Genomic DNA, 57,671 nt, shown 5'->3' on the forward strand with positions numbered 1-57,671 from the left:
CGCTTCCTTTTTTTTATTTTTGAATGTTTTTGAGCAGGTTCACTTTTCCATCATCTATCAGTTTTAGTATCAGTTCACCAAACAGGGTGTTTTGCCAGGCAAACCAGTGGCGACTGTAATTGGCAGCATTGTCCTTGTTGAACGACTCGTGCATAAAGCCTGTGCCGGCATCTGTATCCACCAGCATCTGCAGGCACTCCTTAATTTCCTGATCGTCGGTGCTGGTAAAGGCACGCATCATAATCGACATGGGCCATACCATATCGTAGCCTACATGAGGTCCACCGATACCCTCGCCGGCCTTACCACGGAAGAAGTAAGGGTTATCCTCGCTCCACACAAACTTACGGGTGTTCTGATAGATTGGGTCGTTAACATCCACATCACCTAAGTAAGCCATTGCCAGCAAACTGGGCACATTGGCATCGTCCATCAGGTGCTGATTGCCAAAGCCATCCACCTCAAAGGCATAAATCTTACCATATTTAGGATGGTTATAGATAGCGTACTGCTGCAGGGCGGCGCTCACCTCGTTGGCTAAGGTTGTGCACTCGTTGGCAGTCTTGGTGTCGTTGTTCACCTTGGTCAGGATATCAGCAGCCTTACGCAGTGATGTTACGGCAAAGAAATTGGATGGGATGAGGAAGGGGAACACCGTGGCGTCGTCGCTGGGACGGAATATCGAGGCAATCAGTCCTACTGGCTTTACAGGGTTGCCATAGCCGCCATGACTCACGGTGTCGTACTGCTGGGCTGTGGTACGCTGGAAGCGGTACGGACCATGACCATCTTTGCGCTGCTGCTCACGGAAAGTCTTCAGAATCTTGCCGATGGCTTCTTGCCACAAGTCGCCAAAAATGCTGTCGTCGCCAGTTACCTGCCAGTAATAGTAGGCCAGGCGCAGGGGATAGCACAGCGAGTCGATCTCGTACTTGCGCTCATGCAGGTTGGGATTCATCGTGGTATGGTCGCTGGCCCATTCGCTGCCTGTAGGTCCCATGTTAAAGGCGTTGGCATAGGGGTCGATGCAGATGCACTTCAACTGGCGCAGGATGGTGCCTCGTACCATTTTTCTGATTTTCTTGTCTTTCTTGGCAAACTGTACGTATGGCCACACCTGGGCACCCGAATCGCGCAGCCACATGGCGTGGATGTCGCCTGTATATACAAAGGTATCGTCGTCGCCCTCAGCATCCGAGTAGTGTACAGTGGTGTCGAGTGTGTTCGGGAAACAGTTCTCGAACATCCATGCTAAGTATGGAGCATCCTTCAGCATCTTTTTTACCTCGGCAATCTTCTTCTCGATAGTGTCTGAGTAGAAAAGTCGTTCTTTGACGGCGGGTCTACGGGTTACTTTTGTGTTGTCGGCTGGAGCGGCAATCGTTTTGCTCCAGTCTTCTATCCCGTCGGCCATAACAGGCACCGATAGCCCTGCCAACAGGATGGTGGTGAGTAATGTACGTCTGTTCATTTTTGTTCTGTTTTTAATGTTTTAATTAGTCGTTTGCAAAGATACTAATTATAAATAAGCTCCTTGTCGTAATTCCTGTCAAATCAGTATGTTGTACAATAATTGCAGAAACGAGGACATTGTTTCGTTTCTTTCTGTCTACCTTTGCCACACGAAAATAATAAAAACCGTAAAGTGATGAAGAAAACTCTAACATTACTCGTCTGCCTGTTCATTTCAGTACAACTCGTACAGGCTGAAAATCTAACCGGAAAGGTGAACCCTTTTATCGGAACAACAACTCTATGGAGCCCAGCCGATCTGGGATATACACGCACAGAAACTAAACGCGCTTGGGGAGCTGAGTCATTTCCTGGCTCAGCCTTACCCAATGCCATGGTGCAGCTCACTCCAGTCACCATGTATCCTTCGGGTTCAGGTTATCAGTACGAAGACCATCAGATATATGGTTTCGCGCACACATGTAAGGGCCACTGGAATCTGCTTCACCTGCCCATCATGCCTGCTACTGGCAGGTTCTACCCCGATAACTTCTGCTCATGGTTCAGTCATACTAACGAGTCGGCTCATCCAGGCTACTATCAGGTGTATCTCGACCGCTATCATGTAAATGCCGAACTCACTTCAACCCTGCGTTGCGGCTTCCACCGTTATACCTTCCGTGCCGACGATGAGAAACGTCTGATTGTAGATATCACACGTAGCAACAATCGTCCCCGCAAGTGGAAAATCGAGAAGTCGGGTGCCAACACCTTCCAGGGATTCCAGGATGGCGAGGGCCGTATCTACTTCTATGCTGTGGCCAATCACGATGTAAGCGAGGTAAGCATCCAGAAGGATTTTCGCCATCAGATAGCTGTGGTCGATTTTCTAAATAATAAAGGATCGCGCGCGTTGGAACTCAAAATAGGTTTCTCGTTTGTAAGCATTGCCAATGCCAAGCAGAACCTCGAGGCCGAGATGCTGAACAAGAGTTTTGAGAAGGTGCGTCAGGAGGCTGATAACATCTGGAACAAACAGCTGGGACATATCCAGGTAGAGGGTGGTACCCAGAAGCAGCAAACCATGTTCTACTCCACACTCTACCGTGCCTTCCTTTGGCCTGCCTTGCGTAGCGATGTGAATGGTGAGTATACCGACGAGCAGGGCCGTGTTTGTAAGGCCGACTTCCGTTACTATACCAATCCTTCGTTCTGGGATACCTATCGTAACAAGCTCATTCTGTTAGGTATGATAAACCCCGATGTGACTACCGATATCATCAAGTCGATTATCGATAAAGGCGAGAAGGCCGGTGGTTATATGCCTACCTTCTTCCATGGCGACCATGCCTCTATCTTTGTAGCAGGTTCGTGGCTGCGTGGTATCAAAGGGTTCGACTTGCAGCGTGCTTATAAGCTCCTACTTAAGAATGCCACCGTTCCTGGTCGTGGCGGTCGCCCTTGGCTCGAGGAGTACCTGAAGCAGGGTTGGATAGCCGAGAAAGATACCACCAACGTGCCTACTTGGGATGAGTATAAGGCCTCGGTAACCAAGACCCAGGAGTATGCTTACGACGATTATGCCACCGCTCTGATTGCCCGCGAACTGAAAGATAAGAAAAACTACCAACTACTGATGCAACACTCGCAGAATTACAAGAACCTGTTTGATGCGTCAACAGGTTTCTGGCGTGGCAGGATTGCCGATGGCTCATGGATTAAGGATTTTGATCCTTGGTACCCCTATTATGCCTATATGTATCGTGAGGCCGATGCCTGGAACTCGTTGTTCTTTGCTCCGCACGATCCTGAGGGAATGGTGGCTCTCTATCCATCTAAGAAGGCTGTTGAGTTGAAACTCGACTCGCTGTTTACCCAGCCCAACCATGGCTACGAGGCTTGGAACCTTACTGGTTTCTTAGGTACCTACTGTCATGGTAACCAGCCAGGTCATAGCATTCCTTATACCTATTATTTTGCCGATAAGCAGGAAAAGGCCCAGGTGGTGATTGATTCGCTGCTGAATCATTACTATGGTATGGGCGAAGAGGGACTGGCTTATGCAGGCATGGACGATGCCGGCGAGATGTCGTCGTGGTATGTACTCAATGCCATCGGCATCTATACCTATTCGCCTGCCGATCCGCAGTATATCGTTACCGTGCCATTGTTCAACAAGGTGAGCTTCACCCTGGGTACCACTGGTAACACTTTTACTATCCGTCGCGAGGGTAGTGGTCGTAAGATCAGTCAGATAACGGTAGGTGGCAAGCCGCTCAAGGGCTGGTTTGTGCCTCATGCCCAACTGGCAAAAGGTGCCGAAATGCTAATAAAAACCGAATAAGCAATTAAACTGTTCTATAACTAAAATTACATTCAATCTAAAGTTTTACTAAATGAAAAAAGTAAATTTCAACTATTCCAGATTCATCTGGCGAGGTTTTATGGGAGTGGCCCTATGCGTAGGCAGTCCTTCCGTGGCTCTTGCCAATGGTGTCTCAGTGGCTGCTACTAACAATGTACAGCAAACCACTGTCAGGGGCACAGTTGTTGATGCATCGGGAGAGCCTATGATCGGTGTAACAGTCTCGGTAAAAGGTTCATCCTCGGGTACCGTTACTGGCCTTGATGGTAGCTTCTCGCTGAACTGCAAACCAACCGATGTCTTGGTCTTCTCGTATGTAGGCTATGTAAACCAGGAGCTGCGTGCCAATGCCAACCTGAGTCGTATTGTGCTGAAGGAAGACAATGCTATCCTCGACGAGGTGGTGGTGATTGGTTATGGCACCACTACTCGTAAAAGTGCCGTGGGTGCTGTCGATCAGGTTCGTTCCGACCTGTTGGAGAATCGTCCTGTAGCCAACGTTACACAGGCTTTGCAGGGTGCAGCACCAAACGTTATCATCCAGCGTAAGAACTACAACCCTAATGCCCAGAACAACAACTTTAATATTCGAGGCATCAGCACGCTGAACGATAACAGTCCGCTGTTTGTGATCGATGGATTGGTTACCGATTATGATAACTTCAATCGTCTGAATCCCAATGACATAGAAAATATTTCGATTCTGAAAGATGCTGGTACCGCCGCTATTTATGGTTCACGTTCGGCCAATGGTGTTGTGCTTGTTACTACCAAGAAGGGTAAGAACAACGAGCGCACCAGTATCCGACTGAATGGCATGGTAGGTTGGGAAGATCCCCACATCCTGTTCACCCCTGTTACCGGTTACCAGAATGCCGTGCTGCGTAACATGGCCGAGACTAATGTGGGTAATGCCCCCGTTTACAGTCAGGACCAGATTCTCGACTTCTACGCCCATCAGGACGAGGAGCGCTGGGCGCTGAACGAGATCTTCAAGACCGCCATGCAGCAGAACTACAATATCAGCATCAGTGGTGGTAGCGATAAAACCACCTATATGGTTTCTGCCGGCTATTTCGATCAGGGTAGTAACTACGTCAGCAACCAGAAGTTCGGTTTGCAGCGTTATAACTTCCGTACCAACCTGGTTACCGAGTTGGGCCGACTGAAGCTTACTGCCACACTGGCCTATACCCGCACCGACAGTAAGAACACCACTGGTAGCAGCTTGGAGATTGATGCCAGTCGTGTGCCCAGCAGCTATATCTATAAGATGAAGTCGGCCGATGGTCGCTACCTGCTTAACGATGTATGGGGCGAGTTCAACCCGCTGGGACAACTTGAGTCGGGTGGTTTCGATAAGTACCGTACCAATGCCGTTACAGCCAGCGTTACTGGTGAGCTCAAGATTATCGACGGCTTGAAACTGCGTGGTGTGTTTGGTGCCGATGTAGTGGGCAACAACCGCTACTCACGTAACATGCCCTCTTACTACTATGCTGGCGAGGATGCTACTGAGCCCCGTCCACGTAAGGATTCAGATTTTAAGACCAGCAACTGGAATGCCGACAACTACCGTCTGAACACCCAGATCCTGTTGGATTACAACAAGACCTTCGGTCTCCATACCGTAAACGGATTGTTCGGTGCCACCAACGAGTCGTACACCTGGTATAACAACGAAATCTGGAAGAACTATGTTGATCCCGATCTGGGTACTTCAACCAGCATCACCACTGGCGAGGTTGGTAATATCGGCGGTGCTACCACGGTAGATAGCTCTGGTCAGACCAGCATTACCTCACTGTTAGGTCGTATCGGCTATAACTACAACGAGCGTTATTATGCTGAGTTCGACTTCCGTTACGATGGTAGCTCAAAGTTCCATAAGGATTACCGCTGGGGTTTCTTCCCTTCACTGTCGTTAGGCTGGCGCATCAGCGAAGAGCCTTTTATGGAAAAATATCGTGAAAAGGTGGGCGACCTGAAGATCCGTGGTTCATACGGTATTCTGGGTAGTCAGGCTGTAGGCGACTACGACCGCTATACCCGCTATAGCGTTAGCTCTACCACCTATGCTTATAACAATCAGGCCGTAGCCGGAGCCGGATTCAACCTCGGACTGAAGGACCTGACCTGGGAACGTACCAACACTTTCAATATAGGTTTCGATGCTTCGTTCTTGCATAATGCCCTGAACATCACCTTCGATTACTACACCAAGCGCACCAAGGACATCCTCATGAAACCCTTGCAGCCCAGTGTATTCGGAACCACCATGCCAAGCACCAATATCGGTGAGATGTCGAACGACGGATGGGAGCTCTCTGTCAACTACCGCTTGAAGACCGGTGATATGAAGCACAATTTCTACTTCAATATCGGCGACTCAAAGAATAAGGTTACCAAATTCCCTGGTAACGAGCAGATTAGCGGTGTAGATGAGATTTACAAGATTATCCGCGTTGGCGAGGCGCTCAACTCTTACTATGCATGGCAGGTAGAGGGCATCTTCCAGAGCTACGATGAGATTAAGAACTCAGCTCTGCCCCTTGGTGCCGAGGTAGCACCTGGCGACCTAAAGTTCAAGGATCAGAATGGCGACAACGTTATCGACTCTAACGACCGTGTTATCGTAGGTAACGCCTTCCCACGTTACACCTTCGGATTCACTTACCGCTTCGAGTGGAAGGGCTTCGACTTCAGTATGTTCTGGCAGGGTGTAGGCAAACGTTCGCAGATGCTGCGTGGCGAGTTGCTCGAGCCATACCACTCAAACTATTCTTATGTGATGTACAAGCATCAGCTTGATTTCTGGACCCCGACTAACACAAACGCTAAATATCCACGTCTGGCAGCACAGGGCTCGGCCTCAGATACCAACAACTGGGGCCGCCCGTCAGACATCTTCGTGCTCGACGCCAAGTATGCACGTTTAAAGAACCTTGCCATCGGTTATTCACTGCCTAAGAAGGTGATTGAGCCTCTGGGCCTGCAGAAACTCCGTGTATATGTTACCGGTCAGGATCTGCTTACACTTACCAAGAACTCGTTCATCGATCCTGAGTCGTCAGAGTTCGGTTCAAACATGAACTCTGGTGGTGGTAACAGTGGTCGTAACTATCCTATGCTGCAGTACTATGGCTTTGGTTTCGATGTAGAATTTTAATGATTAAGTATCTTATGAAAATGAAAATCAAGAAATATATCTATCTGTTTGCTGCTGTGGGCGGACTTACGCTTACTGCCTGCAACGGCATGGAGAATGCCCCTGGCAATCAGTTTACCGATGCAAACTTCTGGGACTCTCCCGACAGAGCGCAGTACGTGGTAAACATGGCCTATGCACAGATGTATAATGCTGGCAAAATGTGGCGCGACGAGTCGCTCAGCGATAACATGATCGACGGTCGTTCTACGACCGACCAGCGCCTGATGCGTATGGGCCAGGCCACGCCTACCACTGGTATTTTTGCCAGTGAGTGGTCCGATTTGTATGGCGGCATCAAAACCTGTCATGTGTTCCTCGAGAATATCGATGCCATCACTAACCTCGATGCAGCCAAGAAGGCTCGTATGATTGCCGAGATACGCTTTGTACGTGCTTATATCTACTTCCGTCTCACCAACTTCTATGGCGATATTCCTTTCTTTACCAAGGATATCACTGTGGATGAGTCGAACACCATCGGTCGTACCTCGCACGCCGAGGTGATGGCGTTCATCCATCAGGAGTTGAACGATATCATCGGCGATCTGCCCTCGCGCAACGACCTGCCAGAGAGCGAGAACGGCAAGATTACCAAGGGTGCTGTGGTAGCCCTGCAGGCCCGTGCCTATCTGATGGATAGCGATTGGAGCAACGTGCAGAAGTACTGCGAGATGCTTATCAATCAGCCCGAGACCTACGGCTCGTATGCCCTGTTCCCCAGCTACCGTGGCCTGTTTGAGGAGGGTAATGAGTACAACCAGGAGGTGATTCTGGATCGTGCCTATGTTCGCAACCTGCTTACCTGGGGCGAGATTCTCGACATGGTGCCCCTGAGCAAGGGTGGTCGTGTGGCCGACCGTGTACCTCAGCAGTCGTTGGTTGATAGCTATCTCACCCTGAATGGTTATACCATCGATGAGGCTGGTACCGATTACGATCCTAACCATCCTTACGACAACCGCGACCCACGCCTGGCAGCTACCGTTATCTATGATAACTACGACTGGAGCGCCAATGTGGGCGATGGCTCAAAGGGTGAGGTGATCCATATCGATCCTGCTGGCGATAACACCGTTGATACCTATATCGGAACAGGTAGCAATACCACTGCTACAGGTTACTATACCCGTAAGTGGTTTGCCCCACAGGCTACTGGCGACATGAGTTCGGGTCTCAACATCATCATGTTCCGCTATGCCGATATCCTGCTCATGTGGGCCGAGGCTAAGCTCGAGCAGAACCAGATGACAGCCGATGTATGGAACAGCACCGTACGTGCCATCCGTCAGCGTGCTGGCTTCAAGACAGCTAAGGCTCTTAATTTCCCTGCCGATAAGTCGCAGACCGAACTTCGTCAGATTCTGCGTAACGAGCGCCGCTGCGAGCTGGCCCTCGAAGGCTTGCGCTGGTACGACATCAAGCGTTGGAAGGCTGGTTCAGAGTATCTCACCCAACCCGTACGTGGCGCCAGCTTTACCCACGACATCCCCTGGAAGTTTACGTTCGATGAGAACCGCGACTACCTCTGGGCTGTTCCTCAGAGTCAGATCGACCTCAATCCTAACTTAGGCCAGAATCCTGGCTACGGCAATTAATCCATATCATCAATAAGTATTATTAGTAAAAACCAAAAAAGAAACAATTAACTATGAATAAGAATATTATTAAGGCATTCGCGCTGTTTGGCGCCGTGTTCAGCATGTCAGCCTGCACCTCCGACATGGAGTTCAAGGATAGTCAGGTATCAGCCATCACCCAGCTCTACGAGCCTGCCGATGGCAAGAGTGTAACCCTTCAGGCTTCAGCCACCGCCTCTACCTTCTTCGAGTGGGAGGCAGCCAAGGCCGAGGATAGTGGTTCGCCCCTCTACGAGGTGGTGTTCTACAAGGACGGCGAGAGCACACCTATCTATAAGGTGCTCTCTGATAAGAATGGTATGATGAACAGCGCCACCATCACCCACAAAACCCTGAACAAGGTAGCCGCTGCTGCCGGTTTCAAGAGTGGTGCCAGTGGCACGGTCAGCTGGTCGATCATCGCTTCTCGTGGTTTGAATCAGGCCGAGGCTACAGTTAAACACAAGCTGAACATCACTTCGCTCGAGGGCTTCGACGAGATTCCTTCATCGCTCTTCATTATGGGCGAGGGTGCCGAGAATGGTGCTGCTTTCTCATCACCCGAGCAGGGCGTATATGAGATCTTTACCAAGCTCGAGGGTGGCAAGAGCTACCAGTTCTGCAGCAACAACAAGGGCGATGGCACCATCTACTCGCTCGATGGTTTGAAGTTGCTCGAGGGTGGCTCAACCGTAGCACCAGCTACAGGCATCTATCGTCTGGTACTCGATTTCAATGTGGCTTCGGCTACCATCCGCGAAATCAAGAGTCTCGGTTTGTTCTTCTGTCCTAACAACAATATCATGTTCGATCTTCCTTACGCTGGCAACGGCGAGTTCTCAGGTGTAGGTGTGGTAGCCTTCAAGCAGGAGGGCTGGGGCCGCGACGAGCGTTATAAGTTCCTGATGGAATATGCCGATGGCACCAAGCAGTTCTGGGGCACCAAGAATGGCACCGACTCACGCCCTGGTGGTTTGGCTATGGACGATCCTTACTATTACATCATGGAAACTGGTAACAACCAGTGGGACGACAAGTGGAAGTTTGATGGCGACTTCGATGGTGGCTCTGATGGTCCTCACCCAGGTGTCAAGACCCGTATTACCGTGCTCTTCCATGGTGCTAACTATACCCACCATGTTGAGCTGGCTGATTAAACTGTAAGTTCTAACTTATGCATAACATATTAAAAGTTTTCTTCGTACCGCTTCTCTGCAGTCTTGTGCTGCAGGGTTGCGGTTCTTCATCTTCGTCCGAGGATGATCCAACGCCTGCGCCCCAGCCTGAGCAGACGAATTGGAAACAGGTGGCCGAGCAGGCTACACAGGCTTTAGTAACTCACTTCTGGAACGGTCGCGAGGGTTATTTCAACTCGTTACCCGATGTGGCCGACACCCAGCAGAACCAGTATTGGCCCCAGGCTCATGCCATGGATGTGGTGATTGATGCCTATCTGCGTACTGGTAGCGCCGGCTATCGCGACTTGTTTGATAAGTGGCACGAGGGCATCAAGAAAAAGGCTGGCAATAGTTATTTCAACGATTTCTACGACGATGAGGAGTGGATATGCTTGACCATGCTCCGTTTGTACGACTGCACCAAGGAACAGAAGTATCTGGATACCGCCCAGTTGCTGTGGGACGACATCCAGAATGCCTGGAACACCAAGTACTGCGGTGGCGGCATGGCATGGCGTAAGAGTCAGCCCTGGAGCAAGAATGCCTGCAGCAACGGTCCTGCCGGCATCATCGCTGCCCGTATGTACAATATCCTTCACAAGGCATCTGATTTAGACATGGCTAAACGTATCTACAACTGGGAGCGCGACAACCTGTATGCCGCTGGCACAGGTGCTGTGTATGATAGCATGAATGGTCAGAGTGGCAACAGTGTTACCACCTGGGTGTTTACCTATAATCAGGGCACGTTTGTGGGTATGTGTTACGAATTGTTCAAGATTACTGGCGAGACCCTTTATCTGCGCGATGCCGTACGTGCTTCGTCATATACCCTATCGAGTTTGAGCGACCTTACCGAGAGTGTACTCAAGGACGAGGGTACTGGCGATGGCGGCCTGTTCAAGGGCATTTTTGTGCGCTACTTCACTTTGCTTATTCAGGAGCCCCAGGTTGAAGCGAGCGATAAGACCCGCTTTGTGGCTTACTTAAAGCACAATGCCGAGGTGCTGAAGGAAAAAGGCCTGCAGGCCCAGTACCTGATTGGCAGCAACTGGGCTCGTAACACATCGGCCATCGACTTGGGTACCCACGTTAGTGGTTGTGTACTGCTCGAAGCTGTTGCTCTCGATACTCTTTAGGCGTCATGCCAAAATGCTTTCGGAACTCAGTATAGAACTGTGAGCGCGTGTTGAAGCCCGTTTTATAAATGATTTCCTGAATAGTGGTATTAGTAGTGGTAAGCCATCTTGCTGCCACATTAATACGGTAGGTCTTGATATAATCCTTAGGTGTCGGCATATTGGCATCACTGAACTTCCTATAGAGATTGCGCGGACTGATACTCATCAGTTCCGCCAATGTCTCTGGGGTCAGCTCAGTATCGGTCAGATGCTCGTCAATCACCTTTGTCACCTCGTCAGCAAAGCTCTGGTGCTCCTTGCTAATCAGGTCGCCGCCAGCATACACATAGGCCGATGCTGCCGAATTATAGTATTCGCGCAGCACGTTGCGGTTCTCTAACAGGCGTACCACGGTGGCCTGCAGCAGGTTGATGCTGAAGGGCTTGCTGATATACACGTCGGCGCCGCTGTCTAATCCCTCTATACGCTCCTCTTCCGAAGTCTTGGCCGATAGGATAATCAGTGGTATGTGCATGGTGTGCTTGTTGCGCTTTACCTGTTGTGTAAAGTCCAGTCCGTCGGTACCAGGCATCATAATATCGGTAATAATCAGGTCGGGAGTTTCCTCTTTCAGGTAAGCCATGCCCTGTTCTGCATTCAAGGCTGCCAGCACACGGTAGTCCGACAAGCAGTCGGCCAGCAGGTCAAGCATCTCCTGGTTGTCGTCAATCGTCAGGATGGTAGGTGTTCTGTCGCCTGCCATCTTGGGCAGTGGGCGTGCTGGTTTGGCAGTGCTCACAGCCTGTGGCACAGCCAGGGTCATGTTGTCGGTCTGCTTAGCCGATGTCACCACCTCGTCGCTAACACCTTCGGGTAGCGGCTTTTCGGGCAGATACACATTAAACTGTGCATACTGGCCCACCTCGCTGTCAATCTCTATCCGTCCGCCTAACAGTTTGGTCATGTTATGACAGATGGCCATGCCAATACCATTACGCGAGGTCTGTCCGGCATTCGGACTCTCCTCAACGCTGTCGAACACAGTGTAATAGTCAAAAATGCGTTCCCTGTCCTCAGGTGCGATACCACGTCCTGAGTTATAAACCGAGAACAGCAATCCGTCAGCCTGCCGGGTAAGTTTTACTTTGATGGTGCCCTCGCTCTTGGTGTATTTAAAGGCGTTTGATATCAGGTTGCCTACGATGCTTCTCAGTGCCTTGTCGTCAGATGTCCACACCAATCCCGGCTCAATGTCCTGTTCGTAGCTGATGCCACTGCGCTCGGCCATCTCGGTAAAGGCGTTGGCGTAGTCGCCCACCACTGCCGATACATCCACGCGTCGCCAACTTATCTCGTGGTGTCCTGTGGTTACACGGCGCAGGTCGATAACCTCCTGAATCAAACTGTTCAGTCGACCCAGGTTCTGCATCACCTTGCCCACGTATTTTTTCACAAACTCGTCGGCCTTGGTGTATGCCATAATGCGTTCGCATGGTCCGTAAATCAGGGTCAGAGGTGTGTTCAGTTCGTGTACCACATTGGTCAGGAACTTCAGTTTCTCCTCGTACAGCTCGTCCTGGTGCTGCTGTTGTAGTCGGGTCAGCTGCATCTGCTGGTGCAGTTTCTGGTCCTCGTACCAGTGACGCACATAGATGGCTATCAGGACAATGACCAGTAATATATATATAAGGTATGCCCAGATGGTGCGGTAATAAGGTGGCTTGATGTCGATGTGCAGTTGCGATACGGCCGTTTCCTTACCGTTCATCATGTTCTTGGCCTTGACATACAGCGTGTGACTGCCCTCGGCCATCTGGGTAAACGATATCACGTTGCTCGATCCGTTGTCAATCCATTCGCCATCGTCTGTCAGTCGGTACAGGTAATGGTAGAACGGCTCCTCCAGATAGTTAAAGGTGGCTAAGCTCACGGCAAAGGAGTTCTGCGTGTGGTCTAATGTCAACGTCAGGTTATCGCGCTCGCCCTGCATAAAGTCGTTGATGTTCTGCAGCTTACCCAAAATGTTGAGTGTGGTAAAACTAATGCGCAGTTCGTGTACCTGCTGCTGTACGGTGGTGTCGTTCACAATAGCCGTAAAGCCGTTGATACCGCCAAAAAACAGCTCCCTGCCATTGGCAAAGGCGGCACCATCGCAGTATTCGGTTACATCCAGTCCGCTGTTCATGCCATACACCTTCAGCACCGTGCCGTTGGGCGACAGTTCTACCAGTCCGCCGTTGGTGGTAGCCCATACTTCGTCTGCTGTACCTTTTGTAAAGGCATGTATGGTGTTGTTAGGCAGTCCGTCGGCTGTAGTCAGGTGGTGGCTCTTGCCTTGCTTGTTACGTATAAAAATGCCCATACCCGTACCTATCCACAGGTTATCGCCCACGGCCTGCAGCGCAAACACATCGTTAATGCTGGGGTCGTTGGTTGTCTGGCTGGGTGCCATATACTTCAGCTGTCCTTTTTCAAAGGTATAAAGTCCTTTTCCACGGTTTCCAAACCACCAGCGGCCCTGTTCGTCGCAGGTCAAACAGAAGAAGTAGTTCGACGAGCCTTTACCGCCATCCAGCACGTAACGCTTCATGTTGGTTAGTCGTGGCTGTCCGTTTTCTACGCTGATATCGGCTTTTACTATACCCGATCCCAAGGTGGCCATCCACAGTTCGTTGCCTTTCTCGCGGATATCTATCACCTGCTGCAGGTGCATTTCGGCTGGTACGGGTCGTATGCTCTTGGTGGCTTGCGAGTAATAGCAGATGCCATCGCCGCCACTAATCCAGAACCAAGGATGTTTGCTCTCGGCCAGTTTGTAAACCACATTGCTGCTCAGGCCGCTGTTCTGCTCTCTGTACACCGTTTCGCCCAGCTGGTGTGGGTTCTGGTAGATGCTGAAGTTGGGTACCTGTATCAGTCCGTCGCCCTTGGTGCCCACCCATAGGTTGCCCTCGCCATCTTTTAGCAGGGCACGGATGGGGAACGATTTGCCGGCACGTAGCGAGGTGCTTGCAAACGATCGTAATGTCAGTGGCTCGTCGCTATACATCAGCACGCCGGCACCGTCCGATCCTATCCATACGATATCGCCTAAGCGGTCCTTGTGCATGCAGAATACGCCTGTTTCTACCCCTAAGTCAATCACCTCGGCTGGCTTGCCTTTGGGGCGGTTCACCTTAATCACACCACCTTCGCCAAAGCCAATCATCAGCGACTCCTTGTATTGCAGCACCTCGTTTACAAAACCACGTCGACTGATTTCATGGGCCAGCGACATCTCGTGTTGCAGGGTGAGCGCCTCCATCTGGTAGCTGTATAGCTGTCCGTCGTTGGTAACCAGGTATTCTGTATCGCCATCGGGCATGGCCGATACCAGGTGCATGCGTTGCACCATTTTGGGCTTGCCAATGGTGTATTGGTTGTTGTTGACGCGTAGCTGATAGCTCACAATGCCATCGCGGTTAAACAGGTAAAGAGCCTTACTCGATATGGCAAAGTCGCACACGTTGGCCAGTGTTACTCCTTTCAGGGGTAGGGCATGTATGCTGCCGTCGCGCTTGTCGATATAGTTCAGTTTTCCGTCTGTCAGCAGGAATCCGTCGCCTTGTGGATTTTTGCGTATGCGTCTAAGTCCTTGAAATTGCGGGTAGTAGCGCACCTCCTGTCCTTTGGGTGTTACAATGTTCAGACCATAGTTAGTCAGCACCCAGGTATTGTTATCGCCTACGTTCAGCACATGCTCTATCAGGTTGCCGTACAGTCGCTGTCCGGCATGCAGGGTGGCAGGTCGCACCTTACTGCCGTCGTAGCAGTTCAGTCCGTCGATGGTGCCAAACAGCATGGTGCCGTCGGGTTGCTGCTCAATACTGAGTATCGAACTGGCCGACAGTCCGTCGCCACTGGATATATGTCGGATGTTATAAGCCTGTACTTGCAGCACGAAAGCCGCGAAAGCAAGTAGTAATTTAATCTTCATGTTTTTAATTTTTCCTTTTCGTGCGCAAAAATACAAAATTATTTTGTAAAGACTGTTCTTTATCCCTTTTTAATGACAAAAAGATGTTAAATACTAAAAAATTAGTTGATAAAATTTGGAACTACTAAATATTTAGTATATATTTGCTGGCGGAATGATAAACCTAAGTATTATGAAGGAGAAAAAGAAGCAACTAACCAAGGCCGAGACGCAGGTGATGAACATCCTGTGGAGTCTGCCAGAACAGCAGGGTTTTATTCAGGACATCATTGATCGCTATCCTGAACCAAAACCTGCCTACACGACTATCCTGACGTTTATGAAGATTCTTACAGACAAGGGATTTGTAAAGCCAGAAAAGGTAGGCAAGGCCAATCGTTTTACGCCGTTGGTAAGCAAGGATGATTACACCTACTCGTTTATCAGCGATGTAAAGGATACTTTTTTTGATGGCTCATTCACATCGCTTGTCAGCTTCTTTGCCAAGAAGGAGCAATATACCGACGAGGAGTTGGCAGAACTGAAGGAATTGATGACAAAAATCGAGTCGAAACGATGATAACGGCATTTCTGTTATATATAGGTAAGGTGGCGATACTGTTGGCAGTGTTCTATCTGTTTTATCGCCTGTTGATGGAACGTGAGACTTTTCATCGCTTTAATCGTGCCATCCTGCTCCTGTCGGTCTTGATAGCCTTTATCCTTCCGCTGTGCGAAATCACCCTGCACAAAACGGTTTTGGCTGCATCCACGTCTGCATCCGGGTCTAATGTTGCAGCTGGTGCTGTATTGGATAGTCCATCTGCAACTTACGGTAATCCCCTCCTATGGCTATTTGTCATTTATCTTGTAGGCGTAGTATTAAAACTGCTCCATACCGCCATCAGCATTTATCGTTTGAACAAGTTGATTAGCCAATGCGAGCAGCACCCGCAAGCAGATGGAACCACCATTGCCGTTTGCGCTCAGAATATCGCTCCGTTCAGTTGGTGGAACACCATTGTGTTTTCGCGTCGCGACTATCAATTACAGGATTCGGCCCTCTTGGTTCATGAGCGGGCACATATCAATAGCTATCACTCATTCGATCTGTTGCTGATGGAGCTGGCGATAGCCCTGCAGTGGTTCAATCCTGCCATCTGGCTGATAGGTAGAGAGCTGCGTGCTGTTCATGAGTACGAGGCCGATGCCAGTGTGTTATCGGGTGGTGTAGATGCACACCACTATCTGAACTTGCTGATGGATAGAGCCAATGCCAAGTTGGAGTGTAAGTTGGCTAATGCCATCAGTCAGCAAACACTGAAGAACCGTTTTCAGATGATGGCGCGTCATCGCTCCAAGCCCTCACGTCTGCTCAAGGTGCTGTATCTGCTTCCCGTTGTAGCCATCACCTTAGCCTTGAATGCCCAGACGATGATTCACTATCAGGCGCCAGAACCTGCTCCCATCCATCCTGTTGTTGATGCCATTCAGGCTCCTGCGCCACAGGAGGTGGCACCAGCCCCTGTGGTTGAGCCTCATAAACAGCAAAGCACTCAAAAGACGGAACCTCAGCCAGAAACCGCATTGCTGACGATTTCAGGAACGGTAGTTGACGAAGAAGGTAATCCCTTGTTAGGTACAGCTGTAAAGGAACATGACGGTGCAACAGGTACGATTACTGATTTTGATGGTAAATTCTCGCTCAAAGTACCCAAAGGCACTGTGGTAGATTTTCTGAATATTGGTGTGGCCACAGTCTCCATACAGGTAAAGAGCGATATGACTGACCAAAAGATAATTATGAAACAAGAATAACTTAACCAATAAAAGTAATGAGTATGAAAAAAGTATTTGTGATGATGGCAGTGTTGTTGGCATCAGTAGCCGCATCTGCTAATGACAACTTTAAGTTGGCAGGTAGAATTGATGGTGCAAGCAATGATACGCTCTGCATCGAGTATACTATTTTGCAGCCTCAGAAACAGCACATGGTGCATAAGGTGGCTGTAAAGGCTGGTGAGTTTTTGTTCAACGCCAATCTGAAAGAGGCTTATTCGGCTAAAATGTATTTAAAGACGAATCCCAAAGAGAGTCTTTATTTCTATTTGGTTCCTGATGAGGAGGCTGTCTTTAGTGGCAGTCTTAATTCGGTAGACGAGCATTGGAGTGGTAGTACATTCTATCAGCAGTACGAACGAATAACCGAACTCCAACGTCCTTTTAATATTGAGTTTGTGGCTGCTCGAATTGATCCTGATAGCATAAGGGGGGAGAAAAACCGTGATATCAATAGGCGCGCACATTCTGTATATATGAAATACATTGAGGCACATCCCGACGAGGATGCCACGGCAACTTTGATTGTTTACGTAGGTTACGAGCAGGTGCTGCCTGCTATCGCTAAGTTGACTCCGGAAGTTCGCAATGGCAGACTGAAAAGCGATTTGGATAGCTTGGAGAGAATGTTTAAGCAAGTGCTGAAAGAGGCGGCTGCACGCAAAGCCGTAAAGAACGATACTGTTACAATAGGTAGTCAGGTTCCAGAACTTGGGTTGAAAGATTTGCAGGGAAATGTGTTGGAATTGAAATCGCTTCGTGGTAAATATGTAGTGCTCGATTTCTGGGGCTCGTGGTGTACCTGGTGTATCAAAGGGTTCCCCAAACTAAAGGAGTACTACGCCAAATATAAGGATCGCCTTGAGATTGTGGGCATCGACTGTAACGATACTGCCGAAAAGTGGACTGCTGCTGTTAAGAAACACAATCTGCCTTGGCTGCAGGTAAGAAGCGAGGATGGCATTACAGAGGATAGATTCAGAATAAAGGGCTATCCTTATAAGGTGCTGATCTCGCCCGAAGGCATTGTGCTCAATGCCTACCTAGGCGAAACCGCCGATTTCTATCAATACTTAGATTCTGCACTTTAATCTTTTTATTCCCATTATTGGAACACCATGTTCCCAGGTTGGGAACAAAACATTCCCAGGTTGGGAATGAAACGTTCCCAAGTTGGGAAAAAATGAAGCGCTTTTGGTGACGAGGGTTGTAGTATTAGTTGGTGTTTCTTTTGAAACTTTTGCAAAAAAATCTCTCATCTCTCCCTCAATCTCTCAAAACCCGCATAAACACAGGTGGTTTGAGCGATGAGAGATTTTTCGCATCCCTCCCTCATCTCTCATGTATCTCTCCCTATAGCATGAGAGATGTAGGGAGGGATTAGGGAGGGAAAAGGGAGAGATTAAGAAAATCTCCACCCTCTCGAAATGCCTGTGTACAAAGGCTTTTCGGAAGATTGAGGGAGAGATGAGAGCTTTTGACGAAAACAAAAATAATTTGCGATAGCCTACAGACGATGATAGGCTATCGCAAATATGCCAGGGGGCACTTTATTCCGTGACATGCACTATTTCTTGCTATGGAAAGAGTAACCAATAGTAAGGCCTACATGCGAGTAGTATTTCTTACTGATGTGGGCATCAAGGGTGAGGCGCAGGTGGCGGGCAAATTCTACACCTACTCTTGGAATAATGCAGAGGGTTGTTGCTTCATCACCTAAACTGCCAATGATTTGTTGGCAATTCGCAACTCCAAGGCCAAGACCGATGAATGGTGATACCTTCGATCCACGATTTATCTGATAGTCGGATAGTACAGCAAGCGATATCGTTCGGTTGCTGAGCGACTTGTCATCTTCGGCATGTCTTACAGCGCTGCCGATATATAGCTCTGCACCAACATCCATCGGCAATCGTTTCGGATTCCATCGCGATTCAAGTCCCAAGTTAACGCCTAACTTGTTACTGATTCCCGATTCGCTATCCAACGGCAAATTGGTTCCTGCTTTTACTTCAAACTCAAACGGAGCAACATTCTGCTGGGCTCGGCATGGCATAACGGCCATCAGGGCTATACATAATACAAGTTTTAATTTCTTCATCTTTATTTTATTGGTTTGTAAATTCACGTGCAAAGGTACAACAATTAGTTGGAATATACTCAAGAAAATCCCTATATAGTGGTAGGTAATCCCCCTAAAGTAGCCATTGATGGTACAAATAATAAAGTTTATGATACTCACGGAATAGAGGGTTTGGGGGATTTGTTGTAACTTTGCAGCCGAATAGATTAATAAACAGAAATCAAATTAGCAAATATGAAGAAACTATTAGTAGCGTTATCGCTTATCGCCGGTAGCCTGACCGCATCGGCACAGTGGGGACGTCCTGTAGATTATGCAGCAGGTCCTGGACTTAAGGATGCTTACAAGGATTATTTTACTGTAGGTGTGGCTGTAAACAAGTTCAACATCTCTGATCCTGCTCAGACTGCAATCGTTAAAAAGCAGTTTAACAGCGTTACTGCCGAGAATGCTTGGAAACCAGGTGAGATTCACCCAAAAGAGGGTGTGTGGAACTTTGGTTTGGCTGACAGCATTGCCAACTTCTGTCGCGAAAACGGTATCAAGATGCGTGGTCACTGCTTGTGCTGGCACTCACAGTTTGCCGACTGGATGTTTACCGATAAGAAGGGCAAGCCTGTAAAGAAAGAGGTATTCTACCAGCGTTTGCGCGAGCATATCCACACCGTGGTTAACCGCTATAAGGATGTGGTTTATGCTTGGGACGTAGTAAACGAGGCTATGGCCGACGACGGTCGTCCATTCGAGTTTGTTGATGGTAAGATGGTGCCTGCCAGCCCTTATCGTCAGAGTCGTCATTTTAAGCTTTGTGGCGATGAGTTTATTGCTAAGGCTTTTGAGTTTGCACGCGAGGCCGACCCAACAGGTGTGCTGATTTACAACGACTACAGCTGTGTTGACGAGGGTAAGCGCGAGCGTATATATAATATGGTGAAGAAGATGAAAGAGGCTGGTGTGCCCATCGATGGTATCGGCATGCAGGGCCACTACAATATCTACTTCCCTGATGAGGAGAAGCTGGAGAAGGCCATCAACCGTTTCAGCGAGATTGTAAACACTATCCATATTACAGAGTTGGATCTGCGTACCAATACCGAGAGCGGTGGTCAGCTGATGTTCTCGCGTGGCGAGGCTAAACCACAGCCTGGTTATATGCAGACACTGCAGGAGGACCAGTATGCCCGTTTGTTCAAGATATTCCGTAAGCACAAGGATGTGATTAAGAACGTTACATTCTGGAACCTGAGCGATAAGGACTCTTGGCTGGGTGTAAACAACCACCCACTGCCTTTCGACGAGAACTTCAAGGCTAAGCGCTCGCTGCAGATTATCCGCGACTTTGATGCCGCTATGGACAATCGCAAGCCAAAAGAGGACTTTGTGCCCAACCCCATGAACCAGCCCGGACAGGAGTATCCTATGGTTAACTCTGAGGGTTATGCCCGTTTCCGTGTTGAGGCTCCCGATGCTAAGTCGGTAATTGTTAGCCTGGGTCTTGGTGGCCGTGGCGGTACCGTACTGCGCAAGGATAAGAATGGTGTTTGGACTGGTACTACCGAGGGCCCAATGGATCCTGGTTTCCACTACTATCACCTGACTATCGATGGTGGCGTGTTTAACGATCCTGGTACACACAACTACTTCGGTTCTTGCCGTTGGGAGAGTGGTATCGAGATTCCTGCCAAGGATCAGGACTTCTACGCTTATCGCAAGGATATCAACCATGGTAACATCCAGCAGGTAACCTTCTGGAGCGAGAGCACTGGTAAGATGCAGACTGCCAATGTATATCTGCCTTACGGTTACGGCAAGGTGGTAAAGGGTAAGCAGGAGCGCTATCCAGTACTGTACCTGCAGCACGGTTGGGGTGAGAACGAAACTAGCTGGCCTGTACAGGGTAAGGCTGGACTCATCATGGACAACCTGATTGCCGATGGTAAGATTAAGCCATTTATCGTAGTAATGGCCTACGGACTGACCAACGACTTTAAGTTTGGTTCAATCGGTAAGTTTACTGCCGAGGAGTTTGAGAAGGTTCTCATCGACGAGCTGATTCCTACTATCGATAAGAACTTCCTGACCAAGGCCGACAAGTGGAACCGTGCGATGGCTGGACTGTCGATGGGTGGTATGGAAACCAAGCTCATCACCCTGCGCCGTCCTGAGATGTTCGGTTACTGGGGATTGCTGAGTGGCGGCACCTATATGCCCGAGGAAATTAAGGATCCTAAGGCTGTGAAGTATATCTTCGTAGGTTGTGGCGACAAGGAGAACCCAGAGGGCATCAACAAGAGCGTTGAAGCACTGAAGGCTGCCGGATTCAAAGCCGAAGGTCTGGTTTCTGAGGGCACAGCACACGAGTTCCTGACTTGGCGCCGCTGCCTTGAAAAGATGGCGCAGAGCCTCTTTAAGTAAGGAAAAGTGCGAAAAAAGTGTGATTTTTTAGTGGTTGAAACAAAATAAAAAGTAAATGTAACATGAGGATAAGCCACTTTCGAAAAAATACACTAACTTTGCACCCAGATAAGATAAAGAATCGGTTAAAATTGTTTTAGTTATATTAGTAGTTAGTAGTTTTTCCTTCCCTGGGACTAAAGAAAAGCGTTTCTTGTCCCAGGGTTATTTTTTTAATTCATAAATTATTTGTATCTTTGCAGCGAAATTTAAAACCAATAGTATATATATGAAACGATTATTGACTATCCTTGCCAGTGTGTGTGTAGCACTTGTGGTTAACGCCCAGCAGCATAAGCTGTGGTACAGTAAACCTGCCGCTCAGTGGTTGGAAGCCCTGCCTATAGGCAATTCGCACTTAGGTGCCATGGTGTATGGCGGTATCGGTACAGAGCAGATACAGCTGAACGAAGAAACATTCTGGAGCGGGTCGCCGCACAATAACAACAATCCTGATGCCAAGACCAGCATCAGGGATGTACGACGCCTGATTTTTGAAGGCAAAGAAAAGGAAGCCGAGGCGCTGATTGACAAGACTTTCTTTAAAGGACCCCATGGACAAAAGTATCTGCCCCTGGGCGACCTGATGCTTTCTTTCGTCTACCAAAATGGGGCTGAACCAAGCAATTATCGTCGCGAACTGAACCTGGGTGATGCTTTGTGTACCACCAGTTTTGATGTGGCTGATGTGAAATATATTCGTACAGCCTTTGCCTCGCAGGCCGATAATGCCATTATCATACAGATAACAGCCAGCAAGAAGAAAGCCCTGAACTTCGGGGTGAGCTATCAGCGCAACCAGCAGGCTGTTGAGGGTGGTGCTGTGGCCAAGAACGAGCATGCCTATATTATTAATAATGTAGAGCACGAGGGTATTGCTGGTAAGCTGCAGGCCGAGGTGCGTGTAAAAGTGGTGGCCGATGGTGTGGTGGCCAGTCATGGCAGCGACATGCAGGTGCGCAATGCTACCAATGCCACTATCTTTATTACTGCGGCTACCAACTACGTGAACTACCAGACCATTAACGGCGATCCGATAGCCAAGAACAATCAGACCATGAAGCTGTTGCAGGGCAAGAGCTACAAGCAGCTGCTGAAACGCCATCTGGACATGTATCAGGAGCAGTACGATCGTGTGTCGTTGTCGTTAGCCAAATCGGCGCAGTCGGATCTGCCTACCGATGAGCGATTGGCTGCTTTCGATGGTACCGACCTGGATATGGTGTCGCTGATGATGCAGTACGGACGATACCTGCTGATATCATCGTCGCAGCCTGGTGGTCAGCCTGCCAACCTGCAGGGGGTATGGAACCATAAGATGGATCCCGCTTGGGACTCGAAATATACCATCAACATCAATGCCGAGATGAACTACTGGCCTGCCAATGTGGCTAATCTGGCTGAGACGCAGGAGCCGCTGTTCTCGATGATTCGCGACTTGAGTGTAACAGGTGCTAAAACGGCTCGTACCATGTACAACTGTCCGGGTTGGGTGGCGCATCATAATACCGACCTGTGGCGTATTGCCGGTCCTGTGGATGGTACCAGCTGGGGAATGTTCCCAACAGGTGGTGCCTGGCTCACCACACATCTGTGGCAGTACTACCTGTATACTGGCGACAAGCGATTCCTTGATGCTTGCTATCCCATCCTGAAAGGAGCTGCCGATTTCCTGCTGTCGTATATGCAGGAATATCCAAAGAACGGCGAAGTGAAGCAGGCTGCCGGCTGGCTGGTAACGGTGCCAACGGTATCGCCTGAACATGGACCGGTAGGCAAGAATACCACCGTAACAGCCGGATCGACCATGGACAACCAGATAGTGTTTGATGTGCTGAGCAGCACCCTGAAGGCACACCAGATACTGGGCTATAATAATGTGGTTTATACTACCATGCTGAGCAATGCCATTGCCAAGCTGCCACCTATGCAGATTGGTAGATACGGACAGTTACAAGAGTGGCTGATAGATGGCGACGATCCTAAGGACGAGCATCGCCACATATCGCATCTGTACGGCTTGTATCCTTCGAACCAGATATCTCCCTACAGTCATCCTGATCTGTTTACCGCTGCGGCTAACACCCTGAACCAGCGCGGCGATATGGCTACTGGCTGGAGTTTGGGCTGGAAGATCAACTTCTGGGCACGTATGCAGGATGGTAACCATGCTTTTAAGATTATCAAGAACATGCTGAACGTGATACCTAGCACCACAGAGTGGGGGCGCAGTGGCGGTACCTATCCCAACTTGTTTGATGCCCATCCACCATTCCAGATTGATGGTAACTTCGGATGTTCGGCTGGCGTATGCGAGATGCTGTTGCAGAGTCATGATGGCGCTGTACACCTGTTGCCCGCCCTGCCTGATAGTTGGAAAGATGGCGAGGTAAGTGGACTGGTGGCCAGAGGTGCCTTTACGGTAAGTATGAAGTGGCATCAGGGCGAGCTGACCGAGGCTACGATATACTCGAAGATTGGCGGACAGCTGCGTCTGCGTTCGTATGTGCCATTGCAGGGTGCTGGTTTGAAGCCAGCCCAGGGTGAGTGCAGTAACGAGCTGTTGGCACCTGCTGCCATCCGTGAGCCATTGGTGTCGGAAGAGCTGAAGGACTTTAAGACACTGCCCATCCGCAAGGTGTACGAGTATGATATCATGACCGCACCGGGGAAAACGTATTACATTAGGCATTAAACATTAAATATTAGAAATGAAACATCAACTATTCTTATCATTGGCATTGTGTGTGGGGCTGGGAGCCTCGGCACAAACATTGCCTTACCAGAACCCGAACCTCTCGGCTAAAGAGCGAGCCGTTGACCTTTGTAGTAGACTGACTTTGGAAGAGAAAGCCATGCTGATGCTGGATGAGAGTCCGGCCATCCCCCGCTTGGGCATCAAGAAATTCTTCTGGTGGAGCGAGGCGCTGCATGGTGCGGCTAACATGGGTAACGTAACCAACTTCCCTGAGCCTGTAGGTATGGCTGCGTCGTTCAATCCTCATCTGCTGTTTAAGGTGTTCGATATCGCATCTACCGAGTTCCGTGCTCAGTACAATCATCGTATGTACGACCTGAATGGCGAGGATATGAAGATGCGTAGCCTCTCTGTTTGGACACCAAACGTGAACATCTTCCGCGACCCTCGTTGGGGCCGTGGACAGGAAACCTATGGCGAGGATCCCTATCTTACCAGTGTGATGGGCGTGCAGGTGGTGAAAGGCTTGCAGGGGCCTGAGGATGCCAGATACCGTAAGCTCTGGGCCTGTGCCAAGCACTATGCCGTGCACAGTGGTCCTGAGTACACACGTCATACTGCCAACCTGACTGATGTGTCGGCCCGTGATTTCTGGGAGACTTATATGCCTGCCTTCAAGACATTGGTGAAGGATGCGAAAGTGCGCGAGGTGATGTGTGCCTATCAGCGTCTGGACGATGATCCCTGCTGTGGTTCAACCCGTCTGCTCCAACAGATTCTGCGCGATGAGTGGGGCTTTGAATACCTCGTTGTGAGCGACTGTGGTGCCGTTAGCGATTTCTATGAGAACCATAAGTCGTCGTCGGATGCCGTACATGGTACATCGAAAGCTGTCTTGGCTGGTACCGATGTAGAGTGTGGCTTTAACTATGCTTATAAGAGTCTGCCCGAGGCAGTCAGAAAGGGTCTGCTCTCAGAGAAGGAGGTTGATAAGCATGTGATCCGTTTGCTTGAAGGTCGTTTCGACCTGGGTGAGATGGATGATCCGTCGCTGGTGGAGTGGTCGAAGATTCCTTATTCGGCTATGTCGACCAAGGCTTCGGCTAACGTGGCGCTGGACATGGCCCGTCAGACCATCGTACTGCTTCAGAACAAGAACAATATCCTGCCTCTGAAGAAGAATGCCGAGAAGATTGCCATTATCGGTCCTAATGCTCATAACGAGCCTATGATGTGGGGAAACTATAATGGTACCCCAAACCATACCGTTACCATCCTGGATGGTGTGAAGGCCAAGCAGAAGAAACTGGTTTATATACCAGGCTGCGACCTGACAAATGATAAGGTGATGGAGTGCCATCTGGCTACCGACTGTGTGACTCCTGATGGCAAGAAAGGCTTGAAGGGCACATTCTGGAACAATACAGAGATGGCTGGAAAACCCTTTACTACCGAATACTACACCAAACCGGTAAATGTAACCACTGCAGGTATGCACGTGTTTGCTCCCAATCTGCCTATCGAGGATTTCTCGGCTAAGTACGAGACAACCTTCACAGCCAAAGAGGCTGGCGAGTATGTGGTAAACGTGGAGAGTACTGGTCATTTCGAGCTCTATGTCAATGGCAAGCAGCAGTTTGTGAACCACATCTGGCGTGCTACACCAACACGTACGGTGCTGAAAGCAGAAAAGGGTCAGAAGTTTGATATAGAGGTACGTTTCCAGACCGTGAAGACATGGGGTGCTTCGATGAAGATTGATGTGGCTCGCGAGCTGAATATCGATTATCAAGAGACCATCGCCCAGCTGAAGGGTATCAATAAGGTGATTTTCTGTGGTGGTATCGCTCCCAGTCTGGAGGGCGAGGAGATGCCTGTAAACATCGAGGGCTTTAAAGGTGGCGACCGTACCAGCATCGAACTGCCTAAGGTGCAACGCGAGTTCCTGAAGGCCCTGAAGGCTGCTGGAAAGCAGGTGATCTATGTGAACTGTTCGGGTTCGGCTATTGCCCTGCAGCCAGAGACAGAGAGCTGCGATGCCATCGTACAGGCCTGGTATCCTGGTCAGGAGGGTGGTACAGCTGTGGCCGACGTGCTCTTTGGCGACTATAACCCAGGCGGAAAACTGTCGGTAACCTTCTATAAGAACGATCAGCAGCTGCCCGATTATGAGGACTACTCGATGAAGGGTCGTACCTATCGCTATTTTGATGATGCGCTGTTCCCCTTCGGCTATGGCTTGAGCTATACCACCTTCGAGGTGGGCGAGGCCAAGGTTGAGGCTGCTACCGATGGTGCGCTTTACAACGTACAGATACCTGTGACCAATACTGGCGCTAAGAACGGTAGCGAAACCATCCAGCTGTATATCCGCAACCTGCAGGATCCCGACGGACCGCTGAAGAGTCTGCGTGGCTTTGAGCGTTTGGATATCAAGGCTGGTAAGACGGCAACAGCCAACCTGAAACTGACCAAGGAGTCGTTGGAGTTCTGGGATGCTGAGACAAACACCATGCGAACCAAACCCGGAAAGTACGAGATACTCTACGGAACCAGTTCGTTGGACAAAGATCTGAAAAAACTGACCATCACTTTATAGTGGTGGTCTTTTTTTGACGTAACAAAAGTGTGGTGGTGATAATCATAAACAGGGCTACAAAGCCTGCAATCACGTAGAACCAGTAATCAACAACAGGTTTCTCCTTGATTTTCTCCCAAATCTCACGAAGCACTTCCTGACGGTCGCCACTGTCGCGTAGATAGCTGCAACGGCTGATGACGTCCTTGGTGGGATACATCACGCTATCTACATGAACGGCGGTTGCTTCGGGGCCAAAGAAATAACTCAGATCGATGGCAGGAAGACTGTCGTTGGTAACAGCTTGCAATATCTCGGGTGTGCCGATGGCCGAGCTGTAGCCTGTTTCTTCCATACACAGCAGGGCTATATCGGGGCGGCACAGGAAGTTTATCCAGAGACTGGCGGCCTTGATATTCTTACAGGTGGTGGGAATCACCCAGCAGTCGGCCCAGCAGTCGCTACCCTCGATGGGTACAATATACTGCAGGTTGGTGTTGTCGCCTGCCTCGTCGATAGCCCATCTGGCATCGCCGTTCCAGGTTACACTCATCCAGTCCTTGCCGGCTGACATCAGGCGCTTGTCGTCCTCTACATCAAAACCCTTCATCTGTGGACGGGCTGTCTCCAACAGGTCCTCGACAATAGCGATGTTGCGGTTGGTGAGATAGGCAGCCAGCAGGTTACGGTTGGCTACGCCCGACTTGATGTCATCGTAGAATGCGTAGTTGATAAACACGTTATAGATATCGCTGAACGAGTCTTTCATAATCACCTTGCCACGGTATTTCGAGTCGAACAGGAATGCCCAGCTATTTACCTCCTCGGGTTTTACAAACTTGGTATTGATGAGTACGCCTGTGTTACCCCATAGATAGCCTACTGTGTAATCCTTGGCGGTGATGCCCTGCGCTTCGCCGATATGCTGTAGCATGTTATCGATGAAGGGTGAGGTGCCATGCAGGTAGTTAGGAATGCCTTGGGCCACGAAACTGGTGTCGATAGGGGTGAGCATCTTGTGTTTCATCATGCGTTCGGCCAGATATTCGGGTGGACAGAATACATCCACCTCTGTCTGCTGGTCCTTAATCATGTCGAAACACTCCTCAGGGTAGTCGTAGGTTACGTAGCTTACCTTGATAGGCTGGCCTGTAACCTGCTGGTACCATTTCTCAAACTTCTCTATAACGCCTACACCAATGTAGTCGCCCCAGTTATATACCTTCAGTATCTGTTGACGGTCCTGTGCCTGTATGGCCAGACTGCAACACAAGGCAAGAATAGCAGTTGCTAGCCGTTTCATATCGTTCCTTTTTTTGTTTAGCGCTCTTCGTGCTCCTTCATATAGTCGCGTGGCGACATACCGTAGAATTTCTTGAATACGGTAGAGAACGAGGCTGAGTTAGCAAATCCACATGCATACATCACCTCGGTAACGTTCATGCCTTGGTTGGCCAGCAGCTGGGCGGCCTTCTTCAGGCGGATATTGCGGATAAAGTCGTGAGGTGTCTGGCCGGTAAGGTCCTTCATCTTGCGATGCAGGTGTACACGGCTGATACCAACAGTATCGGCAATCATATCTACACTCAGGTCGGAGTTGTTCAGATTCTTGTTGATGCACTCCATGATGCGCTCCAGCAGCTTCTCGTCGGGCGACTTGAGCTCAATCTCGTCAATCTGTTCCTCCAGGCTGTCGTTGCGCTCGTACTTCAGGCGCAGCAGACGGTGCTTGTTAATGAGGTTCATGATGGTGCGGCGCAGAATCTCCATGTTGAATGGCTTAACGATATAGGCATCGGCACCAGTCTCCAGACTCTCCAGCTTGTCCTCGTCGCGGTTCTTAGCGGTGAGCAGTACCACTGGGATAGAGTTGGTGTTAGGATTGGTTTTGATGCGGGTACACAGGGTGTTACCATCCATCTCGGGCATCATGATATCGCTCAGTACCAGGTCGGGCTTTGTGCGGATTACCTCGCCAAGTGCCTCGCGACCGTTGGTGCAGGCATGAATATCGTAATCCTTCGAGAGCTCGCTCTCAAGGTAGTTGCGAATCTCCTCATCGTCTTCGGCAATCACCAGGGTGAGCTTGCGGTTGCCAGGTGTCATCTCGCTCATCGGATTAATCAGCTCTGTCTCGGGCTCCTCTTCCAACAGCAGTTCGGGGGTGATGGTCTCGGCGGCCTCGGCAGCTTCGGCTTCGGTAATCATCTCGTCGGCATTCAGATGGCTGTTGCCCATTGGAATGGTAATCACAAACTCACAGCCCTTCTCCAGGTTGTGAACGGTAATGGTACCATGGTGCAGCTCAACCAGCGAGCGGGTAAGGTCGAGACCGATGCCAGTGCCCACATAACGGTCATTGAGCGTGGTGGGCGTCTGATAGAAGCGGTCGAAGATCTTATTCATCTTATCTTCGGGGATACCTTCGCCATTGTCGTAGATGGCGATGGTGGCCGATTCGTCAGTATGACTGATGCGGATACCTATCTCGCCACCGGTTGGGGTGTACTTGAAGGCATTCGAGAGGACATTCATAAGTACCTTATCGAAGTTCTGGCGATCTATCCATACAGGAATTTTTTCGCTATCGTGTTCGTAGATAAACTTAATCTTCTTGGTCTTGGCCTGATTATCAAACAGGTCGTAGATATCCTTGGCAAAGCTTACCAGGTTGGTCTCACGCATTCGCATCTGCATTTGACCCTTGTCGATCTTTCGCAGGTCCATCATCTGGTTTATCAGACTGAGAATACGCTCGGCATTACGACGGATGGTTTCGTAAACGGCTTTGCGGCTGGGATCGTTGTCGTTCTTGATAAGCGAGAGCAACGGTGTGAGAATCAGCGTCATTGGGGTGCGGATCTCGTGACTCATGTTCATGAAGAAACGCAACTTGGCCTCGCCCATCTCTTCGGCATGGATATGGGCCTGGAGGCGCAGCTTATCCTGCTCCTTATGGCGACGGTAAACCAAATACTGCCATACAAACATACCGATAACCATAGCGTAGAAGAAATAAGCCCAAGCCGAGCGGTACCACGGACTGTGGATAACCACTGTGAACTCTCTTTCGGGTGTTTCTACGTTATTGCGCTCGGCCTTAACCCTGAAGCGGTAGGTGCCTTGTGGCAGGTGCGACAGGGTAAGCACGTTCTCGCCTGGCTGCAAGCGGTTGAATGGCTCGCCATTAATGCTATATAAATAAGATATGTGTTCAGGGTTCTCGTAGGTAAGGGTCGAGAACTGGATTGAGAACGTGTTATCGCTATAGCTGAGTTCGAAACGGTTGCTGGCAATAATGGTAGTATCGGTAACCAGATAACTGCCCGAATGGGTGGCGCGGCTTACCTGCTGACCATTGATAGAGAAGGAGGTGAGCTCAACCTCGGCCTCCCATTTGCTGGGAGCAATATGATGCGAGTCGAACCACGAGATACCTGCTGTACCACCCATGGTGAGGATGCCATCGGGCGACATGAACGAGGCTCCATCGCTGAACTCGTTACTCTGGAGACCATCATCCACAAAGTAGTTCTGCCAGATTTCGGATTTAGGTGTGAAACAACTCAGTCCGTGGTCGGTACCTATCCAAAGGCGGCCTTGCAGGTCGCGCTCGATGGTGGCGATACCATTATCCGACAAGCCATTGGCGCGGGTATATTGCTGGGTTTTGTGGGTACGCAGATCGTAGCGGAACAAACCCTCGTTGGTACCATACCACAGGTTATCATCGTATTCGCGGGTAATTCTTACAGGGGTGCTGTAGTTCAGACAGTTCATGCCAAAGGTGCTTGTCCAGCTGTTGGCGGGGATGTCGAGACAGCATAAGCCCATACTGGTGGATACATACAGACGTTTGCCATCGGGCGACAGTTGAACCTGCGATACATAATCGTTGGTAATGCAGTTCATCTTCCTGTTCTTATCAGCACCTGCCTTCATTTTGTAAATGGCCAGCACACGTCCGTCGTTGGGGTCCATCTTCACAATGCCATGTTTCATGGTACCCAACCACAGGTAGCCATCGTTGCCCACGGCTATGTCCATTACAATCAGGTTGGGATCCTGTGGGAATGGTACACGGTGATACTGGAAGGTGACAGGATCAACCCAGCCAATACCTTCGCGGTAGGTTCCTAACCAGATACGTCCCTTCTGGTCTTCGGCCAGCGATACGATGACTGATGGATACTGATCTTTGAGGTGCTTAGAGGCCTGGGAATAGAAATCGTAGCAGTAAAGCCCGTCCTTATCGGTACCCACCCATACACGTTTCTTGCTATCCAGGATAACGCTGACTACACAGGCCGTACCTAATATATTATGGGCACCAAGCTTATGTCCCATGTAGTGGAAGCCCTTAAAGCTGATGGGCTGCATAAAGATGCCCTTCTGTAATAATCCGAACCACAGGTTACCGCTCTTGTCCTCGGTAATAGAGTAAACCTTACTCATAGGAAGGTTAACCTCGAGTGAGAAGAACGGGTTATCAATCAGTTCGGGCTTGCGGGGATTATAGAGGGCTATACCCTGACCATCGTAACCAATCACAATGTTACCATCGTGGGCACGGAAGAGCGATGATACGGCTTTTGTACCTGTTTCGGCAATGTGAACGAACGTGTCACCCTGCATTCTGAATACACCGCAGTTGGTACTACCGGCATAGATGATGCCATCGGCACCTTCGCAGAGGCATGAGAATACCACGCTGGGCAGGTTCTGCATATGGCGCTTGACGGTCTTGCCGTTGTATGAGATGAGGCCCATGTGCTCTGTAACAATCCACAGGGTACCTGTACGGTCCTCAATCATACTGTTAACGGTGTGTATGGTCGCCAAAGGTCCCTTCTCCTGATAGGCTGTCTTCTGATCCTTGAACTTCAGGATACCTAAGCCAGAGGTTCCCACCAGTACGTCGCCATTGGCACGCTCCAGGAAGCAGTTGGGGTAACTGTGACCGGCGTTGCCGTTCTTGTCGTACATGGTGACATTATGGAATTTGGTGCCGTCCCACGTTTGCAGGGCGCCATACATACCAAAATAAAATAAGCCTTTGCGATCTTGCATCATACTGTTCACGTAGTTGCTCGCCAGTGAACTGTCGTGCTCGTTCTCTTTCTTGAATACGCGGAACTGATAACCATCGTAGCGATTGATACCGTTACGGGTGGTTGTCCAGATGAATCCCTCGTTATCAAGATATACTTGTGTTACAAAGCTGCTTGATAATTGATGATCGGTAGTGAAGAACTTTCCCCTTTGGGCGAAAGCACTCAACGAGAGAAGTGAAGTAGCTAGAGTCAGTATATACTTAACTTTCATTGTTTTGTTAGTAATTAAATGGCTGCGTTAGTCGTTTTATTGTTTATATGTTGCAAAGATAGTGCATTTCTCGTGATGTAACAAACAAATGTTACAAATATTAAAGTTTTTGATACATTTAATGTGGTTTTACTCCCAAAAATGCCCTATCTTTGCGCAAAATTATATAATTTGTAACATTCGTAGTGATGAATAAAAGACTAATTTTGTTGAAGACATTGGCATTTTTGGTGTGCGTAACAGCTGTCTCTCAGTTGAAGGCGGCCAGCCAATTTGTGTCGTTCCTGCCAGAGGCTGATGCCTTGCAGTTGAAGAACCTGACTGTTGGCTTGAGTCAGAAAGAGCATAGTTGTGTGCAGCTGGCAGCCAAAAATCTCTTGGTGGATTTTGAGAAAGTAACGGGGCAGAAAGCATCGCTCTCGGAGGGTGCCGCCGAGGTGCTGGTTGGTACGGTGGGGTGTAACCCGCAGATTGACCAATGGGTGAAGCAGGGTGTGCTGCCTGGTTTGAAGGGTAAGACCGAGAAGTATATCATTAAGACCATCGGCAGTCAGCTGGTGATTGCCGGTAGTGATAAGCGTGGTACGGTATATGGAATCTATGAGCTGTCGAAGCAGATAGGTGTGTCGCCATGGTATTATTGGGCCGACGTACCAGTAGAGAAGCATGCTGCTATATATATTAAGAAAGGTGAGTATACCGACGGCGAGCCTGCTGTTCGCTATCGTGGCTTATTCCTGAATGATGAGGCGCCTTGCTTGACTACATGGGTAAAGAATACTTTTGATACCAATTATGGTGGTCATCAGTTCTACGAAAAGGTGTTTGAGCTGATTCTGCGTCTGAAAGGTAACTACCTGTGGCCAGCCATGTGGGGATGGGCTTTCTATGCCGATGATCCTGAGAACCTGAAGACAGCCGATAGGATGGGTGTGATGATGGGTACGTCGCATCACGAGCCTATGGCACGTAACCACCAGGAGTATGCCCGCCATCGTAAAGAGTGGGGTGCTTGGAACTATTCTACGAATAAAGATAATCTGGATCGCTTCTTCCGTGAGGGTATCGAGCGTATGAAGAATACCGACGACATTGTGACCATTGGTATGCGTGGCGATGGCGATGAAGCTATGGGTAACGGTACCGATACACGTTTGCTCGAGGAGATTATCAACAACCAACGTCGTATTATTAAAGAGGTGACCAAGCGCCCGGCAAAGGAAACACCTCAGATCTGGGCCTTATACAAAGAGGTGCAGGATTATTATGATGCCGGTTTGCGTGTGCCCGATGATGTGACCATTCTGCTTTGTGATGATAACTGGGGTAATGTGCGCCGTATTCCTACTGCCGAAGAAAAGAAACGCAAAGGCGGTTGGGGACTGTATTACCATGTGGATTATGTGGGTGCGCCTCGTAACTCAAAGTGGATCAATGTGACGCCCATCCAAAATATGTGGGAGCAGTTGCAGCTGGCCTATAACGGTGGTATCCAGAAGTTGTGGATACTGAACGTGGGCGATCTGAAGCCGATGGAGTATCCTATCCAGTTGTTTATGGATATGGCTTGGGATCCTGCTAAGTATCAGGTTGACAATCTGTTGGATCATACCCGTGATTTCTGTGCCGAAAGCTTTGGTGAGACGCATGCTGATGAGGCTGCATCAATCCTGAACCTGGTTTGCAAGTATAACGGACGTATCACCTCGGAGATGTTGGATGCACGTACCTATACCTGTGACGAGTTTGAACGTGTGGTAAACGAGTACAAGGCCTTGGAAACCCGTGCGTTGCGTTTGTTTTTAGAGTTGAAACCTGAGTGTCAGGATGCTTATCGTCAGCTTGTACTCTTCCCTGTACAGGCTATGGGGAATATCTATGAGATGTATTATGCACAGGCCATGAACCTGCAGCTGGCTAAGAATCATGATCCAGAAGCCAACGAGTGGGCCGACCGCTGTCGTCAGGCTTTTAAACGCGATTCGTTGCTGTGTAACTATTATAATAAGGTGATGGCCCGCGGTAAGTGGGATGGCATGATGATCCAGAAACATATCAGCTATCGCACATGGAACGATAACTTCCGTGCCGATGTTTGTCCACGTCTGGTTGAGGTGCCCACCCCTGTCAGCGGACCGGTATTCTCGCCAAGCGATGGTTATATCAGCATAGAGGCTGAGCATACCTATAGTCGTGAGGATGCTAAAAATGCTACTTGGACGGTGATTCCTTATATGGGTCGTACGTTGAGTGGCATCTCGCTGATGCCTTATACTGCTTCTACCGATCAGGCCAAACTGACTTATCAGTTCAAGGCTGCTGATGTAAAGACGGTAAAGGTGCATGTGGTGACAAAATCAACTCTCGACTTCCTGGATAAGGGTGGCTTGATTTACGACGTGGCTATCGATGGCAAGCAGCCCGTGGCTGTGAACTTTAATAAAGACCTGAACGAGAAGCCTGAGAATATTTACACGGTTTACTACCCAACGATTGCCAAGCGTGTGGTTGAGATGGTAGTGGAGTTGCCAGTTGATGCCAATGAGAAGGTACACACACTGACCCTCCATCCTCAGGATCCGGGCATCGTTTTCGAGAAGATTGTGATTGATCTGGGTGGTTATCAGTCGCAGTATCTGTTCGGTAAAGAGTCACAAAAAGCGTACAATTTACAATAAAAACTAACTCTATATTATTAGTTTTCTTTGTTTTCTGTAACACGGACTTTATATTTTGTAACATTTTTCTTTAATTGTTACTGAATATAAAGTTTGTGTTTCTTCTTTTTAAACCTTTTTTTACTTAAAATATGTACTTTTGCGGCCGTTTTAGTCTGTAAGTCGAAAAAGTATGTAGAATCAAAACAAGTTTTTTTATCTCAATTAACTATAGTCAAATTATGTATCAAAATCAATCAAAATGAAACAGCTAACAAGTCTTTTGAAACGTGCTGTTCCTTCTTTGCTTCTGCTTTTCTGCTCTGCTTTCGCGCAGGCGCAGGTAGGAAGTGTTAGCATTAAGGGATCGGTCGTTGACAATGCGGGTGAGCCTCTGATTGGCGCATCGGTTGTTTTGAAGGGAAACACTGGTCAGGGTACGGTAACGGACTTTGACGGTAATTTCCAGTTGAAGGTTCCTTCTGAGAGTTCTGTTATTGTGATCTCTTATGTGGGAATGAACACTCAGGAACTGAAGGTGGGCAAGCAGCGCACTTTCAAGGTGACACTGACCGACAACACCAAGTTGACGGAAGTGGTAGTAGTTGGTTACGGCCAGCAGAAAAAAGCCTCGGTGGTAGGTGCTATTACCCAGACCACAGGTGAGGTGCTGGAGCGTGCCGGCGGTGTGAGCAACATTGGTGCTGCCCTGACAGGTAATCTGCCTGGTGTAGTAACCATGCAGTCTACTGGTATGCCAGGTGATGAGGATCCAAAGATTGTGATCCGTGGTATTTCTTCTTGGAACTCAAGCGATCCTCTTGTATTGGTGGATGGTATTGAGCGTTCACTCGGAAGTATCGACATCGCCTCTGTACAGAGCATTTCTGTACTGAAGGATGCCTCTGCCACAGCCGTGTATGGTGTGAAGGGTGCCAATGGTGTTATTCTTGTTACTACCAAACGTGGTAATGATGGTAAGGCCAAGATCGAGATTGGTATGCAGGCTACAGCCAAGGTAGTTTCACAGCTGCCAGGTAAGCTGCACTCAGCCGATGCGCTGGCCGTTCGTAACCAGGCTATCGAGCATGAGTTAGGTCTCACTCCTTCTTCTTGGGGTAAGATTACACCAGAGGGAATCCTGAACAAGTATCGTAACCCCATCGACCAGGCTGAACGCGAGCGCTATCCTGATGTAGATTGGCAGGACGAGCTCTTCAAGAAGATGGCTTTCTCTTACAACCCTAATGTCAACATCTCGGGTGGTACCAAGGCCGTCAAGTACTTTGCTTCGGTTGACTTCCTGCATGAGGGTGACTTGTATAGAGAGTTTGATAATAACCGTGGTTATAATGCCGGTTATGGTTTCAACCGTATCAATGTACGTTCAAACCTGGACTTCCAGATTACTAAGACAACAGTCTTGAAGTCGAACCTGTTCGGTAGTCATGGTCAGAAGAAGGGACTGTATGGTATCGATACCGGTTCATGGTATGAGAGCCAGTTGTGGCAGGCTGCCTACAGCACACCAACAGATGCTTTCATGCCTCGTTACAGTGACGGTACATGGGGTTACTATCCCGACGACACTCAGGGTGCCCATAACTCTATGCAGGATATTGCAACTGGTCATGGTTCGGCCACCAATACTACTACGCGCGTAAATACCGACTTTATCCTGGAGCAGGATCTGTCGTTCATCACACCAGGACTCCGTGCTTCGGCTACAGTATCTTGGGATAACGTTTTTGTAGAGGTGAACCGTGGTATCAACGATATGAACCACTCTACACAGACCAAGTGGATTGATCCTGAGACAGGTCAGGAGAAGTATTCTCAGCCTCAGGACAGTAAGACCAACTTCGACTACCACGAGGGTATCCTCTGGAGTACTGATGGTGGTTCTATTCAGAACTGGAACACACAGCGTAACCTGTTCTATCAGGGACAGTTGTTCTGGGGCCGTCAGTTCGGTCAGCACGATGTAACTGCCATGGGTGTATTCAACCGTACAGAGCGCACATCGGGTGGTAACTTCACTAACTATCGTGAGGACTGGGCCTTCCGTACCACTTATAATTATGGTGGCAGATATTTCTTTGAGTACAATGGTGCTTACAACGGATCAGAGAAGTTCTCAAGTGCCAACCGCTTTGCTTTCTTCAACTCAGGTGCCGTAGGTTATCTGATTAGTGAGGAGAAGTTCTTCCAGCCTTTGAAGAAGTATATCGGCATGCTGAAGTTCCGTTACTCTTATGGTGAGGTTGGTGATGACTATATCAACAGTCGTTGGCTCTATGCTACACAGTGGGCATATGGTGGTAACATTCAGCAGGGCCTGCAGACTGAGACCAGTCCTTACACATGGTATAAAGAGTCTTCTGTAGGTAACCCCGATGTACACTGGGAGAAGGCTATCAAGCAGAACTTAGGTATCGACTACTCTCTGTTGGATGGTTTGTTCGCCGGATCTATTGAAATCTTCCACGAGAAGCGTTCTGACATTCTGATTGCTGGTAACAACCGCTCTATTCCTTCTTATTATGGTGCAACACCTGCCACTGCTAACCTGGGTCGTGTTCGTACCAAGGGTTATGAGTTGGAACTCCGTGTGAACAAGGTGCTTCATAATGGCATGCGTTTCTGGGGTAACTTCAACATGACTCATGCTGAGAATAAGATTCTGGAGTATGATGATGCTCCTGGACTGCCCGATTATCAGAAGCAGACCGGCTTTGCCATCGGTCAGGATCACGCAAACCTGACATCTGGCTATGCTAACACTTGGGACCAGGTTATCGGTATGACCGATTTCAATACCAATGATGATCAGAAACTGCCTGGATCGTACATCATCCACGACTACAATGGTGATGGTGTGATTGATTCAAACGATTCAGCTCCATATAGTCTGACTGGCACACCACAGAACACCTATAGTGCTTCTATCGGTTGGGAGTGGAAGGGCTTCAGCCTCTATATGCAGTTCTATGGCGTACGTAATGTGGTTCGTTATGTAGCCTTCAACTCTCTGCCTGGTGGAAAACTCGATACCGTATATGATGAGGGTAGCTACTGGACCGTGGATAACATGGATGCCGACGCACCTATGCCACGTTGGGGTTCTAAGCCCGACTATTACGAGGGAACACGTTTCCACTATGATGGTTCATTCATCCGTCTGAAGAATGCTGAGATTGCCTATACATTCACTCAGCCTTGGGTTAAGAAGATGGGTGCACAGAGTCTGAAGGTATTCCTGAATGGTAACAACCTCTGGGTATGGAGCCGTATGCCAGACGACCGTGAGTCGAACTTCGCTGGAACTGGTCTCGCTTCACAGGGAGCCTATCCTACTGTTAAGCGTTTTAACTTAGGTCTTAAGATCAACCTATAAAAAAAGAAAACAATGAAATTTCTAAATAAGTATATAATGATAGGTGCTGCTGCCCTGACCCTGAGTCTGGGTATGATTTCGTGCACCGACTATTTGGACAAAGCCCCAGAATCAGATATCTCTGATACTGACGCCTACAAGGATTTCCATAACTTCCAGGGCTTTGTAGAGGAATTATACTATTGTCAGCCTGATCCTACCAACGGTTACTGGACTAACTCTTGGAACTGGGGTGAGGACGAGATTATGAACATCAATGTGAACTATCACATGTGTTATAAGGTTGACCAGGGTGACTTCTGGGGATGGCAGAGTGAATTCGACGGATGGCAGTCTGGTTGGATGGATCGTGCAAGCAACGAGACAACCAGTGCTAATGGTCCCGACCGTTTCAAGCACTCTATGTGGCCTTTGGCATGGTATGGTATCCGTAAGGCCAACATGGGTATCGAGAATCTGGATAAGATCACTGCTACCAAAGAGGAGAAAGACCTGATTGCCGGTCAGCTTTACTTCTTCCGTGGTTGGTTCCACTTTATGTTGATGCAGTACTTTGGTGGTCTGCCTTATATCGATTCTGTTCTTCCCGCTGGTGAGAAACTTACTTTGCCTCGTCTCTCTTATGCCGAGTGCGCTGAGAAGGCTGCTGCCGACTTCCGTAAGGCTGCCGACCTGCTGCCTGTTGACTGGGATAAGACTACTGTAGGACGTGTAACTGCAGGTAAGAACCAGTTGCGTGTAACTAAGATTGCTGCCCTCGGTTATCTGGGTAAGGATCTATTGTGGGCTGCCAGTCCTTTGATGAACGAGGAGTCGACAGGTGCTACTACTTATAATAAGGACTTTGCTAAGCGTGCTGCTGAGGCATTTGGTGAGCTGCTGAACATTGTTGATGGTGGTAACACACAGTTCGGTCTGATTCCATTCGACGAGTACTCTGAGAACTTCGTAACAATGGATGGTTCAGGTAAGATGCCTGGACAGAATAAGGATAATACCATCACCGAGGCTATCTTCCGTGGTCCTACCTATGGTTCTGGTTGGGGTTGCTCAGCCTGGGGACAGGTAAAGTGCTATGGTGGTATGGATATCAACGACAGTGGTGTAACGTTTATGCCTACTGCCAACTATGTAAACTACTATGGTATGGCTAACGGTCTGCCTCTGGATGATAACGATTCTCAGTTTGATAAGACTCATCCTTGGAAGGACCGCGACCCACGTTTCTATCATGACATCAAGTATGATGGCTGTCAGATGATTGTAAAGGAAGACGACGGTTTCAAGGATTGGCGTTATGCTGACATGCAGACCAATGGTAAGTATCGTGATGAGTACCGTGGAACCCGTACTGGTTACTTTAACTATAAGTTCGTTTCTACCAAGTGTAACAAGGTGGACGATGGTTATGGATGGTCGCCACAGATTCACATGCATATCCCCTGGATGCGTTTGTCGGATGTTTACCTGATGTATGCTGAGGCAGCTGCCGAGGCTACTGGTAGCGCTACAGGTTCTGTAGGTTGCAAACTGACTGCTGTTGATGCCGTTAATAAGGTACGTGAGCGTGCTGGCGTAGCTGATGTTGCCGACAAGAACACTGCTTCACTCGACAATTTTATGAGCGAGGTTCGTCGTGAGCGTGCTGTAGAGCTCTCGTTCGAGGGACACCGTTTCAACGACTTGCGCCGTTGGCTCCTCCTGGACAAGTATCCTTATAACATCAAGACATCACAGGAATTCTTGCGTGTAGGCGATATGAATGTGGATGATCCTACAAAGAACACTGTTGCAGAATGGAGCGAGAAGGTGATTCTGAAGCGTAATTTCTCTAAGAAGCACTACTGGCTGCCACTTAAGAAATCGGATACAACACTTTATCCTGAGTTTGGTCAGAATCCAGGATGGTAAGATCATCAATACTATTATTTATAAGAACATTGATTTATGAAACATATAATTAAGAATATTGCACTTGGCGCCGCTCTGCTGCCTGTAGCAGCAGTGGCACAGACAGAGAAGGAATATACCGACTCTGTGGCAAGTCAGGTGAATGTGGCCTTCCGCACAGTCAACGAGGCTGATCTGATGGGAGGTGTTTCAACTGTCAATATGATAGAGCAGGCCAAGAAGGACTATACAACCTATAGTCTGGATGGTATGGATGCTTTGGTTGGCGGTTATAACGGACAGCTTTGGAATCAGGGTGAGGCCTTGGTGCTTGTTGATGGTGTGCCCCGTGATGCCAACAATGTACTGCCCACCGAGATTGAGCAGATTACCTTCCTGAAGGCCGCTTCGGCAGTAGTGCTCTATGGTAGCCGTGCTGCAAAAGGTGTGATTCTGATTACTACCAAGCATGGTCGTAACGACGGTCTGAATGTAAGTGTTCGTGGTAATGCTTCGCTCTATGTTCCAAAGAGCTATCCTAAGTATCTGGGATCGGCTGCTTATATGGAGCTTTATAACGAGGCTCTGCAGAACGATGGTAAGGCTGCCGTTTACTCTGAGGATGATATCTATCACTATGCCTCTAATGAGAATCCCTACCGTTATCCAAACATCAACTTCTTTGATAGCCAGTATATTAAAAAAACCTATCAGCGTTACGATGGTACAGCTGAGTTCTCAGGTGGTGGTCGTCTGGCTCACTTCTATGCCAATATCGGTTTGTCGAATGTTGGTAGCCTGATGAACTTCGGCGAGGGTAAGAACAATCATACCACTCGTTTGAATGTTCGTGGTAACATCGACCTGCGTCTGAATGACTGGATTGACGGTTATGTAAACGCCAATGCCACATTCTACGATGCCCGTAACGATAATAGTAACTTCTGGAGTGAGTCGGCTACTATGCGTCCTACCAGTCAGTATCCTTTGGTGCCATTCATCCCCATCTCGTATGTGGAGGAAGCTGATGCTGTAACGCTGAAGACCATTCAGAACTCTAACTATATCATCGATGGTAAGTACTTCCTTGGTGGTACTCAGTCTCAGCAGACTAACCCATTCGCAGCTATGTATGCAGCAGGTTACAACAAGTACACCTCTCGTCAGATGCAGTTTGATATGGGCATGAACTTCGACTTGAACAGTCTGGTAAAGGGCCTGAAGTTGAAGACCAAGTTCGCTGTTGACTACCACACACAGTATAACACCTCTATCAACAACGAGTATGCTGTTTACGAGGCTAAATGGAATAATTACTCTGGTCAGGATCTGATCACATCGATTACCAAGTATGGTACAGATAAGCGCACTGGTACTCAGAACCTCAGCAACAGTCATGACAAGCAGCTCATCCTGATGCAGGCTCAGCTCGACTACGACCGCTCGTTTGGTGACCACAACCTCAACGCTACATTGTTGGCTCACGGCTATCAGATTAGTGAGGATGGTAAGTATCACCGTACCAGCAATGCTAACCTTGGCTTGCAGTTGGCTTATAACTATGCTCATACTTATTATGCAGACCTCTCAATGGCTGCCATTCACTCAGCTAAACTGGCAGAGGGTCATCGTGAGGCCATCTCTCCAGTAGTATCACTGGGCTGGCGCTTGAAGAACGAGAGCTTCCTGCGTAATGTGAAGGCTGTAGATGATCTGAAGCTGACCGCTTCGTATGGTATCATCAATCAGGACCTTGATATCGAGAAGTACTATATGTACGACTACGTTTTCACTGCTACCGGTACATGGTGGGGATGGAACGAGGTTGCTAACTCTATGCAGACCAGCGATTCGCAGCAGGGTTCTAACTATAACCTCGGCTTCATTAAGCGTAAGGAGTTCCGTGCTGGTCTGACTGGTTCGTTGTGGGAAGGCGCATTGAAGTTCGATGCCAACTTCTTCACCACTTCAACAAACGGTCTGCTGACAACAGCTTCGACTATCTATCCAAGCTACTTCCAGACTTACTGGCCTGTATCTACTTTCCTGGCTAACACCAACTACAACAATCAGCGTCGTACTGGTGTTGACCTGACCTTGAACGTACATCAGAAGTTTGGTGAGTTTGATACTAACTTCGGTGTTTCGGCTATGTACTATACTTCGAAGAACACTAAGTGGGACGAGAACGTAGAGTACGACTGGTTGAAGGCTGAGGGACAGAGCGTCGAGGCTATGCGTGGTTACGAGTGCCTTGGCTTCTTCAAGGATGCCGACGATGTAGCTAACTCTGCAAAGATTAATAACAACACCAAGCCTGGCGACCTGAAGTATAAGGACCAGAATGGTGATGGTATCATCGACTCTAAGGACCAGGTGGTAATCGGTAAGTGGACTAATCCATTCCAGATGGGTGTACATTTCACTGTAAAGTATAAGGACTTTACCCTCTTTGCTCAGGGTTCTGGCACCTTTGGTGGCAATGGCCTGAAGAATGGCAAGGATACGTGGGTATATGGCGACGGCAAATACTCGGATGTAGTGCTGAACCGTTGGACTCCAGAGACAGCCTCTACGGCTACTTATCCTCGTCTGACCACAGAGAGTGGCGACCTGAACTTCGTCGCTTCTGACTTCTGGAAGTACTCTACTTCTGCATTCCGTCTGAACAAGGTTCAGCTCACTTATGATCTGCCTCAGTCAATCTTCGCTGGCGATTCATTCGTGAAGGGTGTTTCTGTATATGTAAGTGGCAGCGATCTGCTGACTATTGCCAAAGAGCGCAAGTATATGGAACTGAACGTAGGTACTGCTCCTCAGACACGTATGTATAATCTTGGTGTGAAGGTAAATCTCTAAAGATAAGATAAATATGAAAAAGATTATTAATATATTGACTCTGGCCGCAGTATCGGTAGCATTCACATCATGTGATGACCTGTTTGAGCCTGCTATTGAAAACAACCTCGGTCTGGACTATATGTATGAAAACCCACAGTACGCTGAAGGCGTATTGGGTAATGCTTATACACGTATCCCCTGCGCTGACTTCCCATTCAGCGAGGTGGCTACCGACGATGCTGTGAGCAATGACGCTACAAACGACTGGCGTAAGATTGCTTCAGGTACATGGACTTCGAACGAGAACCCATCAGAGCGTTGGCGTAACTGCCGTGCTGCCATCATGTATCTCAACCTGTTCCTGGCTAATGCCGACAAGGTGAACTGGGCTAATGACGAGATGGCTTCGCGTATGTTTAACGACCGTGAGAAGGGTGAGGCCTATGGTATGCGTGCCATGTATATGTACTATCTGTTGCAGGCTCATGGTGGTATGACTGCCGATGGTCAGTTGCTGGGTGTGCCCATCGTAACTGAGCCTGAGGATGCAAGTAGTGAGTTCAACCTGCCACGTAACACATTTGCAGAGTGCCTGCAGGCTATCTATGATGACTGCGACCGTGCTTTGGAATTGTTGCCTACTAATTATAAGGATATTAAGAATGCCAGTGAGATACCTTCAAAGTATCAGGGTGCAAACGTTGGTCAGTACAACCGCGTATTCGGTGCTAACTTCCAGCTCCGTATGTCGGGTGCCATCGTTGAGGCTTTCCGTTCTAAGGCTGCTCTGCTGGCTGCCAGCCCTGCTTTCGAAAAGTCGGGTGCTACCATGGCTCAGGCTGCCGACTATGCTGCAGTAGTTCTGGACCGTATTGGTGGAGTTGCTGGTATGGATCCTAATGGTTGGACCTGGTACTGCAACAATGAGATTGATGCCCTCTCAGCTGGTCAGCTGCCAAAGGAAATCCTTTGGAGAGGTGAGGTAGAGAAGAGCGGTAGCAACGACCGCGAGGCTGATATGTTCCCTCCATCACTCTATGGTAAGGGTCGTATCAATCCTACTCAGAACTTCGTCAATGCCTTCCCAATGGCCAACGGTTATCCTATCGACAACGAAAAGAGTGGATTCAATGCTGCTAATCCTTATGCTGGTCGTGATCCTCGTCTGGCTGCGTATGTTGTTTATGATGGCAACGGTGCTGGTAAGGATAATACAGCTATCAACACAACAGTGGATGATTCACAGAACCGTGATGGTTTGAACAACGAGGTTGGTTCTTCTACCCGTACAGGTTACTATATGCGTAAGCTGCTGCGTCAGGAGATTAACCTGGACCCTTCAGCAAAAACCACACAGAAGCACTACAATGCTCGTATCCGCTTCACCGAGATCTTCCTGAACTATGCTGAAGCTGCCAACGAGGCTTGGGGCCCAACAGGTAAGGGTAACCACAGCTATAGTGCTTACGACATCATCAAGGCTCTGCACGAGCGTGCTGGTGTGGGTAACGACTATCTGGAGAGCATTAAGAACGACAAAGATAAGATGCGCGAGCTGATCCGTAACGAGCGTCGTATTGAGCTGAGCTTCGAGGGCTTCCGTTTCTGGGATCTCCGTCGTTGGAAGGCTAACCTGACAGAGCCCGCTAAGGGTATCAGCATTAAGACCGTTGATGGTAAGAAGACCTATACCACCATCGAGGTTGATAAGCGTGATTATAAGGACTACATGATCTATGGTCCTGTACCTTACTCTGAGATGCTGAAGTTCGATGAGTTGAAGCAGAACCAGGGCTGGTAATAAAACAATGTAAAACTAAAAAGAAAAAAGAAAATGAAACGAATATATGCATTCATTTGTGGAATCTGCGCGCTGAGTGCTTTCACATCTTGTGAAAACAAGGAGGTGGAGTTTGACGACTTTGACTATCAGACCGTCTACTTTGCCAAGCAGACTCCTATAAGAACGATTGTACTGGGTGACAATGTTTATCCTACAGAACTTGACAACCAGCATCAGTTCGAGGTATATGCCACTGTAGGTGGTGTATGGAAGAACCGTCAGGATCGTACCATTCAGGTGGCTGTGGATAACTCACTGGTTACCGGTAAGACCTTCGAGAATGGTTCACCTGTCCAGGCTTTGCCCGAGGATTATTATGAGTTGTTGAGCAATACACTGACCATTCCTTATGGAAAGGTTATGGGCGCAGTGAAGGTTCAGCTCACTGATAAGTTCTTTGACGATGCCAAGGCTACAAGTCTGAATTATGTACTGCCTTTGCGTATTGTAGGTGCTAAGGACTCGGTACTGACTGGTAAGGACTATATCCTTTACGGTTTGAAGTATATCAACAAATATACAGGCGCATGGATTAGTCATGGTACTGATGAGATTGATCTGAATGGTGTGAAGTCGACCGAGACACGTGAGGCTGAGTACCTGGAGAAGAACGAGATCCGCTACCTTACTACCGAAGGACTGGCAGTAAGCAACTACTCTGTTCCTACAACAGTAGAGGCTTACAGATATGATGATGCTGCGAAAGCGTATAAGAAGACCATCGTATCACTGCCATGTAACCTCAAGCTGACCTTTGGTCAGGACGAGAGTTGCACAGTAGTTCCTACTACTGCTGGCTGCACCGGTTCTGGTTCAGGTAAGTGGACTTTGAAGGGCGCTAAGAATGCATGGGGTGGTAAGGATCGCGACGAGATCGTGCTCAACTATACCATCGATTATGAGTACACTGACTATGATCCCAATAACAATTGGGCTGCTGTTCAGCGTCATAAGATTGTGAAGAGCGCTGATACGCTGGTTATGCGTGATCGTCAGACCAAGCTCGAAACTTTCGTAGTAAAATAAAAAATAATTCTGAAAGATTATGAAACGTAATATTTCAAATATCATCTGTGGTGTTGTCGCCGTCTGTGGCCTCGCTTCATGTGCCGACACAGACATGATCAACATCTTTAAGGATAAGACTAAGAATCTGAAGGACTATGAGTACCTGAATGATTACGATGCGCTTAAAACATTTTCTAACCCTAAGGCTTCTCCCAATTTCAAGTTGGGAGTGGCCTTGGAGGCAGATGAATATAATGCCAACGGTCTTGTTACACGTCTGGCTAATGCCAACTTCATGGAGCTGACAGCAGGAAATGCAATGAAAATGGCTTCGTGTGTGGATGAGAATGGTAATCTGAACTTCGAGAATGTTCAGGCCTTTGTTAATAACGCTGAGGCCAATGGTGTGTCGGTTTATGGTCACACACTGGCTTGGCATGCTCAGCAGCCCCTGAAGTGGTTGGAGAAGCTGCTCAAAGATAAGGAGCTCGACATCGATCCTAATGCGAAGCTTGAGAAGGAAGACTATTCTGGTGACTTTGTGGGCATGTCAAAGTTCCCTTATTATGTGATGGGTTATGAGCCATCTATTGTTAATGGCTGTCTGCATTCAGAGAACCCTGGTTCATGGTATCAGTATTTTATTGCTGATGGTATTTCTATCCCAGCCGATGGCAATTATACTGCTATTGTAAAGGTTAAAGGTTCTGTTGCAAATGATGGTCTTACCCTGAACTGTGGCTGGGGCTGGGGCTCTGGCGAGTCAGCTTCTGGTAAACTGAAGATTACAACAGACTGGACTGAGCAGAAGGTCGACTTTACCGGAATTCCTGGTGGAAAGAAGTGTAACCTTGTACTTCAGCCTGGTAGCTATGACGGTACTCTTGATATCCAGACCGTTCGTCTGGTTCATTACGAATCACCTGCTATCGAGGTTGCAGTTAACGATTATGATTACTCGTTCAAGGATGTTAGTAAGTTCCCATATTATGTGATGGGCTACGAGCCAACAATTGTTAATGGCTGTCTGCATTCAGAGAACCCAGGTTCATGGTATCAGTACTTCATTGCTGATAACATTCCGCATCCTATCGAGGGTACTTATGTTGCAACCGTACGTGTAAAAGCTTCAAAGGCTGGCAGCATGGCTCTTAATATGGGCTGGGGCTGGGGCTCTGGCGAATCTGCATCTGGAACTTTGAAGGTTGATACTGAATGGAAGGATGTGAAGGTTACCTATGATAATATCCCTGCCAAGTCATGTAACCTGGTACTCCAGCCTGGTAGCTTCGATGGTGTTATTGACATCGCATCGGTGAAGGTTGACCACATCGTAAAGATGAACACACTGCCTCTGACAGAGAAAGAGAAGAAGGATACACTGACTTATGCTTTGGATAAGTGGATCGGTGGTATCATGACTGCTTGTGATGGTAAGGTAAAGGCTTGGGACGTAGTAAACGAGGCACTCTCAAGCGGACATGCCGATGCTGAGGGCGTATATGCTTTGCAGCACCTGAAGGATCAGCAGGATCCAGAAAAGGCTGCAACCGAGAGCTTCTTCTGGCAGGATTATCTGGGCGATATCGACTATGTTCGTACTGCCGTTAAGCTGGCTCGCAAGTATGGTCCACAGGATATGAAGCTCTTCATCAACGACTATAACCTTGAGGCTGCTTGGGATCAGAACAACAAGGCCAAGAGTCTGGTTGCTTGGATTAAGCGTTGGGAGGCTGACGGCGAGACCAAGATTGATGGTATCGGTAGTCAGATGCACGTAACCTACAGTATGAATGCCGACAAGCAGAAGGCTAATGAAGAGGCTGTTGTGAACATGCTGAACATTCTGGCTGGTAGCAAGAAGTTGGTTAAGATCTCTGAGCTTGATATGGGCTGCGAGGATGAAGCCGGCAATGTTATTAAGACAGAGAATATGACCGAGGAGCAGCATAAGGCTATGTCTGCTTACTATAAGTTCATCATCGAGAAGTACTTTGAGATTATCCCTGCTGACCAGCAGTATGGTATCTGCCAGTGGTGCATTACCGATGCTCCAACTAACTCAGGTTGGCGCAAGGGTGAGCCTGTAGGTCTCTGGGATCTCGATTATAACCGTAAACATACCTACGGCGGATTTGCTGATGGTTTGAACGGTAAATGATATTGTTTGTCTATGAGCAGACAATTTTAGAACTTTACATTGTTTTTGGAGCCTGGGCTTGTGAAAGTCCAGGCTTTTTTCTTGGTAGGTTCAAGAAAAATGTGTAATTTTGCAGGGTTTTTAGAAAGATCAGATTTATGAAGCCTGAATACATCAACAGATATCTCCAGATGGTAGTCAAAAAGAATTGGATTTTGTCAGTTTTTCTTGGCGCTTTGATCTTTTTGTTTTGGGGAGGTTATCTGCCGCATGCACTTTCTTACGCAGAGCAATACCAACTGTTTTTGTGGACGCCTGACTATTTGCTGGGATGCTTGGACCATCCAGGAGGGGCTGCCGAATGGCTGGAAACGTGTCTGGTGCAGTTTTATTATCTGCCGTGGTTGGGGGCTATGATTCTGGCCTTGCTTTTTATCAGCTATCAGCGGATGGTGGCAAGTTGGTTAAAGGCTGAGTCTTTCCTGCTGAGTTTGATTCCTACTATGTTGCTCTTTTGGGCGATGGGCGATCTGGATGTGCTTCTTTCGTTTCCTATTGCTGTTGTGGCTTCTCTGGCTATGGCTCAGATTGGTATGAGCAATCGTTGGTTGGATATCAGCAAGGAAATTGTTCTGACCCCATTGGTATATTGGTTGATAGGTCCGATGGCTTGGCTGTATGTGGCATTACGCATAGTGGTGAATTACAAGCGCTTTATCTGGCTGCCATTATGGTTGTTGGCCATACAACTGGTGTTGTGGCATACGTTGCTGGAGCAGTTACCCTTACACTCGGTGATGTGTTCTATGGGCTATTATCGTAGTCTATCGGTGGTTCCCCTGCTATGGATAGTGCCTCTCTCCGTACTGTTATGCGTGCTGGCTGACCGACTATATATAAATAAGGTATTAAAATGGCCTGTCCAGGCTATTGCCGTTGTGGTGTTAGGCTGGCTTGCTGTGACACGTGGTTATGCCGATGAGCGTTACGAGCTGGTATGGCAAGACTATCAAATCAGAAACGAGCATTGGGACGATATCATCAAAGGGGCCGAACAGAAAACAGTGGAAACAGCATTCTGGTCAAATAGCGTTAATCTGGCATTGGCAGAACGTCGCCAGTTGGCTGATAGAATGTTCGATTTCTATCAGAGTGGTATCGATGCCTTATTGATGAATATGGTTCGCGATCCGTTCTCGAATATTCCTGCTGCCGAGGCTTTCTATCGTTTGGGAATGATTAATTCGGCTCAACGGTATATGTTCGACATGCAGGAGTCGATCAATAATGGCAGAAAGAGCGGACGTTTTACTCAGCGCATTGCTGAGTGCTATATTATCAACGGGAAATACGATTTGGCCAGGAAACATCTGGCGCTCCTGAAGAACAGCCTGTTTTATAAGGGCTGGGCAGAAGAGGCTGAACAATACCTGGGCGATGAGGCTAAGATAAATGCCCATCCGGTATGGGGCCAGTTGCGACAGTATCGACAGAAACAGGATTTTCTGTTCTACTATCCGGAGATGGCTTCGATGCTGGGTAGCTTGTTTAATGGCAACAGATTGAATACCATGGCCTTGGATTATTTCGTAGCGCAGGTTCTGTTGAACGGCGACGCGCCAACCTTCCAGCAGGCATTACCATGGGTAGAGCAGTGTGGAGGCTATATGCAGATGCCCCGTGGCTATCAAGATGCCTTGAACTGTATCCAGCGTCAGGGTAATGTGCCTGGTTCGCCGTATGCTGCCTTTATCAGCAGGATGTTAGCGAAAGCACAGCAACAACAAAACAATCAAGTGTATGAAACGGCTCATTAATCATATTTCTATCGTTTTGACAGCGGTCTTCTGTCTGCTTGTGTTGGAAGGCTGTCGGCATCAGGTGGAGCATGCAACTCGTGTACATCAGGTGCCAGCTATCTATCCCGACTATGTGGGAGTGACTATCCCTGCGGGTATTGCTCCCTTGGATTTTAATTTTGTGGGTAACGATGTGGACCTGTTGGATGTAACGGTTCGTGGCTCCAAGGGAGGGGAACTTCATGTACAAGGTGATTGGGCTGATTTCGATATTGAAGCCTGGCAACAACTGACCCAACAGAATGTTGGTGGTGAGTTGCTATTTACTGTTTGTGTGGAACGTGATGACGAGTGGACACAGTATGATGATTTCAAGGTATATGTGAGCAAACAGCCTTTAGAGGATTATGGCTTGACTTATCGTCGCATTCCGCCTGGCTATGAGGTGGGAGGCGCTAACATTGGTATCTATCAGCGTGATTTGCATAGTTTCGACGAGACTGCCATTTTGAAGGTGAGTGCTGTTTACGGCCATTGCATCAACTGTCATACAGCTAACCAGACCGATCCTTCTGCGCTTACCATGCAGTTCCGTGGCGAAGGTGGTGGCACCCTGGTGCAGAAGAATGGCAACCAGCAATGGCTGAACACCCGTACCGATTCGACCAAGGCAGCTGGCAGCTATGCCTATTGGCATCCATCGGGGCGATATTGTGCTTATGCCGTGAATTCGGTGCATCAGAATTTCCATGTGGGTACCGAGAAACGTATCGAGGCTTATCACCGTTTTAGCAATCTGGTTCTTTTAGATACTCAGACCAACCAACTGATACTCTCGTCTTTGTTGCAGACGAAGGATCAGGAGATATTCCCTGCTTTCTCGCCCGATGGAAAGTATCTGTATTACAGTACTTCGAAACCATGCAATCTGCCTGCAGAGTACGAGAAGGTGAAGTGTAGTATTTGCCGAATTGCCTTTGATGAAAAGACAGGTTCCTTTGGTAGCGAGGTTGATACACTGGTAAATACTGCGGCTACCGGTAAGAGCTATACGTTGGTTCGTCCTTCTTACGATGGACGTTGGCTGATGTTCTGTGTGAGCGACCATAGTAATTTCCCGGTGTTCCAGAATGATGCCGACTTATGGCTGATGGATTTGAAAACAGGTGAGATGCGTGAACTGAAGGAGGTAAACAGTCGTCAGACGGAGAGCTTTCATAACTGGAGCTCAAACAGTGGATGGTTCGTATTCTCGTCGAAACGTGAGAATGGCGAGTACGCCCAGCTTTACTTGTCATCGATAGATGATAAGGGGCGTGTTACAAAGCCGTTCTTGTTGCCGCAGCGTAATCCCAAGAAATACTACGGCGAATTGTTCGACTCGTATAATGTGCCCGATTTCACTAAAACACCAGTAAGTCTGGATGTACATGAGGTTCACAGACAGGTGTTTGATGGCAAAAGACAACAGGTAGAGGTGAGATGATATGAGAGAAATGAAGAAGAATTGGCCCATTTACATGACTATTCTTTTCGGAATAGTGCTGTTTTGTTTCTGGAACTATGTGCGTCCGGCGCAGATAGAAGCCCGTGAAGCTTTTCAGTTGTTTCTCTTTCAGAGTGATTATTTTCTGTCGCGTTTGTCGGTGCCTGGTGGTATGGCGCGATATGTGGCCGAATTCTTGGTACAGTTCTTCAGGTCGGTGGCTTTAGGCGCACTGATAACTGCGGTTCTGTTGGTGCTTATACAGTGGTTGTCGTGGAAACTGTTGTGTCGCAACATGACTGCAGTCAGTCCTAGTCACCTCTTTCCATTTTCATTCCTTCCATCTTTTGCCTTATGGAAGATGATATGTGATATGGATGTGTCGATGACGCTTCCTGTTGCCGTCTTGTTGACGTGGCTGCTGATGTTGGTGTTGCCGAATAGAAGAAAGCCGAGCCTTGTTTCTTCGTTGGTGTTGATACCAATCGGATATTGGTTGCTTGGTCCCGTCATTATCTGTCTGGTATGTTGCCATTTCAAGTGGCTACAGAAGTCGGATGATCGCATTGTTGTGCTGGCAGAATCTGCTGGCTTGACCATTCTGTTGGCGGCATGTGTGCTTGTTAGTTCACATGTGGTACCATATTCTTTGTGGAATATCACTAAGGGTATAGATTACTGGATGATTCAGAGTGATAAGGCTGGAACGTACGAAGAAATAGAGTACGACTATCTGCTGCAACAGAAACAATGGGGTAAGATTATTACGCTTTCTGAAGAAGAGGAGCCCAAGTCGTTGGCTTGTAAGAATGTGGTCCGTTTGGCAAAGTATTACGAGAAACGTATCTCTGGCGAAGAGTTGAAAGAGAATATGCTGCATCCAAACAAGGTGCTGACCAGTGGCGCTGCAGCGATGATGATGAGTGATGTATATCTTCATATGGGATTTGTTAATATGTCGCAGCGAGCTGCCTTTGAGGTGATGATGAGTTCGCCTAATTATAATATGAGTGGTAGAGAACTTTCACGACTGGTTGAGACAAATCTGATAACCGGACAGTATGAGGTGGCATTGAAGTACATTTCGCTGTTGGAACATACACTTTTTTATCGCAGCTGGGCCAAACAGATGCGACAGCTGGCTACTAATCCTGAACTGATTAAGCGCTCACCGAAATACGGTTCTCTGCAAGAGGTTTATCAGCAAACGGTTGATGTGTTTTTCTTTTAAAAAAGTAATAGCATGAAGAAAAAGATATATACGGGTATGATGATGGCGCTGCTGGCAGTAGTACTGTCGGCCTGCGGTCTGCATCCCGATAATGTGCAACCAGTTAATCAGTTGCCGGCTATTTTCCCCGATTATGTGGGTGTAACAGTACCCGTTGAGATTGCACCGCTAAATTTCGCGATGACCGATGATGCGTTTACCGATATCTATGTGGATGTGAAAGGTATGAAGGGTGGCAGCATGCATGCTGAGGGGTCCTATGCTGATTTTGATATTGATGAATGGCATCAGTTATTAGCTGCCAACAAAGGAAGTCGCCTGATTGTATCAGTTTGGGCACGCAAAGGGGACAACTGGTATCAGTATCGCGATTTCTCTATCAATGTGAGTCCTTATTCTTTGGATGAGTGGGGTGTTACCTATCGTAGAATTGCGCCCAGCTATGCACTCTATGGTCATATGGGATTGTATCAGCGTTGTCTTTCTGATTTCTCAGAAACATCGATGCTTGAGAATTCGCAAGTCTATGGTCAGTGTATCAACTGTCATACACAGAATCGTACGAATCCAGAACAGTATGTGTTCCATGTGAGAGGTGAACATGGGACTACCGTTGTGCATAATCATGGAAAAGATAAACTGCTAAAAGCCCGTAACGACAGTCTGGGTGGTTCGATGGTATATCCTTATTGGCATCCCGGAGGGCGCTATTGTGCTTTCTCCACTAATAAGACCGCTCAGATGTTCCATAATGGCAACAACAAACGTATTGAGGTGTTTGATACCTCGTCGGATGTGTTTGTATACGACATGGAGCAGCATGTGGTAATCAAGGATACTCTGATTATGAAGACTGGCTGGGCTGAGAATACACCAGCCTTTTCGTCAGATGGTAAGTGGTTGTATTTCACGACTGCCAGATGTGGCAACTATCCCAAAGGCTATGACCAGGTAAAGTATAGTCTTTGTAGAGTGTCTTTTGATGAGAAAGCAGGTAAGATCGGTACCGAGGTGGATACGTTGGTAAATGCTGATGTAACAGGTAAAAGCGTAACTTGGCCTCGACCTTCGTATGATGGGAAGTTCCTGATGTACACGCAGTTAGATTATGGCTATTTCTCGGTATGGCACCCAGAGGCAGATTTATGTATGCTTGATCTTGAGACGGGAGTAAGCAGACCATTGAACGAGGTGAATAGCACGCGTTCGGAGAGTTTGCATAACTGGACCCGTAATAGTCGTTGGTTCCTGTTTACCAGTAGGCGGGATGATGGTCTTTATACACGTCTCTATTTCTCGTCTGTCGATGAACATGGAAAGGCTACCAAGCCATTTCTTCTTCCACAGCATAATCCCAAGGTGTATTATCAACGCTTAATGTATTCGTATAACACCCCCGATTTTACATCAGCACCAGTAAAAACGAATGCTCGCGAAATGGGTAGGAAAATAGAGCGTTTCTGATGATATCGATCTTGCTTTAAGTTATCTGTTACGTTTCACAAAGTAAATGATACATATAGGAAATCTAATATCGTTATTTTGTGCTACCTTTGCAGCAGTAAACTAATAAGCGAGAAAGAATGATTAATAAATCAGCAGCCATAGCAGCACTCATGTTGCTAGCTACAGGTGCGAAGGCACAGAACCCCTTCGTACAGACTTGGTGTACCAGCGACCCTGCACCGATGGTACATAACGGAACAATGTATGTTTATACTGGTCATGACGAAGATGGCGCCGACTTCTTCTGGATGCAGGAGTGGCGTGTATATTCAACTCAGGATATGGTGAACTGGCAGGACCATGGTTCGCCCTTGGCCTTGGAGACTTTCTCGTGGGCCGATGACCGTGCTTGGGCCGGACAGACTATCGAACGTGACGGAAAATTCTACTGGTATATCTGTGCTCATTCAAAGATTTCGAATGGTATGGCCATTGGTGTGGCTGTGAGCGATAGTCCTACAGGTCCGTTTAAGGATGCACTTGGAAAACCTTTGTTTGAGAATGGCAGCTGGGATCATATCGATCCAACCGTGATGATTGATGACGATGGGCAGGCTTGGCTGATGTGGGGTAATCCACAGTGCTACTACCTGAAGCTGAACCGTGATATGATTTCGTACGAAGGTGAACTGGGAAAGCTGCCTATGACCGAAGAGGCTTTTGGCGGTCCGATGATGAAGGAGCGCGAGAAGGGCAAGACCTATAAAGATTCGTATGTTGAAGGTCCTTGGTTAACCAAGCGCAATGGTACATATCAGTTGTTGTATGCCGCTGGTGGTGTGCCCGAACATATCTCGTATAGCACGGCACCATCGCCAACAGGTCCCTGGAAGTATGCTGGCGAGATTATGCCGCTGTGCGATACCAACTCGTTTACCAACCACTGTGGTGTGGCCGATTATAAAGGTCATAGCTATTTCTTCTACCATACAGGTAAACTGCCAAATGGTGGCGGTTTCGGTCGTAGTGTAGCTGTTGAGGAGTTTAAGTACAATGCCGATGGCAGTTTCCCAAAGATTATGCCCACCGATGCTGGCGTGAAGCCTGTTGGCGTGTTTAACCCTTATCGCAAGGTGGAGGCTGAGACCATGGCCTTCTCGAAAGGTGTGAAGACTGAACAGAACGACGAGGTAGGGGTTTATGTCAGTGACATCCACAATGGCGACTATATCAAACTGCAGAATGTGGCCTTTGCCAACAAGTATCCACGTACGTTCACAGCCCGTGTGGCCAGTGGTTTGCGTGGTGGCAGAATTGAGATTCATCTCGACAGTATCGGTGGCAGATGTCTGGGAACCTTGAATGTGCCTGCTACTGGTGGTTGGGAGAAATGGCAGACCATTACCATTGATCTGGATTACTCTACCATCACCGATATCGATGCACCAACCCGAACCATTTCGGGTTTGAACCTGCCTGCTACAGCCGACGTTTATCTGGTGTTCAAAGGTCGTAAGGGACCAAAACTGTTTAACTTCGACTGGTGGGAGATGCGTGGACTGGAGCAGGTGAATATGCCACTGTTCCAAACCAAATATACAGCCGACCCATCCCCCCTGGTAGTGGGCGACACTCTGTTCCTCTATACCTCGCATGATGCATCGCCAGAGGATATCCCCGATGTAAACGAGAAGAGCTCTGCTGGTTTCTTTATGTACGACTGGCTGTTGTGGAGCACTACTGATATGGTGAACTGGACCGAACATGGTGCAGTGGCTTCGTTGAAGGACTTCGCCTGGCGCAGTCGCGAGAACGGTGGTTGGGCTATCCAAACCGTAGAGCGTAACGGTAAGTATTACCTGTATGCCCCTCTGCATGGTCATGGCATTGGTGTGCTGGTGGCCGATTCGCCTTACGGACCGTTCAAAGACCCACTCGGCAAACCGTTGGTTTGGGATCAGAGTAACTGGTATGATATCGATCCATCGGTTTATACCGACGATGATGGGCAGGCTTATATGTACTGGGGAAACCCACATACCTTCTGGGCTAAGTTAGGCGAGGACATGACGTCGCTGACCAGTGGTGTCACCAAGTTGCCACATATTCCTAACTATCAGGAGGGACCTTGGTTCTATAAGCGCAATGGTCATTACTATTTAGGTTTCGCATCAACCTGCTGCCCTGAGGCTTTAGGCTATGCCATGAGCGACAGTCCCACTGGACCTTGGGAATGGAAAGGCTATATTATGAGGCCTACCCAGCGCGACCGTGGTAACCATCCTGGTATCTGCGATTTCAAGGGGCATTCGTATGTGTTCGGTCAGAATTACGACCTGATGCATCTGGAGACATTTGTACACCACGAGCGTCGCAGTGTGTCGGCTCAGGAGATTACCTATAATGGCGATGGCACCATCCAGGAGATTCCTTATTGGTTGGACCAGCAGCCCATGAAGCAGTTGCACTGGCTGAACCCCTACCAGCGTGTAGAGGCTGAGACCATGGCTTGGGGCTTCGGACTGAAGAGTGCCAAGATGGGTATCGAGAATACCGGTGTGGTAGCAGATATGCCTACCTCAACGGGAAAGAAGAATATGTATATCTTTGATATTAATGATGGCGAGTATATCAAACTGCGTGGTGTTGACTTCGGTAAGGGTGCCAAGCAGTTTAATATCACAGCAGCCGCTACTGGTGGTTGCACCATCTGTCTGCGATTAGACAGTGCCGATGGTCCTGTGGTAGGAACCGTAACCATCGGTAAGACTGGTGGCGTTGAGAAATATCGCTCATTCGGTGGCAAAGTGAAGAATGCTGCTGGTGTGCATGATCTTTATATATGTTTCGACAAAGCATCAGGTGATGTTCGTCTGGATTGGTGGCAGTTTAAAAAATAAATAACGATAATGAAGAAACTAATATCAACTATTCTGTTCTGTGTAGTGGCAGTGTCGGCCACTGCGCAGAACCTTTCTGTAACTTATGTGGCTAAGAATGCCGTGAGAGTGAGATACGCCAATCCGGCTACAAAGAGTGAATTGCCCGACTGGTTGTATGTGAGTCATGATGAACTGAAACAAGCTGATATTACTGCCGAGGTGGATGGTCGCACCTTGACGGTGAAAGATAAAACAGGTAAAGCTGTATTTAAAGCCACTGACCATCAGTTGGCGGGTAGCGAGGCTACACTGACTTTCGTCTCGCCTAAGGATGAATATCTCTTCGGTCTGGGACAGTTCCAGGATGGCTACAGCAATGTGCGTGGATTGTCGCGCCGACTTACACAGGTAAACACCCAGATCAGCATCCCCATGCTGATTTCGAGTAAGGGCTATGGCGTGCTGTGGAATAACTACGGCCTGACCGACTTTAACCCATGCAGCCATAGTGTGAAACTAACGAAACGTGCAGGAGCCGGTGAGCGTGAGGTGGTGGATGTCACCTCTACCGAAGGTGGCAAGCGTGAGGTTCGCGAACGCCATATCTTCGAGGCCACGATTGATATCGATGAAACCGCCGATTATGCGCTGCTACTCGATGTGGGGCAGAAGATGGCGCGCCGCCATAACCTGCTGATTGATGGTAAGCCAGTGATTGAGATGCAGAACCTCTGGTTGCCCCCCACGGCCTCGACGATTGTTCAGCTCTCGAAAGGAAAGCATCAGCTGTCTGCCGAACTGACCAAGGACGATCAACCTATATTATATTATAATAAGGTGAAAGACGAGACCGTGTTCCGTTCGCCAGTAGCCGATGGTGTTGACTATACGGTGTTTGTGGGTTCGCCTGATGAGATTATTGCGACCTATCGCGAGCTGACCGGTGAGTGTCCTCAGATGCCAGAGTGGGCTTTGGGCTATATCCACTGTCGCGAGCGTTTCCACTCTTCTGACGAGATTCTGCAAACTGCTAACCGTTTCCGTAGTGAACAACTGCCTGTGAGCATGCTGGTTCAGGACTGGCAGTATTGGGGCAAGTACGGTTGGAACTCAATGCGTTTTGACGAGGAGTTTTATCCCGATCCCAAGGCGCTGACCGACAGTCTGCACCAGATG

At 48.5% G+C, this 57,671-nt stretch carries 29 protein-coding genes and 1 pseudogene (1 of these 30 running past the window's edge); 25 read left to right on the plus strand and 5 right to left on the minus strand.

The window, feature by feature from the left end; all coding sequences use genetic code 11:
- Positions 1–13 precede the first annotated feature (13 nt).
- The gene (locus tag T500_RS0102475) at positions 14–1,471 is read right to left on the minus strand and encodes a glycoside hydrolase family 125 protein (protein WP_028906806.1); all 1,458 of its coding nucleotides are present in this window, start codon (positions 1,469–1,471) and stop codon (positions 14–16) included.
- A 177-nt stretch (positions 1,472–1,648) separates the two neighbouring features.
- On the opposite strand from T500_RS0102475, the gene T500_RS0102480 reads away from it, so the two are divergent.
- Genes T500_RS0102480 through T500_RS0102500 form a run of 5 tightly spaced genes read left to right on the plus strand, consistent with a single transcriptional unit; the run spans position 1,649 to position 10,961 of the window.
- Positions 1,649–3,796, plus strand: coding sequence for a GH92 family glycosyl hydrolase (locus tag T500_RS0102480; RefSeq protein WP_028906807.1), 2,148 nt, complete (start codon positions 1,649–1,651; stop codon positions 3,794–3,796).
- Positions 3,797–3,848: 52 nt separating this feature from the next.
- Positions 3,849–6,986, plus strand: a complete 3,138-nt coding sequence (locus T500_RS0102485; RefSeq protein ID WP_051611840.1) for a SusC/RagA family TonB-linked outer membrane protein — start codon at positions 3,849–3,851, stop codon at positions 6,984–6,986.
- Between the two features lie 20 nt (positions 6,987–7,006).
- Positions 7,007–8,623: a RagB/SusD family nutrient uptake outer membrane protein gene (locus T500_RS0102490; protein WP_028906809.1), complete on the plus strand. Its 1,617-nt coding sequence runs from the start codon at positions 7,007–7,009 to the stop codon at positions 8,621–8,623.
- 53 nt (positions 8,624–8,676) lie between these two features.
- Positions 8,677–9,801 (plus strand): SusE domain-containing protein, encoded by a 1,125-nt coding sequence (locus tag T500_RS0102495; RefSeq protein ID WP_028906810.1) that lies wholly within the window; start codon positions 8,677–8,679, stop codon positions 9,799–9,801.
- A gap of 17 nt (positions 9,802–9,818) precedes the next feature.
- Positions 9,819–10,961 carry a glycoside hydrolase family 76 protein gene (locus T500_RS0102500; RefSeq protein WP_028906811.1) on the plus strand — a complete coding sequence of 381 codons (1,143 nt, stop codon included), beginning with the start codon at positions 9,819–9,821 and terminating at the stop codon, positions 10,959–10,961.
- On the opposite strand, the gene T500_RS0102505 is transcribed toward T500_RS0102500, so the two are convergent.
- Complete coding sequence (locus tag T500_RS0102505; protein WP_028906812.1) at positions 10,915–14,919, minus strand: hybrid sensor histidine kinase/response regulator transcription factor; 4,005 nt, start codon at positions 14,917–14,919, stop codon at positions 10,915–10,917. The genes T500_RS0102500 and T500_RS0102505 overlap by 47 nt on opposite strands.
- Positions 14,920–15,091: 172 nt before the next feature.
- Between T500_RS0102505 and T500_RS0102510 the strand changes: the two genes are divergently transcribed.
- Genes T500_RS0102510 through T500_RS15000 form a run of 3 tightly spaced genes read left to right on the plus strand, consistent with a single transcriptional unit; the run spans position 15,092 to position 17,828 of the window.
- Complete coding sequence (locus T500_RS0102510; protein WP_028906813.1) at positions 15,092–15,478, plus strand: BlaI/MecI/CopY family transcriptional regulator; 387 nt, start codon at positions 15,092–15,094, stop codon at positions 15,476–15,478.
- Complete coding sequence (locus T500_RS14995) at positions 15,475–16,716, plus strand: M56 family metallopeptidase (RefSeq protein WP_051611841.1); 1,242 nt, start codon at positions 15,475–15,477, stop codon at positions 16,714–16,716. The genes T500_RS0102510 and T500_RS14995 overlap by 4 nt, the downstream gene beginning before the upstream one ends.
- Positions 16,717–16,739: 23 nt before the next feature.
- Positions 16,740–17,828: a TlpA family protein disulfide reductase gene (locus T500_RS15000; RefSeq protein WP_196243455.1), complete on the plus strand. Its 1,089-nt coding sequence runs from the start codon at positions 16,740–16,742 to the stop codon at positions 17,826–17,828.
- Positions 17,829–18,304: 476 nt separating this feature from the next.
- Here T500_RS15000 and T500_RS0102525 read toward each other — a convergent pair whose 3' ends face one another.
- Positions 18,305–18,838, minus strand: a complete 534-nt coding sequence (locus T500_RS0102525) for an outer membrane beta-barrel protein (protein WP_028906814.1) — start codon at positions 18,836–18,838, stop codon at positions 18,305–18,307.
- Positions 18,839–19,054: 216 nt separating this feature from the next.
- Here T500_RS0102525 and xyn10D/fae1 point away from each other — a divergent pair, with 216 nt between their 5' ends.
- From xyn10D/fae1 to xyl3A, 3 genes are all read left to right on the plus strand, one after another.
- Positions 19,055–21,235: a bifunctional endo-1,4-beta-xylanase/feruloyl esterase gene (gene xyn10D/fae1, locus T500_RS0102530; RefSeq protein ID WP_028906815.1), complete on the plus strand. Its 2,181-nt coding sequence runs from the start codon at positions 19,055–19,057 to the stop codon at positions 21,233–21,235.
- Between the two features lie 268 nt (positions 21,236–21,503).
- The gene (locus T500_RS0102535) at positions 21,504–23,969 is read left to right on the plus strand and encodes a glycosyl hydrolase family 95 catalytic domain-containing protein (protein ID WP_028906816.1); all 2,466 of its coding nucleotides are present in this window, start codon (positions 21,504–21,506) and stop codon (positions 23,967–23,969) included.
- Between the two features lie 16 nt (positions 23,970–23,985).
- The gene (xyl3A, locus tag T500_RS0102540) at positions 23,986–26,571 is read left to right on the plus strand and encodes a xylan 1,4-beta-xylosidase (RefSeq protein WP_028906817.1); all 2,586 of its coding nucleotides are present in this window, start codon (positions 23,986–23,988) and stop codon (positions 26,569–26,571) included.
- On the opposite strand, the gene T500_RS15005 is transcribed toward xyl3A, so the two are convergent.
- Both T500_RS15005 and T500_RS0102550 read right to left on the minus strand, forming a co-directional pair.
- Complete coding sequence (locus T500_RS15005; RefSeq protein ID WP_080694763.1) at positions 26,561–27,853, minus strand: ABC transporter substrate-binding protein; 1,293 nt, start codon at positions 27,851–27,853, stop codon at positions 26,561–26,563. The genes xyl3A and T500_RS15005 overlap by 11 nt on opposite strands.
- Positions 27,854–27,870: 17 nt before the next feature.
- Positions 27,871–31,875 (minus strand): two-component regulator propeller domain-containing protein, encoded by a 4,005-nt coding sequence (locus T500_RS0102550; RefSeq protein WP_028906818.1) that lies wholly within the window; start codon positions 31,873–31,875, stop codon positions 27,871–27,873.
- Between the two features lie 188 nt (positions 31,876–32,063).
- Between T500_RS0102550 and T500_RS0102555 the strand changes: the two genes are divergently transcribed.
- The 14 genes and pseudogenes from T500_RS0102555 to T500_RS0102620 all read left to right on the plus strand — a co-directional run.
- A complete protein-coding gene (locus tag T500_RS0102555) occupies positions 32,064–34,553 on the plus strand; it encodes a glycosyl hydrolase 115 family protein (protein WP_036908253.1) in 2,490 nt (829 codons plus the stop codon).
- A gap of 241 nt (positions 34,554–34,794) precedes the next feature.
- Positions 34,795–37,929, plus strand: a complete 3,135-nt coding sequence (locus T500_RS0102560; RefSeq protein WP_036908255.1) for a SusC/RagA family TonB-linked outer membrane protein — start codon at positions 34,795–34,797, stop codon at positions 37,927–37,929.
- Positions 37,930–37,941: 12 nt separating this feature from the next.
- A complete protein-coding gene (locus tag T500_RS0102565) occupies positions 37,942–39,840 on the plus strand; it encodes a RagB/SusD family nutrient uptake outer membrane protein (protein WP_036908258.1) in 1,899 nt (632 codons plus the stop codon).
- A gap of 36 nt (positions 39,841–39,876) precedes the next feature.
- Positions 39,877–42,678 (plus strand): SusC/RagA family TonB-linked outer membrane protein, encoded by a 2,802-nt coding sequence (locus T500_RS0102570; RefSeq protein WP_028906822.1) that lies wholly within the window; start codon positions 39,877–39,879, stop codon positions 42,676–42,678.
- A gap of 13 nt (positions 42,679–42,691) precedes the next feature.
- Positions 42,692–44,461: a RagB/SusD family nutrient uptake outer membrane protein gene (locus T500_RS0102575; RefSeq protein ID WP_028906823.1), complete on the plus strand. Its 1,770-nt coding sequence runs from the start codon at positions 42,692–42,694 to the stop codon at positions 44,459–44,461.
- 33 nt (positions 44,462–44,494) lie between these two features.
- The gene (locus T500_RS0102580) at positions 44,495–45,529 is read left to right on the plus strand and encodes a DUF5627 domain-containing protein (protein WP_013065175.1); all 1,035 of its coding nucleotides are present in this window, start codon (positions 44,495–44,497) and stop codon (positions 45,527–45,529) included.
- A gap of 19 nt (positions 45,530–45,548) precedes the next feature.
- Entirely contained in the window at positions 45,549–47,672 is a 2,124-nt protein-coding gene (locus tag T500_RS0102585; RefSeq protein ID WP_028906824.1) for an endo-1,4-beta-xylanase, read from the plus strand.
- Positions 47,673–47,842: 170 nt separating this feature from the next.
- Entirely contained in the window at positions 47,843–49,468 is a 1,626-nt protein-coding gene (locus tag T500_RS0102595; protein WP_230580827.1) for a DUF6057 family protein, read from the plus strand.
- Entirely contained in the window at positions 49,452–50,936 is a 1,485-nt protein-coding gene (locus T500_RS0102600; protein ID WP_028906826.1) for a TolB family protein, read from the plus strand. The genes T500_RS0102595 and T500_RS0102600 overlap by 17 nt, the downstream gene beginning before the upstream one ends.
- Before the next feature lie 10 nt (positions 50,937–50,946).
- Positions 50,947–52,167 carry a DUF6057 family protein gene (locus T500_RS0102605; protein ID WP_155267401.1) on the plus strand — a complete coding sequence of 407 codons (1,221 nt, stop codon included), beginning with the start codon at positions 50,947–50,949 and terminating at the stop codon, positions 52,165–52,167.
- Positions 52,168–52,179: 12 nt separating this feature from the next.
- The gene (locus T500_RS0102610) at positions 52,180–53,631 is read left to right on the plus strand and encodes a TolB family protein (RefSeq protein WP_028906828.1); all 1,452 of its coding nucleotides are present in this window, start codon (positions 52,180–52,182) and stop codon (positions 53,629–53,631) included.
- Positions 53,632–53,855: 224 nt separating this feature from the next.
- Positions 53,856–55,106 (plus strand): annotated as a pseudogene (locus T500_RS15010) (glycoside hydrolase family 43 protein); the annotation flags it as partial.
- Positions 55,107–55,163: 57 nt separating this feature from the next.
- Positions 55,164–56,513 carry a family 43 glycosylhydrolase gene (locus T500_RS17120; RefSeq protein WP_196243458.1) on the plus strand — a complete coding sequence of 450 codons (1,350 nt, stop codon included), beginning with the start codon at positions 55,164–55,166 and terminating at the stop codon, positions 56,511–56,513.
- Positions 56,514–56,522: 9 nt separating this feature from the next.
- Positions 56,523–57,671: the 5' portion of a TIM-barrel domain-containing protein gene (locus T500_RS0102620; RefSeq protein WP_028906829.1), read on the plus strand. It continues 999 nt past the right edge of the window; 1,149 of the gene's 2,148 nt are visible here — the first part of the coding sequence; its start codon is at positions 56,523–56,525; the stop codon falls past the right edge of the window.

The sequence above is a fragment of the Xylanibacter ruminicola Ga6B6 genome (assembly GCF_000687715.1).
GTDB classification, from domain to species: Bacteria; Bacteroidota; Bacteroidia; order Bacteroidales; family Bacteroidaceae; genus Prevotella; species Prevotella ruminicola_B.

What these genes read in the sequence shown, in the direction of transcription:
- T500_RS0102475 (WP_028906806.1), bottom strand. Translation starts at nt 1,471, where the DNA reads ATGAACAGACGTACATTACTCACCACCATCCTGTTGGCAGGGCTATCG.
- T500_RS0102480 (WP_028906807.1), top strand. Translation starts at nt 1,649, where the DNA reads ATGAAGAAAACTCTAACATTACTCGTCTGCCTGTTCATTTCAGTACAA.
- T500_RS0102485 (WP_051611840.1), top strand. Translation starts at nt 3,849, where the DNA reads ATGAAAAAAGTAAATTTCAACTATTCCAGATTCATCTGGCGAGGTTTT.
- T500_RS0102490 (WP_028906809.1), top strand. Translation starts at nt 7,007, where the DNA reads ATGAAAATCAAGAAATATATCTATCTGTTTGCTGCTGTGGGCGGACTT.
- T500_RS0102495 (WP_028906810.1), top strand. Translation starts at nt 8,677, where the DNA reads ATGAATAAGAATATTATTAAGGCATTCGCGCTGTTTGGCGCCGTGTTC.
- T500_RS0102500 (WP_028906811.1), top strand. Translation starts at nt 9,819, where the DNA reads ATGCATAACATATTAAAAGTTTTCTTCGTACCGCTTCTCTGCAGTCTT.
- T500_RS0102505 (WP_028906812.1), bottom strand. Translation starts at nt 14,919, where the DNA reads ATGAAGATTAAATTACTACTTGCTTTCGCGGCTTTCGTGCTGCAAGTA.
- T500_RS0102510 (WP_028906813.1), top strand. Translation starts at nt 15,092, where the DNA reads ATGAAGGAGAAAAAGAAGCAACTAACCAAGGCCGAGACGCAGGTGATG.
- T500_RS14995 (WP_051611841.1), top strand. Translation starts at nt 15,475, where the DNA reads ATGATAACGGCATTTCTGTTATATATAGGTAAGGTGGCGATACTGTTG.
- T500_RS15000 (WP_196243455.1), top strand. Translation starts at nt 16,740, where the DNA reads ATGAAAAAAGTATTTGTGATGATGGCAGTGTTGTTGGCATCAGTAGCC.
- T500_RS0102525 (WP_028906814.1), bottom strand. Translation starts at nt 18,838, where the DNA reads ATGAAGAAATTAAAACTTGTATTATGTATAGCCCTGATGGCCGTTATG.
- xyn10D/fae1 (WP_028906815.1), top strand. Translation starts at nt 19,055, where the DNA reads ATGAAGAAACTATTAGTAGCGTTATCGCTTATCGCCGGTAGCCTGACC.
- T500_RS0102535 (WP_028906816.1), top strand. Translation starts at nt 21,504, where the DNA reads ATGAAACGATTATTGACTATCCTTGCCAGTGTGTGTGTAGCACTTGTG.
- xyl3A (WP_028906817.1), top strand. Translation starts at nt 23,986, where the DNA reads ATGAAACATCAACTATTCTTATCATTGGCATTGTGTGTGGGGCTGGGA.
- T500_RS15005 (WP_080694763.1), bottom strand. Translation starts at nt 27,853, where the DNA reads ATGAAACGGCTAGCAACTGCTATTCTTGCCTTGTGTTGCAGTCTGGCC.
- T500_RS0102550 (WP_028906818.1), bottom strand. Translation starts at nt 31,875, where the DNA reads ATGAAAGTTAAGTATATACTGACTCTAGCTACTTCACTTCTCTCGTTG.
- T500_RS0102555 (WP_036908253.1), top strand. Translation starts at nt 32,064, where the DNA reads ATGAATAAAAGACTAATTTTGTTGAAGACATTGGCATTTTTGGTGTGC.
- T500_RS0102560 (WP_036908255.1), top strand. Translation starts at nt 34,795, where the DNA reads ATGAAACAGCTAACAAGTCTTTTGAAACGTGCTGTTCCTTCTTTGCTT.
- T500_RS0102565 (WP_036908258.1), top strand. Translation starts at nt 37,942, where the DNA reads ATGAAATTTCTAAATAAGTATATAATGATAGGTGCTGCTGCCCTGACC.
- T500_RS0102570 (WP_028906822.1), top strand. Translation starts at nt 39,877, where the DNA reads ATGAAACATATAATTAAGAATATTGCACTTGGCGCCGCTCTGCTGCCT.
- T500_RS0102575 (WP_028906823.1), top strand. Translation starts at nt 42,692, where the DNA reads ATGAAAAAGATTATTAATATATTGACTCTGGCCGCAGTATCGGTAGCA.
- T500_RS0102580 (WP_013065175.1), top strand. Translation starts at nt 44,495, where the DNA reads ATGAAACGAATATATGCATTCATTTGTGGAATCTGCGCGCTGAGTGCT.
- T500_RS0102585 (WP_028906824.1), top strand. Translation starts at nt 45,549, where the DNA reads ATGAAACGTAATATTTCAAATATCATCTGTGGTGTTGTCGCCGTCTGT.
- T500_RS0102595 (WP_230580827.1), top strand. Translation starts at nt 47,843, where the DNA reads ATGGTAGTCAAAAAGAATTGGATTTTGTCAGTTTTTCTTGGCGCTTTG.
- T500_RS0102600 (WP_028906826.1), top strand. Translation starts at nt 49,452, where the DNA reads ATGAAACGGCTCATTAATCATATTTCTATCGTTTTGACAGCGGTCTTC.
- T500_RS0102605 (WP_155267401.1), top strand. Translation starts at nt 50,947, where the DNA reads ATGAAGAAGAATTGGCCCATTTACATGACTATTCTTTTCGGAATAGTG.
- T500_RS0102610 (WP_028906828.1), top strand. Translation starts at nt 52,180, where the DNA reads ATGAAGAAAAAGATATATACGGGTATGATGATGGCGCTGCTGGCAGTA.
- T500_RS17120 (WP_196243458.1), top strand. Translation starts at nt 55,164, where the DNA reads ATGCGTGGACTGGAGCAGGTGAATATGCCACTGTTCCAAACCAAATAT.